This window comes from Phytopseudomonas straminea (assembly GCF_900112645.1).
In the GTDB taxonomy this organism is placed as follows: Bacteria; Pseudomonadota; Gammaproteobacteria; order Pseudomonadales; family Pseudomonadaceae; genus Aquipseudomonas; species Aquipseudomonas straminea.
This window is the reverse complement of sequence record NZ_FOMO01000005.1, coordinates 340,999-385,915: the sequence shown is the minus strand read 5'-3', so window position 1 is coordinate 385,915 and position 44,917 is coordinate 340,999. Positions and strand designations below refer to the sequence as shown.

Annotated in this window: 38 protein-coding genes (1 of these 38 cut by a window edge); 20 read left to right on the top strand and 18 right to left on the bottom strand. The window is 62.0% G+C overall.

Translation table 11 applies throughout. From position 1 onward, the window contains the following. The first annotated feature begins 219 nt into the window (after nucleotides 1-219). The 6 genes from tig (at nucleotide 220) to BM279_RS14815 (ending at nucleotide 8,690) form a co-directional block, all read left to right on the top strand. Nucleotides 220-1,530: a trigger factor gene (gene tig / locus BM279_RS14840; RefSeq protein ID WP_093504882.1), complete on the top strand. Its 1,311-nt coding sequence runs from the start codon at nucleotides 220-222 to the stop codon at nucleotides 1,528-1,530. A gap of 94 nt (nucleotides 1,531-1,624) precedes the next feature. After that, nucleotides 1,625-2,266, top strand: coding sequence for an ATP-dependent Clp endopeptidase proteolytic subunit ClpP (gene clpP / locus BM279_RS14835; protein ID WP_027905321.1), 642 nt, complete (start codon nucleotides 1,625-1,627; stop codon nucleotides 2,264-2,266). 108 nt (nucleotides 2,267-2,374) lie between these two features. Then, nucleotides 2,375-3,655 carry an ATP-dependent Clp protease ATP-binding subunit ClpX gene (gene clpX / locus BM279_RS14830; RefSeq protein WP_013791345.1) on the top strand — a complete coding sequence of 427 codons (1,281 nt, stop codon included), beginning with the start codon at nucleotides 2,375-2,377 and terminating at the stop codon, nucleotides 3,653-3,655. A 150-nt stretch (nucleotides 3,656-3,805) separates the two neighbouring features. Next, nucleotides 3,806-6,202: an endopeptidase La gene (gene lon / locus BM279_RS14825; protein ID WP_093504880.1), complete on the top strand. Its 2,397-nt coding sequence runs from the start codon at nucleotides 3,806-3,808 to the stop codon at nucleotides 6,200-6,202. 135 nt (nucleotides 6,203-6,337) lie between these two features. Further along, entirely contained in the window at nucleotides 6,338-6,610 is a 273-nt protein-coding gene (gene hupB, locus BM279_RS14820) for a nucleoid-associated protein HU-beta (RefSeq protein ID WP_003239952.1), read from the top strand. Nucleotides 6,611-6,830: 220 nt separating this feature from the next. Then, nucleotides 6,831-8,690, top strand: a complete 1,860-nt coding sequence (locus BM279_RS14815; RefSeq protein ID WP_093504877.1) for a SurA N-terminal domain-containing protein — start codon at nucleotides 6,831-6,833, stop codon at nucleotides 8,688-8,690. Between the two features lie 103 nt (nucleotides 8,691-8,793). Here the strand turns inward: BM279_RS14815 and BM279_RS14810 are convergent, their stop codons facing one another. The 7 genes from BM279_RS14810 to gloB all read right to left on the bottom strand — a co-directional run bounded on the left by BM279_RS14810 (nucleotide 8,794) and on the right by gloB (nucleotide 18,736). Further along, nucleotides 8,794-10,419 (bottom strand): ABC transporter ATP-binding protein, encoded by a 1,626-nt coding sequence (locus tag BM279_RS14810; protein WP_093504875.1) that lies wholly within the window; start codon nucleotides 10,417-10,419, stop codon nucleotides 8,794-8,796. A gap of 1 nt (nucleotide 10,420) precedes the next feature. Continuing rightward, entirely contained in the window at nucleotides 10,421-11,440 is a 1,020-nt protein-coding gene (locus BM279_RS14805; RefSeq protein WP_093504873.1) for an ABC transporter permease, read from the bottom strand. Nucleotides 11,441-11,443: 3 nt separating this feature from the next. Continuing rightward, complete coding sequence (locus BM279_RS14800) at nucleotides 11,444-12,532, bottom strand: microcin C ABC transporter permease YejB (protein ID WP_093504871.1); 1,089 nt, start codon at nucleotides 12,530-12,532, stop codon at nucleotides 11,444-11,446. Continuing rightward, nucleotides 12,533-14,383, bottom strand: coding sequence for an extracellular solute-binding protein (locus BM279_RS14795; RefSeq protein WP_093504869.1), 1,851 nt, complete (start codon nucleotides 14,381-14,383; stop codon nucleotides 12,533-12,535). Then, nucleotides 14,380-16,212, bottom strand: coding sequence for an extracellular solute-binding protein (locus BM279_RS14790; protein WP_093504867.1), 1,833 nt, complete (start codon nucleotides 16,210-16,212; stop codon nucleotides 14,380-14,382). The genes BM279_RS14795 and BM279_RS14790 overlap by 4 nt, the downstream gene beginning before the upstream one ends. 106 nt (nucleotides 16,213-16,318) lie before the next feature. After that, entirely contained in the window at nucleotides 16,319-17,863 is a 1,545-nt protein-coding gene (locus BM279_RS14785) for a LysM peptidoglycan-binding domain-containing protein (RefSeq protein WP_167363148.1), read from the bottom strand. 99 nt (nucleotides 17,864-17,962) lie between these two features. After that, a complete protein-coding gene (gene gloB, locus BM279_RS14780; protein ID WP_093504863.1) occupies nucleotides 17,963-18,736 on the bottom strand; it encodes a hydroxyacylglutathione hydrolase in 774 nt (257 codons plus the stop codon). A gap of 163 nt (nucleotides 18,737-18,899) precedes the next feature. Here gloB and BM279_RS14775 point away from each other — a divergent pair, with 163 nt between their 5' ends. From BM279_RS14775 to nudC, 7 genes are all read left to right on the top strand, one after another. Further along, nucleotides 18,900-19,661 (top strand): class I SAM-dependent methyltransferase, encoded by a 762-nt coding sequence (locus BM279_RS14775; protein ID WP_093504861.1) that lies wholly within the window; start codon nucleotides 18,900-18,902, stop codon nucleotides 19,659-19,661. A 44-nt stretch (nucleotides 19,662-19,705) separates the two neighbouring features. Then, nucleotides 19,706-20,158 carry a ribonuclease HI gene (gene rnhA, locus BM279_RS14770; protein WP_093504859.1) on the top strand — a complete coding sequence of 151 codons (453 nt, stop codon included), beginning with the start codon at nucleotides 19,706-19,708 and terminating at the stop codon, nucleotides 20,156-20,158. Beyond that, nucleotides 20,151-20,903, top strand: a complete 753-nt coding sequence (gene dnaQ / locus BM279_RS14765; RefSeq protein WP_093504857.1) for a DNA polymerase III subunit epsilon — start codon at nucleotides 20,151-20,153, stop codon at nucleotides 20,901-20,903. The genes rnhA and dnaQ overlap by 8 nt, the downstream gene beginning before the upstream one ends. Before the next feature lie 115 nt (nucleotides 20,904-21,018). Then, nucleotides 21,019-23,277 (top strand): Orn/Lys/Arg family decarboxylase, encoded by a 2,259-nt coding sequence (locus BM279_RS14760; RefSeq protein ID WP_093504855.1) that lies wholly within the window; start codon nucleotides 21,019-21,021, stop codon nucleotides 23,275-23,277. Between the two features lie 134 nt (nucleotides 23,278-23,411). Next, the gene (locus BM279_RS14755) at nucleotides 23,412-24,224 is read left to right on the top strand and encodes a crotonase/enoyl-CoA hydratase family protein (protein ID WP_013791359.1); all 813 of its coding nucleotides are present in this window, start codon (nucleotides 23,412-23,414) and stop codon (nucleotides 24,222-24,224) included. A 38-nt stretch (nucleotides 24,225-24,262) separates the two neighbouring features. Continuing rightward, a complete protein-coding gene (locus BM279_RS14750) occupies nucleotides 24,263-25,921 on the top strand; it encodes a FimL-related protein (RefSeq protein WP_093504853.1) in 1,659 nt (552 codons plus the stop codon). After that, on the top strand, nucleotides 25,921-26,733 hold the full coding sequence (gene nudC, locus BM279_RS14745; protein ID WP_093504851.1) for an NAD(+) diphosphatase: 813 nt from the start codon (nucleotides 25,921-25,923) through the stop codon (nucleotides 26,731-26,733). Before BM279_RS14750 ends, nudC begins: the two co-directional genes overlap by 1 nt. Nucleotides 26,734-26,951: 218 nt before the next feature. Here nudC and BM279_RS14740 read toward each other — a convergent pair whose 3' ends face one another. Beyond that, nucleotides 26,952-27,737: a TSUP family transporter gene (locus BM279_RS14740; RefSeq protein WP_013791362.1), complete on the bottom strand. Its 786-nt coding sequence runs from the start codon at nucleotides 27,735-27,737 to the stop codon at nucleotides 26,952-26,954. Nucleotides 27,738-27,835: 98 nt separating this feature from the next. Here BM279_RS14740 and BM279_RS14735 point away from each other — a divergent pair, with 98 nt between their 5' ends. Continuing rightward, nucleotides 27,836-28,483, top strand: coding sequence for a hypothetical protein (locus tag BM279_RS14735; protein WP_093504849.1), 648 nt, complete (start codon nucleotides 27,836-27,838; stop codon nucleotides 28,481-28,483). 533 nt (nucleotides 28,484-29,016) lie between these two features. Here BM279_RS14735 and BM279_RS14725 read toward each other — a convergent pair. From BM279_RS14725 to BM279_RS14710, 4 genes are all read right to left on the bottom strand, one after another. Beyond that, nucleotides 29,017-29,784 carry an SDR family oxidoreductase gene (locus tag BM279_RS14725; RefSeq protein WP_093504845.1) on the bottom strand — a complete coding sequence of 256 codons (768 nt, stop codon included), beginning with the start codon at nucleotides 29,782-29,784 and terminating at the stop codon, nucleotides 29,017-29,019. A gap of 27 nt (nucleotides 29,785-29,811) precedes the next feature. Then, nucleotides 29,812-30,879 (bottom strand): phosphotransferase family protein, encoded by a 1,068-nt coding sequence (locus tag BM279_RS14720; protein WP_093504843.1) that lies wholly within the window; start codon nucleotides 30,877-30,879, stop codon nucleotides 29,812-29,814. Nucleotides 30,880-31,146: 267 nt separating this feature from the next. Continuing rightward, entirely contained in the window at nucleotides 31,147-31,458 is a 312-nt protein-coding gene (locus BM279_RS14715; RefSeq protein ID WP_013791366.1) for an SCP2 sterol-binding domain-containing protein, read from the bottom strand. Nucleotides 31,459-31,516: 58 nt separating this feature from the next. Next, complete coding sequence (locus tag BM279_RS14710) at nucleotides 31,517-32,215, bottom strand: histidine phosphatase family protein (protein ID WP_093504841.1); 699 nt, start codon at nucleotides 32,213-32,215, stop codon at nucleotides 31,517-31,519. A gap of 203 nt (nucleotides 32,216-32,418) precedes the next feature. Here BM279_RS14710 and sohB point away from each other — a divergent pair, with 203 nt between their 5' ends. Further along, a complete protein-coding gene (sohB, locus tag BM279_RS14705) occupies nucleotides 32,419-33,438 on the top strand; it encodes a protease SohB (protein ID WP_093504839.1) in 1,020 nt (339 codons plus the stop codon). A 37-nt stretch (nucleotides 33,439-33,475) separates the two neighbouring features. Beyond that, the gene (locus BM279_RS14700) at nucleotides 33,476-34,468 is read left to right on the top strand and encodes a YhdH/YhfP family quinone oxidoreductase (protein ID WP_093504837.1); all 993 of its coding nucleotides are present in this window, start codon (nucleotides 33,476-33,478) and stop codon (nucleotides 34,466-34,468) included. A 190-nt stretch (nucleotides 34,469-34,658) separates the two neighbouring features. Here the strand turns inward: BM279_RS14700 and BM279_RS14695 are convergent, their stop codons facing one another. Both BM279_RS14695 and BM279_RS14690 read right to left on the bottom strand, forming a co-directional pair. Continuing rightward, nucleotides 34,659-35,156 (bottom strand): DUF934 domain-containing protein, encoded by a 498-nt coding sequence (locus BM279_RS14695; RefSeq protein ID WP_093504835.1) that lies wholly within the window; start codon nucleotides 35,154-35,156, stop codon nucleotides 34,659-34,661. Further along, nucleotides 35,140-36,798 (bottom strand): nitrite/sulfite reductase, encoded by a 1,659-nt coding sequence (locus BM279_RS14690; protein ID WP_093504833.1) that lies wholly within the window; start codon nucleotides 36,796-36,798, stop codon nucleotides 35,140-35,142. The genes BM279_RS14695 and BM279_RS14690 overlap by 17 nt, the downstream gene beginning before the upstream one ends. A gap of 490 nt (nucleotides 36,799-37,288) precedes the next feature. Here BM279_RS14690 and BM279_RS14685 point away from each other — a divergent pair, with 490 nt between their 5' ends. The 3 genes from BM279_RS14685 to BM279_RS14675 all read left to right on the top strand — a co-directional run bounded on the left by BM279_RS14685 (nucleotide 37,289) and on the right by BM279_RS14675 (nucleotide 39,420). Continuing rightward, on the top strand, nucleotides 37,289-38,215 hold the full coding sequence (locus BM279_RS14685) for a ZIP family metal transporter (RefSeq protein WP_093504830.1): 927 nt from the start codon (nucleotides 37,289-37,291) through the stop codon (nucleotides 38,213-38,215). 89 nt (nucleotides 38,216-38,304) lie between these two features. After that, a complete protein-coding gene (locus tag BM279_RS14680; RefSeq protein ID WP_093504828.1) occupies nucleotides 38,305-39,081 on the top strand; it encodes a substrate-binding periplasmic protein in 777 nt (258 codons plus the stop codon). Between the two features lie 36 nt (nucleotides 39,082-39,117). Next, nucleotides 39,118-39,420 (top strand): DUF1883 domain-containing protein, encoded by a 303-nt coding sequence (locus BM279_RS14675; RefSeq protein WP_093504826.1) that lies wholly within the window; start codon nucleotides 39,118-39,120, stop codon nucleotides 39,418-39,420. Between the two features lie 6 nt (nucleotides 39,421-39,426). Here BM279_RS14675 and BM279_RS14670 read toward each other — a convergent pair whose 3' ends face one another. The 4 genes from BM279_RS14670 to metH form a co-directional block, all read right to left on the bottom strand. Further along, complete coding sequence (locus BM279_RS14670; RefSeq protein ID WP_093504824.1) at nucleotides 39,427-39,855, bottom strand: hypothetical protein; 429 nt, start codon at nucleotides 39,853-39,855, stop codon at nucleotides 39,427-39,429. Nucleotides 39,856-39,866: 11 nt separating this feature from the next. Beyond that, the gene (locus tag BM279_RS14665) at nucleotides 39,867-40,187 is read right to left on the bottom strand and encodes a DUF5629 family protein (protein WP_093504822.1); all 321 of its coding nucleotides are present in this window, start codon (nucleotides 40,185-40,187) and stop codon (nucleotides 39,867-39,869) included. 23 nt (nucleotides 40,188-40,210) lie between these two features. Beyond that, nucleotides 40,211-40,720 carry a hypothetical protein gene (locus BM279_RS14660; protein ID WP_093504820.1) on the bottom strand — a complete coding sequence of 170 codons (510 nt, stop codon included), beginning with the start codon at nucleotides 40,718-40,720 and terminating at the stop codon, nucleotides 40,211-40,213. Nucleotides 40,721-40,788: 68 nt separating this feature from the next. Next, a complete protein-coding gene (metH, locus tag BM279_RS14655; RefSeq protein WP_093505110.1) occupies nucleotides 40,789-44,499 on the bottom strand; it encodes a methionine synthase in 3,711 nt (1,236 codons plus the stop codon). Nucleotides 44,500-44,692: 193 nt separating this feature from the next. On the opposite strand from metH, the gene BM279_RS14650 reads away from it, so the two are divergent. After that, nucleotides 44,693-44,917 carry the beginning of a fatty acid cis/trans isomerase gene (locus BM279_RS14650; RefSeq protein WP_093504818.1) on the top strand. 2,055 nt of this gene lie beyond the right edge of the window, so the window shows 225 of its 2,280 coding nt (coding positions 1-225); its start codon is at nucleotides 44,693-44,695; its stop codon lies beyond the right edge, outside the window.

The following is a 44,917-nucleotide window of genomic DNA, read 5'->3' as shown; positions in this document are numbered from 1 at the left end:
TCAGGCTCACGCTCTGAGCGAGAGCCAGAGAGAATGCGGGTTTCACGTGTGGTGGAAGGGACTGCGATGAGTTCGAGTCTCTCCGTCCGCACCATCTTTTAGCCCCTCCCGTTTGCCACCTGCATCTAGGGTGACTTCTGCAACACCTCCCTCTAGAATGCATGCCCTTGAATGGGGCCGGTAAGCGGCCGGCATACGTCTGTGCAACGAGGAATATCCATGCAAGTTTCTGTTGAAAGCACTTCCGCTCTCGAGCGCCGCATGAGCATCACTGTGCCGGCCGAGCGCATCGAAACCCAGGTCAACAAGCGTCTGCAGCAGACTGCCCAGAAAGCCAAGATCCCTGGCTTCCGTCCTGGCAAGGTGCCGATGAGCGTGATCCGTCAGCGTTTCGAGGCCGATGCGCGCCAGGAAGCGGTGGGCGACGTCATCCAGTCTTCCTTCTATGAAGCGGTTGCCGAACAGAAACTCGCACCTGCTGGTCAGCCTTCGGTCGAGCCGAAAGTGCTGGAGAAGGGCAAGGACCTGGAGTTCGTTGCGACTTTCGAAGTGTTTCCGGAAATCAAGGTCAGCGGCCTGGAAGGTATCGCCATCGAGCGTCAGCAGGCTGAAGTGGCCGATTCCGACGTCGACAACATGCTGGACATCCTGCGCAAGCAGAACACCCGTTTCGAAGCCGTAGAGCGTGCTGCCGAGAAAGACGATCAACTGAACATCGACTTCGTCGGCAAGATCGACGGCGAGGCCTTCGCTGGCGGTTCCGCCACCGGTACTCAGCTGGTACTGGGCTCCGGCCGCATGATCCCGGGTTTCGAAGATGCCCTGATCGGCGCCAAGGCCGGCGAAGAGCGTGTGATCAACCCGACCTTCCCCGAGGACTACCAGAACCTCGACCTGGCTGGCAAAACCGCTGAATTCACCGTCAAGGTCAACAGCGTTTCCGCCCCGCAACTGCCGGAGCTGAACGACGAGTTCTTCGCCCTGTTCGGCATCAAGGAAGGTGGTCTGGAAGGTTTCCGCGCCGAAGTTCGCAAGAACATGGAGCGTGAGCTGCGTCAGGCCATCAAATCCAAGATCAAGAACCAGGTTATGGAAGGTCTGCTGGCCGCCAATCCGGTTGAAGTGCCCAAGGCCCTGATCACCAGCGAAGTGAACAACCTGCGCGTGCAGGCCGTTCAGCAGTTCGGCGGCAACATCAAGCCGGATCAACTGCCGGCCGAGCTGTTCGAAGAGCAGGCCAAGCGCCGCGTCTCCCTCGGCCTGATCGTCGCCGAAGTGGTCAAGCAGTTCGAACTCAAGCCTGATGACGCCCGCGTGCGTGAGCTGATCCAGGAAATGGCCTCGGCCTACCAAGAGCCTGAGCAGGTCGTAGCGTGGTACTACAAGAACGACCAGCAACTGAACGAAGTCCGTTCGGTTGTACTGGAAGAGCAAGTTGTAGATACTGTTTTGCAGAAGGCCAATGTGACTGACAAATCGGTCTCTTACGAAGAAGCAGTCAAGCCGGCAGAAGCTCCACAAGCCGCCTGATTTCTTCGCCTCGTTCGAGAACACCATAAGCCAGCCTCAGTGCTGGCTTATGCGTATTCGAGATATGACTTTTATTAGGGAGCGAATGCTGGAAATGTCGCACAATCCTTTCATGCAGCAAATGTCCGATATCCAGGCCGCTGGCGGTCTGGTTCCTATGGTCGTCGAGCAGTCCGCTCGTGGCGAGCGCGCCTACGACATCTATTCGCGTCTGCTCAAAGAGCGCGTGATCTTCCTGATCGGCCCTGTCGAAGACTACATGGCCAACCTGGTGGCCGCGCAGTTGCTGTTCCTTGAGGCCGAGAACCCGGACAAGGACATACACCTGTACATCAACTCGCCGGGTGGTTCGGTAACCGCCGGCATGTCTATCTACGACACCATGCAGTTCATCAAGCCGGACGTCTCGACCACCTGTATCGGTCAGGCGTGCAGCATGGGTGCGTTGCTGCTGGCTGGCGGCGCCGCGGGCAAGCGTTACTGCCTGCCGCATTCGCGCATGATGATCCACCAGCCGCTGGGCGGCTTCCAGGGCCAGGCCTCGGACATTGAGATCCACGCCAAGGAAATCCTGTTCATCCGCGAGCGTCTGAACCAGGTGCTGGCCCACCACACCGGCCAGCCGATTGAAGTGATCGCCCGTGACACCGACCGTGACCGCTTCATGAGCGGTGAAGAGGCGGTCAACTACGGCCTGATCGACAAGGTACACAGCCGCCGCGAGCAAATCGGCTGAAGCGTGACGCCGCAGGCCGACAATAGTCGGCCTGCGGTGCATCGGGCTTGAAAATGCCCCGGTTTGGCTCCATCTTGTGTTTTAAGCCTACGGTATTGGATTGATCGAATGACTGACACCCGCAACGGCGAGGACAACGGCAAGCTGCTCTATTGCTCCTTCTGCGGCAAAAGCCAGCACGAAGTACGCAAATTGATTGCTGGCCCCTCGGTATTTATCTGCGACGAGTGCGTCGACCTGTGCAACGACATCATCCGCGAGGAGGTGCAGGAAGCCCAGGCCGAGAGCAGCGCGCACAAGCTGCCGGCTCCCCGGGAAATCAGCGCGATCCTTGATCAGTACGTGATCGGGCAGGAACGCGCCAAGAAGATCCTGGCGGTCGCGGTCTACAACCACTATAAGCGCCTCAATCAGCGCGAGAAGAAGGATGACGTCGAGCTCGGCAAGAGCAACATCCTGCTGCTCGGGCCGACTGGTTCGGGCAAGACGCTGCTGGCTGAAACCCTGGCGCGCCTGCTCAACGTCCCGTTCACCATCGCCGATGCGACCACCCTTACCGAGGCTGGCTACGTAGGTGAAGACGTCGAGAACATCATCCAGAAGCTGTTGCAGAAATGCGATTACGATGTCGAGAAGGCCCAGATGGGCATCGTCTACATCGACGAGATCGACAAGATTTCCCGCAAGTCCGACAACCCGTCGATCACCCGTGATGTGTCGGGCGAGGGCGTGCAGCAGGCTCTGCTGAAGCTGATCGAAGGCACCGTTGCCTCGGTTCCGCCTCAGGGCGGCCGTAAGCATCCGCAGCAGGAATTCCTGCAGGTCGATACCCGCAATATCCTGTTCATCTGCGGTGGGGCCTTTGCCGGCATCGAGAAGGTGATTCAGGGCCGTTCGACCAAGGGCGGTATCGGTTTCAATGCAGAAGTGCGCACCAAGGACGTCGAGAAGAAGATTGGCGAGTCGCTGCGTGAAATCGAGCCGGACGATCTGGTCAAGTTCGGTCTGATTCCAGAGTTCGTGGGGCGCCTGCCGGTTATCGCGACCCTGGAAGAGCTCGACGAGGCAGCGCTGGTGCAGATCCTCACCGAGCCGAAGAACGCGCTGACCAAGCAGTACGGCAAGTTGTTCGAGATGGAAGGTGTGGATCTGGAATTCCGTCCCGACGCGCTCAAGGCAGTGGCCCAGAAAGCGCTGGAGCGCAAGACCGGTGCGCGCGGCCTTCGTTCGATTCTCGAGGGCGTGCTGCTTGACACCATGTACGACATTCCGTCGCAATCGGACGTCAGCAAGGTGGTCATCGATGAAAGCGTGATCGACGGCAGTTCCAAGCCGCTGCTGATCTACGAAAACAGCGAGCCGCCTGCCAAGGCCGCGCCAGACGCGTAACGCGTTCGTCATATGTTGTAAGCAAGGGGCCTGCGGGCCCCTTTGCTTTTAGCGACGTCAATGCTTGTTTTTTCGTGGGGCTACCCCCATCTTAGGGCCAAGGGTAATCCCACCGTTTACGGCCGCAAGGCCGCCGTAGAGCTCAAAATCATGAAGACAACCATCGAATTGCCTCTCCTGCCTTTGCGCGATGTCGTGGTCTATCCGCACATGGTCATCCCGCTTTTCGTAGGTCGCGAGAAATCCATCGAAGCGCTCGAAGCGGCGATGAATGGCGAAAAGCAGATTCTGTTGCTCGCCCAGAAAGATCCTGCTGACGATGAACCGAGTGAAGAAGGGCTCTACCGCGTCGGCACAGTTGCCACGGTGCTGCAGCTGCTCAAGTTGCCCGATGGCACCGTGAAGGTGCTGGTCGAGGGCGAGCAGCGTGGCGAGATCGAGCAGTTCATCGAAGCCGATGGCTATAGCGCCGCCGAAGTGCAACTGCTCGACGAAGTCGAGGCGCCGGAGCGCGAGAGCGAAGTGTTCACCCGCAGCCTGCTCAGCCAGTTTGAGCAGTACGTTCAGTTGGGCAAGAAGGTGCCGGCGGAGGTGCTGTCTTCGCTGAACAGCATCGATGAGCCCAGCCGCCTGGTCGACACCATGGCCGCCCATATGGTGCTGAAGATCGAGCAGAAGCAGGAAATTCTCGAGATCGTCGACCTGCCGGCTCGTGTCGAACACGTACTGGCGTTGCTGGACGCCGAGATCGACCTGCTGCAGGTCGAGAAGCGCATCCGTGGTCGCGTGAAGAAGCAGATGGAGCGCAGCCAGCGCGAGTACTACCTGAATGAGCAGATGAAGGCCATTCAGAAAGAGCTGGGCGACAGCGAGGAGGGTCACAACGAGCTCGACGAACTCAAGCGCCGCATCGAAAACGCCGGGCTGACCAAGGAAGCCTACGGCAAGGCCCAGGCCGAGCTGAACAAGCTCAAGCAGATGTCGCCGATGTCCGCCGAGGCCACCGTGGTGCGCTCCTACATCGACTGGCTGGTGAACGTGCCGTGGAAGGCGCAGAGCAAGGTACGCCTGGACCTGGCACGCGCCGAGAACATCCTCGATGCCGATCACTACGGCCTCGAAGAGGTCAAGGAACGCATTCTCGAGTATCTCGCCGTGCAGAAGCGCGTGAAGAAGCTCAAGGGCCCGGTACTGTGCTTGGTCGGCCCGCCTGGCGTGGGCAAGACCTCGCTGGCTGAGTCCATCGCCAGCGCGACCAATCGCAAGTTCGTGCGCATGGCGCTCGGCGGCGTACGTGACGAAGCGGAAATCCGCGGTCACCGTCGTACCTACATCGGTTCCATGCCAGGCCGCCTGATTCAGAAGATGACCAAGGTCGGCGTGCGCAACCCGCTGTTCCTGCTCGATGAAATCGACAAGATGGGTCAGGACATGCGCGGTGATCCGGCCTCGGCGCTGCTCGAGGTGCTCGACCCGGAGCAGAACCACAACTTCAACGACCATTATCTGGAAGTCGATTACGATCTGTCCGACGTAATGTTCCTGTGCACCGCCAACTCCATGAACATTCCAGCCGCGCTGCTGGACCGTATGGAAGTGATTCGCCTGCCAGGCTACACCGAGGACGAGAAGGTCAATATCGCCACCAAATATCTCGCGCCCAAGCAGGTTCAGGCTAACGGTTTGAAGAAAACCGAGCTGGAATTCGAGGAAGCGGCGATCCGTGACATCATTCGTTACTACACGCGTGAAGCCGGCGTGCGCAGCCTTGAACGGCAAATCGCCAAGGTGTGCCGGCGTGCGGTGAAGAAGCACGCCAAGGAGAAACGCTTCCATGTCGTCGTTACCGCCGACTCGCTCGAGGATTTCCTGGGCGTGCGCAAGCATCGCTATGGCCTTGCCGAGCAGCAGGACCAGATCGGTCAGGTGACGGGTTTGGCCTGGACTCAAGTGGGCGGCGAACTGCTAACTATTGAGGCCGCTGTGGTGCCGGGTAAGGGCAATCTGATCAAGACCGGCTCGCTGGGTGATGTCATGGTCGAATCGATCACGGCCGCGCAAACCGTGGTCCGCAGCCGTGCTCAGAGCCTTGGCGTGGCGCCGGATTTCTACGAGAAGCGCGACATCCACATCCACATGCCGGAAGGCGCTACGCCCAAGGATGGCCCGAGCGCGGGCGTGGGCATGTGCACTGCACTGGTGTCGGCGCTGACGCAGATTCCAGTGCGCGCGGACGTCGCCATGACCGGGGAAATCACCCTGCGTGGTCAGGTGCTGGCGATTGGTGGCTTGAAGGAAAAACTGCTGGCGGCGCATCGCGGTGGAATCAAAACCGTGATCATTCCCCAGGAGAATGTTCGCGATCTCAAGGAAATTCCCGAGAACATCAAGCAGGACCTGCAGATTAAACCGGTTAAATGGATTGACGAGGTCCTGCAAATTGCGCTGCAATACGCGCCGGAGCCCTTGCCAGACGCGGCTCCGGAGTTGGTTGCAAAGGATGAAAAACGCGAGTCTGATTCCAAGGAGCGAATCAGCACGCATTAGCCGGATGCCTTCCTTGACACTTTTTTGGAGCCCTTGATATAAAGCGGCTCTTACCGTGTCGGCAGGCCATCCAGCACCCGATTCGCTTCCATTAAAATCAAGAAACAACCTAAACCGAAATTAAGGGGACTTAGAGTGAACAAGTCGGAACTGATCGATGCCATCGCCGCATCTGCTGATATCCCGAAAGCTGTTGCTGGCCGTGCGCTGGACGCAGTGATTGAATCCGTAACTGGCGCTCTGAAGGCTGGTGATTCCGTTGTACTGGTTGGTTTCGGTACTTTCGCTGTCAAAGAGCGCGCTGCTCGCACTGGCCGCAACCCGCAGACTGGCAAGCCGATCAGCATCGCTGCTGCCAAGATCCCAGGTTTCAAAGCTGGTAAAGCACTGAAAGACGCCGTCAACTAAGCGTCTTCGGGCCTTTGCCCGCCGGGTCGGCTAACCCCGGCTCGGTTGCGGGGCGGCAATAAGACCACAAGGTCTGTCACGCCGGGGATTGTTTGAGTTGTGATCCCGATCCGCTTCGCACGTTACGAGAAGGCGCATCCCAGGATGCGCCTTTCTTCTATCCGGATTTTTTACCCACGCTGCGCGGCCACTTTTAGTTCGTGACCGTTCTGGGGGATGCATGCTGCAAAATATCAGGGACAATTCACAGGGTTGGATTGCCAAAACCATCATCGGCCTGATCGTCGTTCTTATGGCGTTGACGGGTGTTGACGCGATCATCACCGGCACGGGCAACAGCCAGAACGCCGCCGCGGTGAATGGCGAGAAGATCAGCCTGAACGAGCTCAACCAGGCTGTGGAGATGCAGCGCCGTCAGCTGCTGCAGCAACTGGGCAAGGATTTTGACCCGGCCATGCTGGACGAAAGGATGCTGCGCGATGCATCCCTTAAAGGGCTGATCGAGCGCTCACTGCTGTTGCAGGGCGCCAAGGACTCCAAGTTCGCCTTTTCCCAGGCCGCTCTCGATCAGGTGATCGTGCAGACGCCTGAGTTCCAGGTAGAAGGTCGCTTCAATGCCGATCGTTTCGATCAGGTGATCCGTCAGCTCGGCTATACCCGTATGCAATTCCGCCAGATGCTCGAGCAGGAAATGCTCATCGGCCAGCTGCGCGCGGGCCTGTCTGGCAGCGGTTTCGTCACCGACGAAGAAGTGGCCGCTTTCGCACGCCTGGAAAAGCAGACCCGTGATTTCGCCACCCGAACCATCAAGGCCGATGCCGGCGCGGTGAAGGTCAGCGATGACGACGTCAAAGCCTACTACGACGCGCAACAGGCTCAGTTCATGAGCCCGGAGCAGGTGGTCATCGAGTATGTCGAGCTGAAGAAGGATGCATTCTTCTCACAGGTCTCGGTTACCGATGAAGAGATGAAGGCCGCCTACCAGTCCGAGATCGCCAACCTGGCCGAGCAGCGCGACGCCGCGCACATCCTCATCGAAGTGGGCGGCGACGTCAGCGACGAGCAGGCCAAGGCCAAGATCGAGGATATCCAGAAGCGTCTGCAGAAGGGCGAAGACTTTGCCGCACTGGCCAAGGAATTCTCCCAGGATCCGGGCTCGGCCAGTGATGGCGGTGACCTCGGTTACGCCGGCAAGGGCGTTTACGACCCGGCCTTCGAAGATGCGCTCTATGCCTTGAAGAAGGATGAGGTTTCCGCTCCGGTGCGCACCGAGTTCGGCTGGCACCTGATCAAGCTGCTGGGCGTGCAGGCGCCTGAAGTGCCGACCTTCGCCAGCATGAAGGCCAAGCTTGAGACCGACCTCAAGGCGCAACGCGTCGAACAGCGTTTCGTCGAAGCCACCAAGCAGCTCGAAGATGCTGCCTTCGAATCCTCCGACCTGGCACAGCCTGCTCAGGAGCTGGGCCTGAAGGTGCAGACCAGCGAGCCGTTCGGTCGTCAGGGCGGTCAGGGTATCGCCTCGAATCGTCAGGTGCTGCAGGCTGCTTTCAGCCAGGAAGTGATGGAAGACGGCAGCAACAGCAGTGCCATCGAACTCGACCCGAATACCCTGGTGGTCATTCGCGTCAAGGAGCACCGCAAGCCGCAGCAGCTGGAACTCGATCAGGTGGCTGACAGCATCCGTGCCCAGCTGACCAAGACCCGTGCCAGCGAAGCGGCCAAGGCGGCTGGTGAGCAGCTGGTCAGCGATCTGCGCGACGGCAAGGCCAAGCCTGAGGGCGCCGAGTGGCAGGTGGTCGAAGCAGCTACCCGCAATCAGGATGGCGTTGATCCGGCCGTGCTGCAGGCGCTGTTCCGCATGCCCAAGCCGACCGGCGAGAAGTCCGAGTTCAGCGGCATTGCCCTGGCCAATGGCGACTACGCCGTGATCCGCCTCAAGGGCGTGAGTGAGCCGGAGCAGGTGCTGAGCGACGAGGAGAAAGCCATGTACCGCCGCTTCCTCGCTTCGCGCAGTGGCCAGGAAGACTTCGCCGCGTACCGCAAGCAGTTGGAAAGCAAGGCTGATATCGAGCGCTTCTAAGCGCCGATCTGCCGCAATGACAAAGGCCCCGGTTTCGGGGCCTTTGTTTATCTGCAGGTTTTGTAGGAATCAGCTGTGCAGCCGCTGAACCTGCAATGCACGTTCAGGGCATGGCTGGTTCGGGTTTGACGCGGGTCATGAAGGCCGCTTCCAGAAGCTGCCGGGTGTACGGGTGCTGCGGCGCCTCGAAGACCTGCCTGGCGTCACCTTGCTCGACGACCTGGCCCTGCTTCACCACCATCAGTTGATGGCTGATCGCGCGAACCACGGCCAGGTCATGGCTGATGAACAGGTAGCTGAGGTTGTACTTGGCCTGCAGCGAGCGCAACAGGTCGACAACTTGACGTTGTACGGTGCGGTCCAGGGCTGAGGTCGGCTCGTCGAGCAGGATCAGCGCCGGCTTGAGCACCAAGGCCCGGGCGATGGCGATGCGTTGGCGCTGGCCGCCGGAAAACTCGTGGGGGTAGCGGTGCCGGCTTTCGGGATCGAGGCCGACTTCCAGCAGTGCATCGATGATCGCCTGTTCCTGCTCGGCCTCGTTGCCGATACGGTGGATGCGCAGGCCTTCGCCGATGATCATGCCGACTGTCATGCGTGGGCTGAGGCTGCCGAAGGGGTCCTGGAACACCACCTGCATTTCCCGGCGCAACGGCCGCACCTGGCGCTGTGACAGTCCCCCCAGGTGGTGCTCGCCGAAACGGATGCCGCCCTGGCTGCCGATCAGGCGCAGGATTGCCAGGCCCAGGGTCGATTTGCCCGAGCCGCTTTCGCCGACGATGCCCAGGGTCTGGCCCCGTGGCAGGCTGAAGTTGATGCCATCCACGGCCTTGACGTGATCGACGGTACGGCGCAGCAGACCCTTCTTGATCGGGAACCAGACCCGCAGGTCTTCGACCTCCAGTATCGGCTGCGCTTCTTCGCAGGCGACCGGATCGCCATCCGGCTCGGCCGCCAGCAACTCACAGGTATAGGGATGCTGCGGCGTGGTGAACAGCGTTTCGCAATCGGCCTGTTCGACCAGCTCACCGTTCTGCATCACGCACACCCGCTGGGCGATACGGCGTACCAGCTTCAGATCGTGGGTGATGATCAGCATGGCCATGCCCAGACGGGCCTGCAGGTCCTTGAGCAGTTCGAGAATCTTCAGCTGCACGGTCACGTCCAGCGCGGTGGTCGGCTCGTCGGCGATCAGCAGCTCCGGCTCGTTGGCCAGGGCCATGGCGATCATCACGCGCTGGCGTTGCCCGCCCGACAGCTCGTGGGGCAGGGCCTTTAGCCGCTTGTGCGGCTCGGGGATGCCAACCAGCTCGAGCAGCTCCAAGGTGCGCTGGGTAGCGGCCTTGCCGCGCAGACCCTTGTGCAGGGCGAGTACCTCGTTGACCTGCTTTTCGATGCTGTGCAACGGGTTGAGCGAGGTCATCGGCTCCTGAAACACCATGGCGATACGATTGCCGCGGATGCCGCGCAGCTTCTTCTCGCTCAACTTGAGCAGATCCTGGCCGGCATAGGTGATGCTGCCGCTGGGATGCTGGGCCAGCGGGTAGGGCAGCAGACGCAGGATCGAGTGGGCAGTGACCGATTTGCCGGAGCCGCTTTCGCCGACTAAAGCGAGGGTTTCGCCGCGGCGGATGTCGAAGCTGATGTGCTTGACCACACTGCGGCTGTGCTCGCCACTGACGAAGGCAACGGACAGGTCGCGGATTTCGACGAGGTTGTCGGGGTGGCTCATGTCATTTCCTCGGGTCGAACGCATCGCGAGCCGCCTCGCCTATAAACACCAGCAGGCTCAGCATGATGGCCAGTACGGCAAAGGCGCTGATGCCCAGCCAGGGTGCCTGCAGATTGGACTTGCCTTGGGCGACCAGTTCGCCGAGCGACGGTGCGCCTGCCGGTAGGCCAAAGCCCAGGAAATCTAGGGCGGTCAGAGTGCCGATGGCGCCGGTGACGATGAAGGGCAGGAAGGTCATGGTCGAGACCATGGCATTGGGCAGAATATGGCGGAACATGATCGCGCCGTTGCGCATACCCAGCGCTCGGGCCGCGCGCACGTACTCCAGGTTGCGGCCGCGCAGGAACTCGGCGCGCACCACATCGACCAGGCTCATCCAGGAGAACAACAGCATCAGGCCCAGTAGCCACCAAAAGTTGGGCTGCACGAAGCTGGCCAGAATGATCAGCAGGTAGAGCACCGGCAGGCCCGACCAGATTTCTAGAAAGCGCTGCCCTGCCAGGTCCACCCAGCCGCCGTAGAAGCCCTGCAGGGCGCCGGCAGCCACACCGATCACCGAGCTGGCGAGGGTCAGCGCCAGGGCGAACAGCACGGAAATGCGAAAACCGTAGATGATCCGCGCGAGCACGTCGCGACCCTGGTCGTCGGTGCCCAGCCAGTTGGCTGCCGAGGGCGGCGCCGGGGCAGGGACCTTGAGGTCGTAGTTGATGCTCGAGTAGCTGAAGGGGATCGGCGGCCAGATCATCCAGCCATTCTTTTCCTCGATCAACTCCTGGATGTAGGGGCTCTTGTAGTTGGCCTGTAGCGGGAACTCGCCTCCGAAGGTGGTTTCCGGGTAGCGCTTGAGCACCGGGAAGTAGTACTGGCCGTCATAGCTGACCACCAGCGGCTTGTCGTTGGCGATCAGCTCGGCGCCCAGGGTCACGAAGAACAGGGCGAGAAAGATCCAAAGCGACCACCAGCCGCGCTTGTGGGCCTTGAAGCGATCGAAGCGGCGTTGATTCAGCGGGGAAAGTGCCATGGTTCAGGCCTCCCTGCTTTCGAAGTCGATACGTGGATCGACCAGGGTGTAGGTGATGTCACCGATCAGTTTCACGACCAGGCCCAGCAAGGTGAAGATGAACAGGGTGCCGAAGACCACCGGGTAATCGCGGTTGATCGCTGCCTCGAAACTCAGGAGGCCCAGGCCGTCAAGGGAGAAAATCACCTCGATCAGCAAGGAGCCGGTGAAGAAGATACCGATGAAGGCCGCCGGAAAGCCGGCGATGATCAGCAGCATGGCGTTGCGGAATACGTGACCGTAGAGCACACGGGTGTTGCTCAGGCCTTTGGCCCGGGCGGTGATCACGTACTGCTTGTTGATCTCGTCGAGAAAACTGTTCTTGGTCAGCAGGGTGAGGGTGGCGAAGTTACCGATCACCAGCGCAGTCACCGGCAGCGCCAGGTGCCAGAAGTAGTCGTAGATCTTGCCGCTCAGGCTCAGCTCGTCGAAGTTGCTCGAGGTCAGGCCGCGTAGCGGAAAGAAGTCCCAGTAGCTGCCGCCGGCGAACAGCACGATCAGCAGAATGGCGAACAGGAACGCGGGAATCGCGTAGCCGACGATGATCGCCGAGCTGGTCCATACGTCGAAGGCGCTGCCGTGCCGGGTGGCCTTGGCGATACCCAGCGGGATGGACACCAGATACATGATCAGGGTGCTCCACAGCCCGAGAGAAATGGACACCGGCATCTTTTCCATGATCAGGTCGATGACCTTGGCATCACGAAAGAAGCTGTCGCCGAAATCCAATTGGGCGTAGTTCTTTATCATGATCCAGAAGCGTTCGGGCGCCGACTTGTCGAAGCCATACATCTTCTCGATCTCGGCTATCAGTTCAGGGTCCAGGCCCTGGGCACCGCGGTAGTTGGAGCCGGCGGTGGACACCTCACCACCGCCGCCACCGGAGATACGTCCAGTGGCGCCCCCGGCAGCGGCATCGAAGCCCTCCAGCTTGGCGATCATCTGCTCCACCGGGCCGCCGGGCGCGGCCTGGATGATCGCGAAGTTGATGACCAGGATGCCGAACACAGTCGGGATGATCAGCAGCAGGCGCCGCAGGATATAAGCCAGCATCTAGCGTTCTTCCTGCTCTGGGGTGGCCTTGTCGTCGCTGCTGACCACTTCGCCGACCGGCTTTTCCTGCCACCAGGTCATCAGGCCGTAATCGTAGAGCGGCGATTTCTCCGGGTGGCCGAAGCGCTTCCAGTAGGCGACGCGATAGGCGTCCACGTAGTAGTTGGGCACTACGTAATTGCCCCACAGCAGCACGCGGTCCAGCGCCCGGGTGTGGGTGATCAGCGACTCGCGGGAATCGGCCTGGATCAGCCCCTCGACCAGCTTGTCGATGGCCGGGTCACGCAGGCCGATGAGGTTGCGGCTGCCCGGGTTGTCGGCGCTGCTGGAATGCCAGAATTCACGCTGCTCGTTACCGGGCGAGCTCGACTGCGGCCAGATCGCCGAGGTCATGTCGAAATCCCGCGAGCGCAGGCGGTTGATGTACTGGGAGACATCGACGCGGCGGATCTGCAGGTCGATGCCCAGCTCGGCCAGGTTGCGCTTGAAGGGCAGGATGACCCGCTCCAGGTTGGCCTGGGTATTGAGGAACTCGAAGGTCAGCTGGTTACCGTTGGCATCGACCATCTTGTCGTTTTCGATCCGGTAGCCGGCCTCGGTGAGCAACTGGTAGGCGCGGCGCGCCTGGTCGCGAATGATGCCGCTGCCGTCGCTGACCGGTGGCGTGAAGGACTCGGTGAACACGCGGTCGGGAATCTGCCCGCGCAGCGGTTCCAGCAGCTTCAGTTCGGCCGGGCTGGGCAGGCCGCGGGCGGCCATTTCCGAGTTTTCGAAGTAGCTGTGGGTGCGCTTGTAGGCACCGTAGAACAGCTGCTTGTTGGCCCACTCGAAGTCGAACAGCTGGGCGATGGCTTCGCGCACCCGCGGGTCCTGGAACATCGGCTTGCGGGTGTTGAACACGAAGCCCTGCATGCCGGCCGGGTTGCGGTTGGGGAAGGCTTCCTGGACGAAACGCCCGGCGCGCAGGGCCGGTGAGTTGTAGCCGGTGGCCCAGTCCTTGGCCGAATACTCAAGGTTGACGTCGAACTGGCCAGCCTTGAAGGCCTCCAGGGCGACGGCCATGTCGCGGAAGTACTCGATGCGGATCTGATCGAAGTTGTACAGGCCGCGGGAAACCGGCAGATCCTTGGCCCACCAGTCCTTGACGCGCTCGAAGCGGATCGAGCTGTTCGGCGAGAAGTCGGCGATCCGGTAAGGGCCGCTACCCAGTGGCGGCTCCAGGCTGCCGCGGGAGAAGTCACGGCCTTGCCACCAGTGCTTGGGCAGTACCTGCAGCTGGCCGAGAATCAGTGGCAGTTCGCGGTTGCCGGCGTGCTTGAAGTTGAAACGCACGGTGCGCTCGTTCTCGGCTACTACCTCGGCGACGTCGGCATAGTAGTGCCGGTACATGGGGTCGCCGTGTTCGAGCAGGGTGTTGAAGGTGAATATCACGTCCTCGGCGGTCACCGGGTGGCCGTCGTGAAAGCGTGCCTTGGGGTTGAGAAAGAAGCGCACATAACTGTCGTCGGCAGCTTTCTCGACCTTCTCGGCGAGCAGTCCGTATTCGGTGAAGGGCTCATCGGGCGAGTGGTAGGTGAGGGTGTCGTAGATAAGCCCGATGCGGTCGGCCGCGTTACCCTTGGGAATGAACGGGTTGAAGCTATCGAAGCCGTTGAGGCCCGGCAGACGCAGCACGCCGCCCTTGGGCGCATCCGGGTTGACGTAATCGAAATGCTTGAAGTTAGCCGGGTATTTCGGCGCCTCGCCGTACAGCGTCAGGGCGTGTTGCGGTGCGGCCTGGGCCAGGCTGGCGAGGCCAAGCAGCAGCAGGGCGCTGCCGTGCATCAGAAATGAACGCAGAGGATGCGTCATTGTGTGGTCTCCGTGGGTTTCAGCCACCACGTGCGCAGCCCCAGCGTGTAGGGCGGCGTGGCGACGAAGGCAAAGCGGTTGCGGTACGCCAGGCGGTGATAGTCGATGTACCAGTTGGGAATGGTGTAGTACTGCCAGAGCATCACGCGGTCCAGGGCGCGGGTTGCGGCCACCTGTTCATCGCGGCTGTGGGCCGACAGCAGTTTTTCGAGCAGGGCATCGACGACCGGATCGTGGATGCCGGCGTAGTTCTTGCCGCCCTTCACATTGGCCTGGCTGGAGTGGAAGTACAGCGATTGCTCCAGGCCCGGGCTGAGGGTTTGCGGCAGGGTGAGCAGGATCATGTCGAAGTCGAACTGATCCAGGCGTTGCTTGTATTGGGCGCGGTCCACGGTTCTCAGGTTGGCCTGGATGCCGATGCTGGCCAGGTTCTCGGTGAATGGCTGAAGAATGCGCTCAAGATTCGGGTTGACCAGCAGGATCTCGAATTGCAGCGACTGCCCCTTGGTGTTCAGCAGCCGTTGGCCTGAGGGCTTCCAGCCAGCCTCGGCGAGTAGACCAAGGGCGCGGCGCATGGTTTCCCGGGGGATGCCCCGCCCATCGGTGACGGGCATCTTGAACGGCTCGGTAAATAGCTTGGCCGGCAGTTGCCCGCGAAACGGCGACAACAGCAACCATTCGGCGCCCTCCGGCTTGCCCTTGGCGGAAAACTCGCTGTTGGGGTAGTAGCTGGCGGCGCGGGTGTAGGAGCTGTTGAACAGGGTGCGGTTGGTCCACTCAAAGTCGAACATCAGACCCAGGGCTTCACGCACGCGGGCGTCCTCGAAAGTGGCGCGGCGCGTGTTCATGAACAGCGCCTGGGTCTGGGTGGGAATCTGGTGAGGGATTTCCGCGCGGATCACGTCGCCGCGGGTCACCGCCGGAAAACGGTAGTTGTTGGACCAGTTCTTCGCCTGCTGCTCGATGTAGAAGTCGAATTCGCCGGCCTTGAAGGCTTCGAAGGCGACATGGCTGTCGCGGTAGAAATCCACTTCGACGCGGTCGAAGTTGTATTTGCCGCGGTTGACCGGCAAGGAGGCGCCCCACCAGTCCTTGACCCGCTCGAAGGTCAGGCTGCGCCCCGGATTGACACGTGTGATGCGGTAAGGGCCGCTGCCCAGCGGCGGTTCGAAGGTGGTGGCCTTGAAGTCGCGGTTCTTCCAGTAGTGCTGGGGCAACACAGGCAGTTCGCCGAGGCGCAGGATCAATAGCGGATTGTTGGCACGCTTGAGCACGAAGCGCACGCGGTGGCGATTAAGAATATCGACCCGTTTTACTTCCTGCAGGTTGGTGCGGTACTGCGGGTGGCCTTCCTTGAGCAGCAGTCGGTAGGAGAACGCCACGTCATAGGCGGTGATCGGCTTGCCATCATGAAAGCGCGCCTCGGGTCGCAGGTTGAAGACCACCCAGCTGCGGTCTTCGCTGTATTCCACGGAGCTGGCGATCAGCCCGTAGCTGGAGGCAGGCTCGTCACCGGAGGGATCGTATTGCCCGGTGCCGGCCATCAACGGCTCGTTCAGCTCGGTCACGCCATATTGCAGAAAGTTGGCGGTGGCGACAGGGCTGGTGCCCTTGAGCGTATAGGGGTTGAGCGTGTCGAAACTGCCGGCGGCCATGATGCGCAGAGTGCCGCCTTTGGGAGCTTCCGGGTTGACCCAGTCGAAATGGGTGAAGCTAGCGGGATACTTGAGCGCGCCGAATTGCGCATAGCCGTGGCTTTCGCTGAGCGTTGCCCAGGCCGGAAAGCTGGTGGCCAGGCCAAAAAACAGCGAGAGGAGGGGGCGTCTCAAGAGCAGTATCCGATCCGGGGTAGCAAGGTTTCCGTACAGTAACAGCTTGTCTGTACAGGAAAAAGAGCGGCCCCAGCGGTGAACTGCGACTGTGTTGCAATGCGCGTCAGTTGGCCAGGCGCAGGGTCAGCACCTGGCCCGGTTTCAGGGCCTTGCCGGTGCGGGGATTCCAGCTTTGCAGCTTCTGCATCTGCACGTTGAAACGCTTGGCGATCATGTGCAGGGAGTCGCCCTTGCGCACCTTGTAATAGGTGACGTCGGCGACGGCTTTCGCGCTGGAGCTGTAGCCAGCCTGCAGCTTGATGGTCTGGCCGACGCGTAGCGAGTTGCCCTTCAGGGCATTCCAGCGCTGGATGTCGTTGACCGAGACGTTATGCGCCTTGGCGATCTGCCAGAGGTTGTCGCCATTGCGAATGGTGTAGTTGCGCGAGGCTACGGCCGTGTTGACGGCGCGTTGCGGCGTCTCGTCGGGTACCGCTTGCAGGCTGGTCGGCAGGCTCAGGTGCTGGCCCACGGCCAGGGTGTTGCCGGTGAGCTGGTTGAGCTCCTTGATGGTGGCCACGCTGAGTTCGTAACGATTGGCAATACCGTGCAAATTGTCACCGGCACGCACCACGTATTCCTGCAGGCCACGGTCTTCGGGCTTGAGCGTCGACAGGTTGGCGGTCAGCAGTTCGACTTTCTGGGTCGGTACCAGCAGATGCTGGGGGCCGTCCACGGTCACGCGCTTCTTGAAGGCCGGGTTGAGCAGGTACAGCTCGTCTTCATCGACTTCGGCCAGGGCGGCGACGCGGGCCAGGTCCATGCGCTGCTTGAGCTCCACTTCCTCGAAGTAGGGCTCGTTGGCGATCGGCGCGAGGCTCACGCCATAGGCGTCCGGCGCCATGATCACCTGGGACAGGGCCAGCAGCTTGGGCACGTAGTTCTGGGTTTCCTGGGGCAGCGACAGGTTCCAGTAGTCGGTCGGCAAACCGAGCTTCTGGTTGCGCTCGATGGCGCGGCTGACCCGGCCCTCGCCGGCGTTGTAGGCCGCCAGGGCCAGCAGCCAGTCGCCATTGAACATCTCGTGCAGGCGCGCCAAGTAATCCATGGCTGCCTGGGTAGAGGCCGTCACGTCGCGTCGGCCGTCGTACCAGCGGGTCTGGCGCAGGTTGAAGTTGCGCCCCGTGGAGGGAATGAACTGCCAAAGGCCGACGGCATCGGCCTGTGAGTAGGCGAAGGGGTTGTAGGCGCTCTCGATCATTGGCAGCAGCGCCAGCTCCATCGGCATGTTGCGCTCTTCGAGACGCTCGACGATGTAATGAATGTAGGGGTTGCTGCGTTCTCCAGCCTTTTCGACGAACGATGGGTTGCTGGAGAACCACAGGCGCTGCTGCTCGATGCGCGGGTTGACGCCAATGGCGTCCTGCAATTTGTAGCCGCCGCGCACGCGCTCCCAGATGTCCTTGGGTTGCTCGGCCTTGGTCGTGCCGTTGATCCACAGCGGCTGATGCGGCGTTCTGCCGCTCAGATCCACCGCTGGCTCGTTCTCCACCTGTTGTTGATCGAGGCTCTGGCAGCCGCCGAGCACGGCACAAACAGCCAGGGCTAGCGCAGGACGGCGCAATGCCAATGCCTTTGAATTCAAGGAGTTAGGTCGAGAGGAGGGCATTGGTTGTGGGGGGTATCCTGGATCGAAAGTCGGGCGATTCTAGAAACCGATCCAGGAGTGGTCAAGTTTTGACCAGGATTTTGCGGGCCAGTCGGCGCTTCAGAAGCGGTCTTTCCAGGCGCGTAGTGCGGCAAACACCTCGCTTTCGCTGGCCAGGGGGCGACCTTCGCGGCTGGCGATCATTTCTTTAACCGATGTTTCCGCAGCGCGCAGAAATGGGTTGGTCGCGCGCTCGAGCCTGAGGGTGGACGGCAGGCTGATCTGCCCGTGCTGACGCCACGCCTCGACTTGGGCGAAACGCTCGGCGATATCCGTATTCGTCGGCTCGACGGCCTTGGCGAAGCGCAGGTTGCTGAGTGTGTATTCGTGAGCGCAATAGATCAGTGTGTCGTCCGGCAGGGCTGCCAGGCGATGCAGCGACTGGTGCATCTGCACCGGCGTGCCCTCGAACAGGCGGCCACAGCCGGCGGCGAACAGGGTGTCGCCACAGAACAGCCAGTGATGATCGGGCTGATAGAAGGCGATATGGCCCAGGGTGTGGCCAGGCACTTCGATGACCTGCAGGGGCAGACCCAGCACGTCTATATGGTCGCCATCGGCCAGTGCCTGGTCGCGGCCCGGAATGTTCTCGTTGGCCGGCCCAAAGACCCGAGCGCCGGTGTCGCGTCGCAGCTGCTCGACGCCACCAACGTGATCGTTATGGTGATGGGTGATCAGGATGTCGCTCAGCGTCCAGTCGCCATGCTCACGCAGCCAGGCTTGCACCGGGGAGGCGTCGCCAGGGTCGACCACCGCGACACGCTTGTGCTGCGCATCCTGCAGCAGCCAGATGTAGTTGTCGGAGAATGCGCTGAGGGCTTCGATCTTGATCATCAGGTGGTCGCCAAGCCGGGAACAAAGATGCATCTTAGGGGCTATTGACGCTTCAACGCGAGCCGTGTTCCCTCTGCGTGCAACGTCAGTGGACTCAGGGTGTCATTGGTAGAGATGGCCCAGCAGGTACTTTCATGAACGAGCATCCGATGAGCACGCGAACATGACCGACAATCCCTTCGCCCAGGCCGATGCCGACTGGTTGCAACTGATCGGTGCGGCCCGGCAATGGTTCGACGGCCCGCTGGGCCGCTTGCTGCTCGAGCAGGAGCAGCGTTTGCTCGACGAGGAACTGGCGCGTTTCTTTGGCGGCTATCTGGTGCATTACGGCCCCTGTGCGGAGACGTCGCTGGAAACCCAGCAGATCCAGCGCAGCGTGCGTCTGGGGGCGCCATTCGCCGGTACCGAGATCGTCTGCGAGGAGCAATCCTGGCCACTGGTCGAGCACGCCGCCGATGTGGTGGTGCTGCAGCACGGTCTGGATTTCTGTCAGTCGCCCCACAGGTTGCTGCGCGAAGCCGCGCGCAGCGTGCGCCCAGGCGGTCACTTGCTGATCGTCGGCATCAACCCGATGAGCGCCTGGGGCGTGCGCCATCTGTTCGCTCACGACGTGTTGCATGAGGCCCGCTGCATCGCGCCGCGGCGCCTGGGTGACTGGCTCAACCTGCTGGGCTTCGCGCTGGAGAAACGCCGCTTCGGATGTTATCGTCCGCCGCTTGCTTCGGCGGCCTGGCAGGCCCGGTTGGCTCCCTTGGAGCGCTGGGGTGGCGCCTGGCAATCGCCGGGCGGCGGGTTCTACGTACTGGTGGCGCGCAAGCTGGTGGTCGGCCTGCGGCCGTTGCGCCAGTCCCGCCGTGAGCCCATGGGCAAACTGGTGCCCATGCCGGTGGCCAAGATCAGCCGTCGCGACCGCGACGGCGCCTGATCCGGCCCCGGAGATCGAAATCAGACCCTAGATAAAGGCGGCGCATGTCCGATCAAGTTGAGCTTTACACCGACGGTGCCTGCAAGGGCAATCCGGGCGTCGGTGGCTGGGGCGCATTGCTGGTGTTCCAGGGCGTGGAGAAGGAATTGTGGGGCGGCGAGGCCGTGACCACCAATAACCGTATGGAACTGATGGGCGCGATTCGCGGCCTGGCGGAGCTGAAACGCCCGTGCAATGTGCGCCTGGTCACTGACTCGCAATATGTGATGAAAGGCATCAACGAATGGATGCCCAACTGGAAGAAACGCGGCTGGAAAACTGCCTCGAAGGAGCCGGTGAAGAATGCCGACCTGTGGCAGCAGCTGGATGAGCAGGTCAACCGCCACAATGTGACCTGGGAATGGGTGCGCGGCCATATCGGCCACCCCGGCAACGAGCGGGCCGATCAGCTGGCCAACCGTGGCGTCGAAGATATCAGGAGCATGAAGCGTGCGTAGAGTCGTACTGGATACTGAAACGACCGGTATGCCGGTAAACGATGGCCACCGGGTCATCGAGATCGGTTGTGTGGAGGTCGAGGGGCGGCGCCTGACCGGGCGGCATTTCCACATCTATCTGCAGCCGGACCGTGAGATCGATGAAGGCGCCATCGCGGTGCACGGCATCACCAACGAGGATCTCAAGGACAAGCCGCGCTTCAAGGATATCGCCGATGAATTCTACGAGTTCATCAAGGGCGCGCAGCTGATCATCCACAACGCGCCGTTCGACATCGGCTTCCTGAACAACGAGTTTGCCCTGATCGGCCAGCACGAGCGTTCGGACATCGCAGCCTATTGCGATGTACTCGACACCCTGCAGATGGCCCGCGAGCGTCATCCGGGTCAGCGTAACAGCCTCGATGCCCTGTGCAAGCGCTATGGTGTCGACAACTCCGGTCGTGAGCTGCACGGTGCCTTGCTCGACTCGGAGATTCTCGCCGACGTCTACCTGGCGATGACCGGTGGGCAGACCAACCTGTCGCTGGCTGGCGAAGGCGCCGATGGCGATGGCAGCGGTCGCCAGCAGGCCACGCCGATTCGCCGCCTGCCTGCCGAGCGCCCGCGTGGCGCGGTAATCGCCGCCAGCGCCGACGAGCTGGCCGCCCATGCCGCGCGCCTGGCTGTGATCGAAAAGGCCGCCGGTGCGCCCGCTCTCTGGGCGCAGATGGAAGCGGCCGAGCAGGGCACATCCGCCTCCTGATCGGTCAATTGCGACCTTTTCGTACAGCGCTCTGCGCGAGGGGTTCCGTCCTCTGCGGCGAGTCTCTACCCTGAGGACATAGCGGGTTCATCCCGCATGACCTCAGGTGTAACCGATGTACAAAGACCTCAAGTTCCCGGTACTCATCGTTCATCGCGATATCAAGGCCGATACCGTGGCCGGCGAGCGGGTGCGGGCCATCGCTGCCGAGCTGGAGCAGGATGGCTTCACCATTCTGTCCACCGCGAGTTCTGCGGAAGGCCATATCGTCGCCTCGACCCATCACGGGCTGGCCTGCATTCTGGTTGCCGCCGAAGGCGCCGGGGAAAACCGCCACCTGCTGCAGGACATGGTCGAGCTGATACGCATTGCCCGGCGCCGCGCGCCGCAGCTGCCGATCTTCGCTCTGGGCGAGCAGGTCACCATCGAGAACGCCCCGGCCGAGGCCATGGCCGACCTCAATCAGCTGCGCGGCATTCTCTACCTGTTCGAAGATACTGTGCCGTTCCTGGCCCGCCAGGTGGCACGCGCCGCGCGCAATTATCTCGATGGCCTGCTGCCGCCGTTCTTCAAGGCGCTGGTACAGCACACCGCGCAATCCAACTACTCCTGGCACACGCCGGGGCATGGTGGTGGCGTGGCCTATCGCAAGAGCCCGGTCGGGCAGGCGTTCCATCAGTTCTTCGGCGAGAACACGCTGCGCTCCGACCTGTCGGTCTCGGTCCCGGAACTCGGCTCGCTGCTCGACCACACCGGCCCCCTGGCCGCCGCCGAGGAGCGCGCCGCGCGCAATTTCGGCGCCGACCATACCTATTTCGTGATCAACGGCACCTCGACCGCCAACAAGATCGTCTGGCATTCGATGGTCGGCCGTGACGACCTGGTGCTGATCGACCGCAACTGCCACAAGTCGATCCTCCACGCCATCATCATGACCGGCGCGATTCCCCTGTACCTATCGCCGGAGCGTAACGAACTGGGCATCATCGGCCCGATTCCGCTGAGCGAATTCACCCGCGAGTCGATCCAGGCCAAGATCGACGCCAGCCCGCTGGCCCGCGGTCGCGAGCCCAAGATCAAGCTGGCGGTGGTGACCAACTCCACCTACGACGGCCTTTGCTACAACGCCGAGCTGATCAAGCGCACCCTGGGTGATTCGGTCGAGGTGCTGCACTTCGACGAAGCCTGGTACGCCTACGCCGCGTTCCACGAGTTCTACGCCGGCCGCTACGGCATGGGCACCAGCCGCGAGGCCGGCGGCCCGATGGTATTCACCACCCATTCGACCCACAAGCTGCTGGCGGCCTTTAGCCAGGCCTCGATGATCCACGTGCAGGATGGTGCGCTACGCCAGCTCGACCGCGACCGCTTCAACGAAGCCTTCATGATGCACATCTCCACCTCGCCGCAGTACGGCATCATCGCCTCGCTGGACGTAGCCTCGGCGATGATGGAAGGCCCGGCCGGGCGCTCGCTGATCCAGGAAACCTTCGACGAAGCGCTGAGCTTCCGCCGTGCCCTGGCCAATTTGGGGCAGAGCCTGAGCAGCGAGGACTGGTGGTTCAGCATCTGGCAACCGCCGCAGACCGAGGGCGCCGACGATGTGGCGACGCCAGACTGGCTGCTGCAGCCGGAGGCCGACTGGCACGGTTTCGGTGACGTCGCCGAAGACTACGTGCTGCTCGACCCGATCAAGGTGACCCTGGTGATGCCCGGCCTTACCGCCGGAGGCCGTCTCGACGAGCGCGGCATTCCCGCTGCGGTGGTCAGCAAGTTTCTCTGGGAGCGCGGCCTGGTGGTCGAGAAGACTGGCCTGTATTCGTTCCTGGTGCTGTTCTCCATGGGCATCACCAAGGGCAAGTGGAGCACGCTGCTTACCGAGCTTCTGGAATTCAAGCGCAGCTACGACGCCAACCTGCCGTTGACTTCGGTGCTGCCTTCAGTAGCCCGCGAAGGCGCGCTGCGTTACCAGGGCATGGGCTTGCGCGACCTGTGCGATGCGCTGCACGACTGCTACCGCGAAAACGCCACCGCCAAATCCCTCAAACGCATGTACACGGTGCTGCCGGAAATCGCTCTGAAACCGGCTGATGCCTACAACCAGCTGGTGCGCGGCGAGGTGGAGGAGGTGCTGGTCGACGACGTCGAGGGGCGCATCGCCGCGGTGATGCTGGTGCCCTATCCACCGGGCATTCCGCTGATCATGCCGGGCGAGCGTTTCACCTCGGCCACCCGCTCGATCATCGATTACCTGCGTTTCGCCCAGGCCTTCGAACAACGCTTCCCGGGTTTCGATGCCGATGTGCATGGCCTGCAGCGTCACGAGGGCGAGCAGGGCAGTTACTACACGGTCGACTGCATCATCGAGAAGTAGGGCGCCAATTGGCGTGACGTGCACTGCGTCACGCCGACCATGATCGACTTTCCGGCGCCGCTTGCTATAGTGGCGCGATTGCTTTGCGGCGTGTGTCGCAGGCTATTCGGCCTGCTTCAAAAAGGATGACTTTCATGGGGCAATACCAAGCTTTTCGTGTCGAACTGCAGGAAAAGATCGCCCATGTGGTGATTGACCGCCCGGACAAGATCAACGCGATGAACGCCGCCTTCTGGACGGAGATCATCGATATCTTCCGTTGGGCCGATGAAACCGACGAAGTTCGCGTGGTGGTGCTGTCTGGCGCCGGCAAGCATTTCTCCTCCGGTATCGACCTCAACCTGCTGGCCCAGGTCAGCAGCCAGCTCGGCAAGGACGTGGGTCGCAATGCCCTGACCCTGCGCCGTAAGATTCTCGAACTGCAGGCCTCGTTCAATGCCGTCGACCAGTGCAGCAAGCCTGTGCTGGCCGCCATTCAAGGTTATTGCCTGGGCGGCGCCATCGATCTGGTCAGCGCCTGCGACATGCGCTATTGCAGCTTGGACGTGCAGTTCGCCATCAAGGAAATCGACATTGGCATGGCTGCCGACGTCGGCACCCTACAGCGACTGCCGCGCCTGATCGGCGACGGCATGCTGCGCGAGCTGGCCTACACCGGCCGTACCATCGAGGCTGCCGAGGCGCGGGAAATCGGTCTAGTTAACCGCGTATTCGAGACCCACGACACATTGCTGAGTGGCGTGATGGACATTGCCCGAAGCATAGCCGCAAAATCGCCGGTTGCCGTGCGCGGCACCAAGGCGATGATCGGCTACATGCGCGATCACCGGGTCGACGATGGCCTCGACTACGTCGCTACCTGGAACGCCGCCATGCTGCAATCGGCTGATCTGCGTGTCGCGATGATGGCCCATATGAGCAAGCAAAATCCCGAGTTCGCTGATTGAGCGCGGTTTCATCACCTGTGCGGGAGGCACATTAGCGAATGGTTTCTGGAGCATCGTCACTGGGCCTGGTTCGCGACGAACTGTTTGCCACGATCGAAGAGGCCGAAGCGAGTCTCGAGCAGTTCATTGTCGAGCGCAACAATGGCACCCTGCTGCAGCAGGCAGTCGACAACCTGCAGCAGGTGCGTGGCACGCTCAACCTGATCGAGCTGACCGGTGCGGAATTGCTCGCCCAGGAAGTGCTCGACCAGGCCACCGATATTCCGGCCGGCATCGGCAGCGAGCGCGACGCCCAGCTGGCGGCGCTCAGCAATGCGTTGCACGTGCTGCGTCGCTACCTCGAAGGCCTCGACGCCCATCGCCAGGAAATGCCCGAGCTTCTGCTGCCGGCGATCAATGATTTGCGTCAGGCCTGCAAACAGCCGCCGCTGCCGGAAAGCTTCTTCTTCAGTGTGCGCCTCGACCAGGCTCGCCCGCGCATGGTGCCGCCGGCACTGGACGCCGCCGCCAAGGAAAGCGAAGGCCGCCGCTTGCGGCAGATGTATCAGGTCGGCCTGTTGGGTTACATCCGCGAGCAGAATCCGGCAGGCAGCATGAAGCTGATGGGCCGTGCCATGAGCCGCCTCGACGGCCTGTTCGCCAACGAGCCGCGCGGGCGCCTGTGCTGGCTCGGCGCAGCCGCTCTGGAAGCACTGAACGATGGCCAACTGCTGCCGCGCAAGTCGCGCAAGCAACTGTTCTCGCGCATCGACCGCGAACTGCGGCAGATGCTGATCAACGGCTCCTACGAGCCGCCGCGCAGCCTGCTCAAGGAGTTGCTTTACCTGGTGGCGCTATCCGCCGGCCGCGGACCGCTGGCGGGCGAGGTGCGCGAGTTATTCGGGATCACCGCGCTGCCGTTCACCGATCACCTGCTCGAAGAGGAATACCAGCGCCTCTCCGGCCCCGGCAAGGCGGTGATGCGTTCGCTGAGTTCGGCGATTCGCGAAGAGCTGGCCAGCGTCAAGGACCTGCTCGACCTGAGCGAACGCGGCACCCTGCAAGCCGATGGCCTGACCAGCCTGCATGCGCTGCTCGGCAAGCTCAGCAAGACCCTGGCCATGGTCGGCCTGAGCTCGGCCGGCAATTCGCTAGCCAATCAGTTGCCGACGGTCAGCGCCTGGTGCGAAGGCGCGCCGGTCGAGCCAAATCAACTTATCGCCCTAGCCGACGCCGTGCTGTATGTCGAAGGCATGGTGGCGACCTTGGAGCGCGGTGAGCGCATTACCGCGCCGCGTGCCGAGCCTGAAGTGTGTACCTTCGCCCAGCATCAGCTGTTCGAGGCACGCATCGTGGTGCTCGACGAAGCTCGCGCGGGCCTGGCGCTGGCCAAGCGAGCGATCACGGCCTATCTGGAATCGGCTGGCGATCGTATGCACCTGTCCAATGTGCCGTTCAGCCTGCAGGCCGTGCGTGGCGGCCTGTGGTTCCTCGGTCAGGAGCGCGCGGCGAACCTGGTGGGTGCCTGCGCCGACTATATCCAGGCGCAGATGCTCGACACCGACCAGATGCCCGCTGAAGCTCGTCTCGAAGTGCTCGCCGATGCCTTGAGTAGCCTGGAATATTACCTGGAAGCCGACGCCGGCCTGGCTCAGCCCAGCGTGCTGGATCTGGCTGAAGAAAGCGTTCGCGCCCTGGGCCAAGAGGTGGCCGCTTGATGGCCGCGCATTGGCAACCCGGGCTTCTTGATAGTGATCAGCCTGGCGGGCTGGTACTGGCCCATCACCGTCAGCATTTTCTCGGCGACGCCAATGGCCTGCTGTTTCCCCGCGAGTGGTTGAAGCAGCAGGAACTGCCGGTGATCGCCGAGCACGGCCTGGGGCACTTTCATGGCGAGCCGGTCTATCTGCTCGAGCTGCAGGGCAAGGCCGAACTGTCGGGCTGCCAATGGCAGTCGTTGCGCCAAGTGATGCTCGAAGGTGATGCCGAGCTGTTCCAGATGCTCGGTTTTGCCGCGCAGATCGGCACCTGGGCCAGTGACAACCGCTTCTGCGGCAGTTGCGCCACGCCGATGCTGCAGGTCGTCGGCGAGCGCGCCATGCAGTGCCCAGCATGCAGCTTGCGCCATTATCCGCGGCTGTCGCCGAGCATGATCGTGCTGGTCACCCGCGGTGATGAGGTACTGCTGGCCCGCTCGCCGCGTTTCGTCAGCGGCGTGTACAGTACCCTGGCCGGTTTCGTCGAGGCTGGTGAGTCCGTAGAGCAGTGCGTCGCCCGCGAGGTACGTGAAGAGGTGGGCGTCGAGGTTTGCAATATCCGCTACCAGGGCAGCCAGAACTGGCCGTTCCCGCATTCGCTGATGTTGGGCTTTCATGCCGATTACGCCGGCGGTGAGATCGTCATGCAGGAAGAGGAGATCGAGGACGCCCGCTGGTTCTCTATCCATGCGCTGCCACCGTTGCCGGCCTCGCGCTCGATCGCCCGTTACCTGATCGATTCGTACGTGGCCAGCCGCCTGGCAGGCCCTTGAAAAAACTACCTACGTTGCCATTGCTTCGTTAAAAACAGCCTCGCGTGCGAGCCCAGTCAAAATGCTTATTTCCAGCGCGTAAACTGCGCTCTTGACTCACTTCGTTCGCCCTGCGGGCCAGCCTTCGGCTGTTACTCCGCTGCGCTACGTTTGGGCTGTTTTTGTGGGGCCGCCCAGGCCTTGCACTGACTTCCTCGCCTACGTTTTTCAAAGGCCTGTTAGGCGGCGCTGAACCAGTGCTGCCAGACTAGCCGCGTCGTCAGCCCCAGCACCACCAGAATGAAGACCGGACGGATGAACTTCGAGCCGCCGCCAATTGCCGTGCGCGCGCCGAGAAAGGCGCCGGCCATCAGCGAAAAGCCCATGCACAGGCCCAGCACCCAGGCCACTTGTCCGGCGGCGATGAATACCGCCAGGGCACAGGCGTTACTGATGAAGTTCATCGAGCGCGCCACACCGCTGGCACGCACCAAGTCCAGCGGGTACATGAGCAGCGTGCTGACCGTCCAGAAGGCGCCGGTTCCCGGGCCGGCCACACCATCGTAGAAACCCAGGCCGATGCCTTGCGGCCATTGCCGGCGGCTAGCGATGGGCAGGTCGGCGTCCAGCGGGGCGTCCGGTGTCTTGCCGAACAGCAGGTACAGACCGCAGGCGAACACCACCACCGGCAGCATCTTGTTGATCCATTCGGCCGGCATCCAGTGCACCAGTACCGCACCGCCAATGGCGCCGATGGCGGTGGCGACCATCGCATTCTTCCACTTGCCCGGGCTGAACAGCTTGCGACGGTAGAAGGTGTAGCTGGCGGTCGCCGAACCGAAGGTCGCGCACAGCTTGCTGGTGCCCAGTACCAGATGAGGCGGCAGGCCGGTAGTGAGCAGGGCAGGGATGGTCAGCAGACCACCGCCGCCGGCGATGGCGTCGATGAAACCGGCAATGAACGCGACCAGGGCGAGCAGTAGCAACGTCGTGGGCTCGACGGCCATCTCGAAGGGAAGGGACATAAAAGGCGACCTGTATCCGATTGTGCGGCAACGGCGCTATTCGCCGGGCAACGCGCTGCGCATAATGCCGACATTTTCACTGACAAGGAATCGATTCGATGCAGTACGACGCGCTCGCCTGGGCAACGGCTCTGCTGGCATTGCTGGTGTTGTTCATCGCCCTGCGCATTCTGTTCGGCGGGCGCTGGTTTCTCGCCTGGCTGCGCGGCACCAGCGGCCTGATATTTCTCGCTGCTTCGGCGCTGGTGGGCCTGGTGGCCTACGACCTGAGCCGCTACGAGCCGTTGCCCGCCAACAAGCCACTGCTAACCCTGAGCTTCCACCGTACGGCCAACGTCTATCAGGTGGATATTCTCGAGAATGGTGTGCAGCGCAGCGTCAATCTGGAGGGCGATCTCTGGCAACTGGATGTACGTTTGCTGCAGTGGAAGGGCCTGGCCGCGCTGATCGGCCTGGAGCCTGGCTACCGGCTGGAGAAAATCAACAGCCGCTTCCTGTCCATCGAGCAGCAGAACCAGGCGCGTTACACACAGGCCGAGCTGACCAGCAGCTTGTACGGCGTAGACCTGTGGCGCTGGCTGCGCCTGGGCCAGCACGATCTGTTCATGTTCGATGCCCAGGCGCGCCGCGTGACCTACCTGCCGATGGCCGATCAGGCGGTGTTCAACGTCAGCCTGACACCAACTGGGCTGTTGGCCCAGCCGATGAACGAGGCGGCTCATCAGGCGCTCAAGGATTGGCAATGAGTTGCTGCAGCTCGGATGTGGCCCATTTGCAATGAGCAGAGTGTGAGGGGAGCAGCCGGTCGTTCTCGTGGGATGGACTGGTGATTATCTGTGGGAGCGGGCCATGCCCGCGAGAAGTCACGGGCATGGACTAGGCGTCCCCGCCCGTTCCCACAATGAGTTCGCCAGCATTACCGTGTTGTTTGCGCGCTCAATTCCGCTCTGACGAGCGGGTTACTTTTGGCATTGCCCCAAAAGTAACCAAAAGGTCTAGCCCCGACATCCGGCCCCAGCTGCGCTGGGATTCCCTCATTACATCGTCGTTCCGGGGGCCGGCCTGGAAGGGCCATCCATGGCCCATCAGGCCTCTCGCCGCATCCATGCGGCTCGTCCCCCTACACAACGATTCCATTCGGCCTCCTGAAGGGGCGATTGATGTCGTCTGCTATTGCCGTGCATGAGAAGCATCAAGAAGCAAAAGCGGCGAACGGCCGCTTCTGCCTCTTACCGCCCCCATAACGACACAATACAGCCTCAAGGCTCGCAGCCAGGTCTCAGGAAAGAAACCCGCCATCGACATTCAACGCCACGCCCGTGGTGTAGCTCGACGCCTCGCTGGCCAGGTACAGCACCGCGCCGGCCATCTCGCTCGGATCGGCGACGCGCTTGAGCGGAATGCGCTGCAGGGCGAAGTTGAGGATCGCCTCGTTCTTGGTCAGCGCCGACGCGAAGCGCGTGTCGGTCAGCCCCGGTAGCAGGGCATTGCAGCGGATGCCGAACTGCGCGCATTCCTTGGCGAACACCTTGGTCATGCTGATTACCGCTGCCTTGGTCACCGAATAGATGCCCTGGAATTCACCCGGTGACACGCCGTTGATCGACGCCACGTTGATGATGCTGCCGCCGCCGTTCTCCTTCATCAGCTTGCCGCCTTCGATGGACATGAAGTAATAGCCGCGGATGTTCACATCGACAGTCTTCTGGAACGCGCCCAGGTCGGTATCCAGCACGTTACAGAACTGCGGGTTGGTCGCCGCGTTGTTGACCAGGATGTCGAGTCGCCCGTAGCGCTGGCGAATCTCGGCGAACACCGCCTGAATCTGCTCCATCTCGCCGATATGGCAGGCCATCGCCACGGCCTTGCCGCCCTTGGCGACGATGGCATCGGCGACGGTCTGGCAATCGTCGAGCTTGCGGCTGGCGACGATCACTTCGGCGCCCTGTTGGGCGAGCAGGTGGGCGATGGCTTCACCGATGCCGCGGCTGGCACCGGACACGAAGGCGATCTTGCCGTCGAGGTCGAACAACTGAGTCTTGGACATGGCGTGAGTCTCGGTAGAGGAAGGGCGTCAGAGCGATGAGCGCGCGATGACCCCGAGGGCCATCTGTTCGAGCAAGGCGTTCATCTGCACGAAGGAGGCGAAGCGCTTGTCGGCGGTTTGCCCGTGGTAATAGCGGTAGTAGATCTGCTGGACGATGCCGGCCAGGCGGAACAGGCCGTAGATGTAGTAGAAGTCGAAGCACTTGATTTCGATGCCGGCACGCTCGGCGTAGTAATCCACGAAGCCCTGGCGGGTCAGCATGCCGGGCGCGTTGCTCGGCTGGCGACGCATCAGTTGCACCGGGGAGGGGTCGTCCGCTTCGATCCAGTAGGCCAGGGTGTTGCCCAGGTCCATCAGCGGGTCGCCCAGGGTGGTCAGCTCCCAGTCGAGCACGCCGATGATGCGCAGCGGGTCGTTGGCATCGAGGATCACGTTGTCGAAGCGGTAGTCGTTGTGCACGATGGCCGGCCGCGGGTGGTCGGCCGGCATCTTCTCTTGCAGCCAGCTGCGGACCGCCTGCCAGCCGGGCGCATCGGGGGTGCGCGCGTTGTCGTAGCGCTCGCTCCAGCCGCTGATCTGCCGCGCCACGTACCCATCGGGCTTGCCCAGGTCGGCCAGGCCACAGCGTTGATAATCGACCTGGTGCAGCTCGACCAGGCGGTCGATGAAGCTCTTGCACAGGGAGGTGGTCTGATCGGCCGTGAGCTGCAGCTCTGCCGGCAGGTCGGCGCGCAGGATGATGCCGTCCAGGCGCTGCATGACGTAGAACTCGGCGCCGATCACCGATTCGTCGGTGCAGTGCACGAACGCCTGCGGGCAGTACGGAAAAGCGTCTCTGAGTTGGTTGAGAATACGGAATTCACGGCCCATGTCGTGGGCTGACTTGGCCTTGCGGCCGAAAGGCGGGCGGCGCAGTACCAGTTCGCGGTCGGCGTAGCGCAACAGGTAGGTCAGGTTGGAAGCGCCCCCGGGGAACTGGCTGATCTGCGGTTCACCCTGTAGATCGCTTAGATGGGCCTTGAGGTAGGCGTCGATGGCGCGGGCATCGAGTTCTTCGCCCTGGCGGATGGCGCCGGGTCGGTCGGTGAGTGTCATCCCTATCCCTTCTCGTTGTCATTGGCGGTGATGATCGGGTCAATCTAATCAGCTGGGCGGCCGCTCACAAGCGTGGCGCAGGCTTATCTATATAGCTGTTGGTGGCGAATCAAGCCTGCTGATACGCCAGGCGGCAGGGCAAAGAATGCCGTGAGTTATTTCGAGGTTGGCTCTGCCGATAACCCTAGGGGTGGCCGCCAAAATAGCGGGCAAAAAAAACCGGAATCCTGGGATTCCGGTTTCGCGATTCGAACTGACTATCTGCACTCAGACCGAGAACAGCTCGCTCAGCTTGAGCGCCAGCATCATGTCGCCTTCGGCGCGCAGCTTGCCGGCCATGAAAGCCTGCATGCCGTCGGTCTCACCGGTGGTGATGCCTTTGAAGGTTTCCTTGTCCATGATCAGGGTGACGTTGGCGTCCGGGTGCTCGCCATGTCCCACGTCGCAGGTGCCGTCCTTGACGATGAGGTAGTGGTTGTCGGCATCTTCGATGTTGAACTGGAAAACCAGGTCCAGGCCTTCGGCGGCGCTGGGGTTGAACTTGGCTTTCATGGTTTGGACGATGTCTGCGACGCTCATGGTGGTTTCCTTGTAGTTTCCGATTGTTCTGCGCCCTCGCGGGCACGTTGACCGTCGCTCAGCGATAGGTAATGAGCGATGGGGTATTCAACAGCTGCAAATGGGCATGGCTGTTGAAGGAAGCTAGGGTCACCCGCTCGCCCTGGAACTTCAGGCAGCTTAGCGAGGTGTTGACGATTTGCCAGTTCATGGCGAACGCGCTGGCAACCGGCATGCCGGTCAGCAGGTGGATCAGGGTGGTGATGGTGCCGCCGGAAGTGAACACGGCGATGCGCTCACGGGGCTGGGCGTTATCCAGCAACCGTTGCAGGCCGCCATTCACCTGATCGAGAAACGCCTGCCAGCTTTGCAGCGCCGGCGCGTCGTAGTCGCCCCCGATCCAGGTATCGAGCAGGCGCACGAACAGACGCTGAAATTCGGCGCGGTTGTACGCGGCGTTGCGCATGATTTCCAGCGCCTGGGGCTCGTGGGGTAGCAGCGCCGGGAGCAGGGCGCGTATCACCCCTTCGGCATCGAATTCGTTGAAGGCTGCATCGGTTTGCAGCACAGGCGCCTCGGCAAGCTGTTCGAGCACCAGTCGGCCAGTATCGGCCTGACGCTTCAGGCTGCCGCTGACTGCGCGATCGAGCTTGAGGCCTGTCTCGGCCAGATGGCGGCCGAGCAAGGTCGACTGGCGCTCACCAAGCGACGAGAGGACATCGTAATCCTCTGCACCGAATGAGGCCTGGCCATGTCGAATCAGGTAGATGCTGCCCACGTACGCTGCAACCCGCGAACCTTGAATGTGAGGCGAGGGTAGGAGGGATGGGCGGAAGCTGTCAACGAAAATTCATACGTTTGTTTGAATTGCCTGCGGCAGGGCTGAAAACCGGCCGCTGGCTGGTGGCTGCGTGGCCACGCCGGTATGCTGGCCGACGCAGGCCGCCGCGCGAGGCGGCTGATTGGATAAAGGGGAAGTGTGTGGAGTTTCTTGCTGATTACGCAGGGTTTCTGGCCAAGACGGTGACGCTGGTCGTGGCCATTCTGGTCGTGCTGGTGGCGGTGGCCGTTTTGCGCAGCCGCGGGCGTCGCAGTGGTGGGCAGTTGCAGGTCACCAAGCTCAATGATTTCTACAAGGCGCTGCGTCAGCGCCTGGAACAGTCGATTCTCGACAAGGATCAGCTCAAGGCGCTGGGCAAGGAAGAAGCCAAGGCCGCCAAGGCGGCGAAGAAGCAGGCGCCGCAGAAATCGCGGGTGTACGTCTTGGACTTTGACGGCGATATCAAGGCCTCGGCCACCGAGGGCCTGCGCCACGAGATCACTGCACTGTTGAGCCTCGCCACGCCCCAAGACGAAGTGGTGCTGCGCCTGGAAAGCGGCGGTGGCATGGTGCACAGCTATGGGCTGGCCTCGTCGCAACTGGCGCGCATTCGTCAGGCTGGCGTGCCGCTGACGGTGTGCATCGACAAGGTCGCCGCCAGCGGTGGCTACATGATGGCCTGCATCGGCGAGAGGATCATTTCCGCGCCGTTCGCCATCCTCGGCTCCATTGGCGTGGTCGCCCAGCTGCCCAACGTCAACCGCCTGCTGAAGAAGCACGACATCGACTTCGAAGTGCTGACCGCCGGTGAATACAAGCGCACCCTGACCGTGTTCGGCGAGAACACCGAAAAAGGCCGGGAGAAGTTTCAGGAAGATCTGGAGACCACCCACGAGCTGTTCAAGAACTTCGTGGCGCGCTACCGCCCTCAGCTGGAAGTCGACGAGATCGCCACTGGCGAAGTTTGGCTCGGCATGGCAGCGCTGGAGAAGCAGCTGGTCGACGAATTGAAGACCAGTGACGAATACCTGGCCGAGCGGGCTCGCGAAGCCGACCTTTATCAGCTGCACTATGTACAGAAGAAATCCCTGCAGGAGCGTGTCGGCCTGGCTGCCAGCGTTGCGCTGGATCGCTTTGCCCTGACCTGGCTGGGGCGTCTGACCCAGCAGCGTTTCTGGTAACCCGCACCCTCCGCTCTGGCGGATCAAGGAGGTCTGGATGACGAGTTTCACGGCGCTGCAAGCGGCGCCCGACGCCCAAGGTCATTTCGCGATGCAGATTGTGGATCGCGACGTGGCCGATCTGCCGGCCGGCGAGCTGCTGATCCGTGTTCGCTACTCCTCGCTGAACTTCAAGGACGCGCTGTCCGCCACCGGCCAGCGCGGCGTGAGCAAGCATTACCCGCATACGCCGGGCATCGATGCGGCCGGTGTGGTGGAGCATTCCAGCGCCGCCGAATTCACCGAAGGTGATGAGGTGATCGTCACGGGTTACGACCTGGGCATGAATACCGCCGGTGGGTTTGGTCAGTACATCCGAGTGCCTGCCAGCTGGGCGATCAAGCGCCCGCAAGGGCTATCACTGCGCGAGGCGATGATTCTCGGCACGGCCGGCCTGACCGCGGCACTGTGCGTCGACAAGCTGGAGCAGGCTGGCCTCGAGCCGCAGAACGGCCCGGTGCTGGTCACTGGCGCCACCGGCGGGGTGGGCAGCATCGCGGTGATGCTGCTCAACAGTCTCGGCTATCAGGTCAGTGCCGCCACGGGCAAGGCCCAGCAGGGCGATATGCTCAAGCGCCTGGGCGCCTCCCAGGTCGTGCCGCGGCTCGAGCTGCAGAGTGGCGCCGAGCGACCGCTGCTACGCGAGCAGTGGAATGGGGCGGTGGACACCGTGGGCGGCGACATTCTGTGCAATGTGCTCAAGGCCACCCGTTACGGTGGCAGCGTGGCCTGTTGCGGGCTGACAGCCGGCGTGGATTTCCAGGCCAGCGTGCTGCCCTTTATCTTGCGTGGCGTAAATCTGCTGGGCGTCGATTCGGTCGAGCTGCCCCTGGTGGTCAAGGCGTCGATGTGGGATCGGCTATCGCTGCAGTGGAAACTGCCGAACCTGGAAGCCCTGGCGACCGAAGTGGGGCTTAACGAGCTGCCGGCAGCAATCGAGCGCATCCTGCAGGGCGAGCAGGTCGGGCGGGTGCTGGTCAGGCTCGACTGAGACTCGATAAACGCCCATAAAAAAACCCGCCTTTTGGCGGGTTTTTCATTCTTAGAGCCTGTTCACGATCTCGCGAGCTAGAGCCATACAGGCAAAAACAGTCGATGTAAATGAGCATTCTGACTGGGCTGGCAATCCAGCCTGTTTTTAACGCAGTGGGGCCGACGCGCAGCAGATCGTGAGCAGGCTCTTAGGCGCGGCGCCGGAACAGCGGTTGCGGCTGATCGGCGGAGGCCTGGTAGACCTCGGAGAACTCCTCGAAGGCTTTCAGCGCGTCTTCGGCGTCCTTGTCTACGCGCAGGGCAAAGGCGTCGAAGCCGCAGCGTTTGAGCGCCCACAGCTGGTCGCGCAGCACGTCGCCAATGGCGCGCAGCTCGCCCTTGAAGCCGTAGCGAGTACGAAGCAGGTAAGCGGATGACGAGTGACGGCCGTCGGTGAAGGCCGGGAAGTTCAGCGCGATGACCTGGAAGGCGTCCAGCGAGTCGACGATCGACTCGATTTCTTCTTCGGCGTCCAGCCACACGCCCAAGCCGCCGTCGCGGGCCTTGAGGGCATGGCCGTGTTCGAGCCAGAGGTTCAGCGGTACGATCAGGTCGTCGCAGTTGGACAGTTCTTCAAAGCTGGTTTCCTTAGGCATCAGGTGCCAGCTTTCGTCGACGATCTGGCCGTTCTTAATGATTCGCTGCATATACGCGCTCCTTGAACGGGGCGACACCGATACGGCGGAAGGTGTCGATGAAACTTTCTTCTTCGGTGCGTTGCTCGACATAGACGTTGACGATCTTGTCGATCACGTCCGGCATGTCGTCCTGGGCGAAGGACGGGCCGAGGATCTGCGCCAGGCTGGCGTCACGACCGGCGCTGCCGCCGAGGGACACCTGGTAGAACTCCTGGCCTTTCTTGTCGACGCCGAGAATGCCGATGTGGCCCACGTGGTGGTGGCCGCAGGCGTTCATGCAGCCGGAAATGTTCAGGTCGATGTCGCCAATGTCGAACAGGTAGTCCAGGTTATCGAAGCGGCGCTGGATGGCTTCGGCCACCGGGATCGACTTGGCGTTGGCCAGCGAGCAGAAGTCGCCGCCCGGGCAGCAGATGATGTCGGTCAGCAGGCCCACGTTCGGAGTGGCGAAACCCTTGTCGCGCAGTTCGCCCCACAGGGTGAACAGCTGCTGCTGCTCGACGTCGGCGAGGATGATGTTCTGGTTATGGCTGTTGCGCACTTCGCCGAAGCTGTAGCGATCGGCCAGGTCGGCGATGGCGTCGAGCTGCTTGTCGGTCACATCGCCTGGAGCCACGCCGGTGGGCTTGAGCGACAGGGTGACGGCTACATAGCCCGGCTTCTTGTGGGCGAAGGTGTTGCGCTGGCGCCAGCGGGCGAAACCCGGATGCTCGGCGTCGAGCTGGGCGAGTTGCGCATCCTGATCCTGCAGCGCCTGGTAGGCCGGATCGACGAAATGCGCAGCGACGCGGGCCACTTCGGCGTCGGTCAGGGTGGTCGGGCCATCCTTGAGGTGCGCCCACTCGGCGTTGACGCGCTCGGCGAACACTTCCGGGGTCAGCGCCTTGACCAGGATCTTGATGCGCGCCTTGTACTTGTTGTCGCGACGGCCGTAGCGGTTGTAGACACGCAGAATGGCGTCGAGATAGGAAAGCAGGTGCTGCCAGGGCAGGAATTCATTGATGAAGCTGCCGACGATCGGCGTACGGCCCAGGCCGCCACCCACGGCGACGCGGAAGCCCAACTCGCCCGCGGCGTTCTTCACCGCTTCCAGGCCGATGTCGTGCACCTCGATGGCGGCGCGGTCACTGGCGGCGCCGTTGACGGCGATCTTGAACTTGCGCGGCAGGTGGCTGAACTCGGGATGAAAGGTCGACCACTGGCGGATGATTTCGCACCAGGGGCGCGGATCGATGATTTCATCCTTGGCCACACCGGCGAACTGGTCGGTGGTGGTGTTGCGGATGCAGTTGCCGCTGGTCTGGATGGCGTGCATCTGCACGGTGGCCAGCTCGGCGAGAATCTCCGGCACGTCTTCCAGTTCCGGCCAGTTGAACTGTACGTTCTGGCGGGTGCTGATGTGCGCGTAGCCCTTGTCGTAATCGCGGGCGATTTGCGCCAGCTTGCGCACCTGGGTGCTGTTCAGCAGGCCGTAGGGCACAGCGATGCGCAGCATGGGTGCGAAGCGCTGGATGTACAGACCGTTCTGCAGCCGCAGCGGACGGAATTCTTCGCCGCTCAGTTCGCCACTGAGGTAACGGCGGGTTTGATCGCGGAACTGCTTGACGCGGTCCTCGACGATTTTCTGGTCGTACTGGTCGTATACGTACATGGGAATCCTGTTATCAGGCTGCTTGCCAGATCGATCGAGCGATTGCGGCGCGACAGTGTGGCTTGGTTCGGCAGCGAGCGGTTTGTCGCTCGTCTACCGTGGCTCTGGCAAGCCGCCACGCATAATGCTTCGATGACCCGTTACAGCAAATCTGCGCGCACGGCCGCGCACTCCTCATGCGGAGCCGGGGCACGATACCAGTTCAGGTTTATGCGCAAAAGTGATGTTTGAATATAAGAAAAGAACTTTTGGTGCTAAGTCAGAATGCATGCATAACTGTGGTGGTGGATCGTTGCGCAAGTGCCTGGCAGGTGAGATTTTCCTTGCCTGACTATTGAGAATCATCCGCAACAATGTGATGGTTCGTTGACTGCCCGCAGCCTCCCAATACCGGGCGGCGAACAGGTGAAACGTCGACAATAATCTGCTTGTCGCACACATAAGGCCGGCCTCGTGCGCCGCCTGTCCCAGAGTTGAACGAAGAGGCTCTATGCAAACGCTTTCCGCTCGCAATGGCATGCTGCAGGCATGGGTTTCCCAGGTTCGTGAATCTCCGTGGGTGGCCGCCGGGCTGGGCATTGCTCTGTTGGTGGTGTTGTGGTTGCTGTTCAGTAGTCTGGTCAATATCTTCGATGGGGCGCACCCGGAGCGTATTCGTTATGCCCTGTATGGCGGCGGCGCGGGCTTTGCAGCAACCGCTCTGGGTGCGCTTGCGGCGCTGGCGCTGGGCAACATCAGCGTCAGGACCCAGGACAGCATGCTCGGCTTCGCGGCCGGCATGATGCTGGCGGCCAGCTCCTTTTCGCTGATCCTGCCTGGCCTGGAAGCCGCCGAAGTGTTGACCGGCAGCGGTTTGCGGGGCGCTGCGACGGTGGTGCTCGGGCTGGCCCTTGGTGTGCTGCTGATGCTCGGGCTGGACCGCTTCACACCCCACGAGCATGAAAGCGCGGGCGCGCAGGGGCCACAAAGCAGCCGGCTAAGCCGCGTATGGCTATTCGTGTTCGCCATCACCCTGCATAACCTGCCGGAAGGTATGGCCATTGGCGTTGGCTTTGCCGGCGATGACATGCAGGTCGGCATTCCATTGGCAACCGCCATTGCCATTCAGGACATTCCCGAAGGCCTGGCTGTCGCCCTGGCGCTGCGCACCATCGGTGTATCGGTCTTGCGTGCAGCACTGATTGCAGCCGCCAGTGGCCTGATGGAGCCCCTTGGTGCGTTGGTTGGTGTCGGCATGTCGAGCAGCTATGCGCTGGCTTATCCCATCGGCCTTGGTCTGGCCGCCGGTGCGATGCTGTTCGTGGTATCCCACGAGATCATCCCCGAGACTCACCGCAACGGCCACCAGACGGCGGCGACTCTCGGGCTGATGGGCGGGTTTGCTGTGATGATGTTCTTAGATACGGCATTGGGCTGATAGGCATTTGCCCAGCGCTGATGCACACTGCGCCAGGTTTCGAGCTTCGTTAGTCACTATGGGATTGGCGCGTGCGCACAAGAGATGTCATGGCCCATTTTCGTCACATCGGTGGCCTTCTGGTGCTGATGTGCGCCCTGAGCGGCCCTCTCGCCGCTCAGGAGGAGCCGTTGAATGTCTATGTTGGCCAGGGCCAGATGCCCTTCGCCGACGGCGTGGCCAAGGGCTCCGGGCTGTTCGGTGAGCTGATGCGTGAGTTGTGTACGCGCACGGCCCAGCAATGCGTGTTTCGCAGTGTGCCCTGGCGCAGGGTCTTGAGCGAGGCCGAAGGCGACCCCCATGGCATCGTGCTCAATCTGGGGCGTACCCCGGAGCGGGAGAATGGATTCGTCTGGCTGCTCGATGTGCTGCCCACGCCCTATGTGCTCGTCAGTCTCGACCGCACCTTCGACAACCTGAACGATGCCCTGCGGGCCGGCCCGGTGGCGGTGATGGCCGGCACCCCGCGCGCTGATGAACTGAAACGCATCCAAAGTGGCGACCAGCGTGTAGTGGAGGTCACCGATCCGCTGCAAGCTGCCGAGCTGCTGCGCAGCGGCCGCGTGGTGGCCTGGTACGAGATCGACTTGCGGGCTTTCTATCTATGGCGCGAAATGAATGCCCAGGCGCCGCTGCTGGCTGGCAAGCCGCTGAGCAGCACGCGCAGTCATATCGCTGGCAGCCTCAAACTGGAAGGTGCCGAGGCGCTGTCGCAGAAGATGACGGCGGCGTTCGAGGACATGCATCGCGATGGCAGCTGGCAGCGCATTCTCGTCAGTTATCTGGGGCTGGAGCGGTCGCGGGCTTTGCTGTCTGGCGGCTGGTAAGTCATGCTAGCGCCCTGAAACCCCGAGGAGCGCCTGATGAAGTACATCCACCAGCGCGAGCACCTCAACGAAGATGACCTGGTCATCATCGAATGCTCGCAACCCTGCAATATCCGCCTGATGAACGATGCGAACTTTCGCAGTTTCAAGAATGGTGGTCGCCATACGTATCACGGCGGCGCGTTCGACAAGTTTCCGGCCAAGATCACCGTGCCCAGCAGCGGTTTCTGGAACATTACCCTCGACACCGTGACCCGCAAGGCGATCAGCGTGACGCGCAAGCCGACCCTCAAGCACTCGATCAAGATCGTGCGCCGCTCGTCTTCAGATTTGTCCTGATGCGACTCAGATACTGCTGCTGTTGAAACCCTCGTCGATAAAAGCTTCGCGGCCGCCTGGAGCCAGACTGCAGATGGCCTCCAAGCCCAGATAGTCATAGCCGCGTTCTTGCTGATCAGGATGACTGGGCTTCTCTTGGCAGCGAACCTGAATCCACAGCCGGTAGCCCTCGTCGCAGACCTCGTAGGTTTCCGACTCAATGTAGTACGTGCCGGCAAGATTATTGCGGCAGGGAAAAGCATCGATTTCGGGGAAGCACTGCTCAGGGTCATTGACGTAGGCATCAAGACGCCGTTGCAATTGCTCATAAAGCGAACTCAGCAGAGGCGCAAACGCCTTTCGTGCTTTCTCGGCCTGAGGCCCATCCAGCAGTATGCGGTGCCGGGCGAAATCCGGCGCCCAGAGGGGTGGCGCGATGCGCTGCAAGATGGTCATCCGTGGCGCGATCAGTCTTCTGCGTCGCTGCTCACCGCAGCGAGACAGGTCAGATGGTGTTCGCCAATGCGCCAACTGTCTTCTGCTGCCAGGTATTGCGCTTCCATCACCGCGTTGTAACTGAACTGCCAGCGTTTGCGTTCGCGGCCGTCTTGGGCCTCGATAGACAATACAACCGCCTCGCTGGCGAACGCCTCGTTCGCTTCAGCGGCCGCATCGGCCTGATCGAGTAGCGCGTCGTCGAGCTGGAAGTCGAAGGCGTGCAGGTCATCGATGACCAGCATGTCGGCGGTTTCCAGCTGGTCGAGCAGGTAGGTCGTTGTGTCGGTCATGGCAGTCCGGTCGTTCAATGGATTCAGTTCGCGAGGTAGGCGAGTACCCGCGGGTCTTTGTAAAGGGCCACCACGCCGTCGGCGATCGAGCCGCTGAGGTCCTGCTGGGCACTGGCGCCCGTAGCGTGATTGATGGTCATTTCGAAGCGTTGCCCATCACCCAGGCTGACGGTGAAGGTCATGGTGCCTTTCCAGTAGAAGAAGATGTAGCGGCTCTCCAGGTGCGTGACCTTGAGATCGATGCGCTTGTCGCTTCCTGCGCTGACCTTGCCATGGCGCGCCAGTTCGAAGCGGGCCTGAGTCACCATGGTCTTGGTAACTTCGTGGTAGTTCGACTGCAGGCGGGTGCCGCTTTGCGAATGCAGAATCACCGGCTCGGTCGCAGGCTGGGCATTTTCGATGGCGATCGTTCCTTTGACCGGGAAATCAGCGATCTTGGAAGCGGCCAGGTCGAACACTGGCGGGTCGAAGGCGATGGTGCCGCAGCCGGTCAGCAGGGCGAACAGAAAGAGGGCGGGTAGTCGGTAGTACATGAGTACGTCCTTGCAGAGAAAGAACCCGGCGACTGGCGCCGCGCGGGTTCGCAGGTCCTTGTGTTGGCTCAGTCGTCATAACCGAGGTTCGGCGCCAGCCAGCGTTCGCTGATGGCGATGTCTTGTGCCTTGCGCGCGGTGTAGCTTTCGATCTGATCCTTGTCGACCTTGCCGACGGCGAAGTACTGCGCCTCGGGGTGGGCGAAGTACCAGCCGGAGACCGCGGCCGCCGGGAACATGGCGTAGTGCTCGGTGAGGAACACGCCGCTGCGGCCCGCCTTGTTGTAGTCCGCTTCGGGGTCAAGCAGCTTGAACAGCGTGCCTTTCTCGGTGTGGTCCGGGCAGGCCGGGTAGCCGGGGGCAGGGCGGATGCCCTTGTACTGCTCGCGGATCAGCGCCTCGTTGTCCAGTTGCTCGTCCGTCGCGTAACCCCAGTGCTCCTTGCGCACGCGCTCGTGCAGCCACTCCGCGCACGCCTCGGCGAGGCGGTCGGCCAGGGCCTTGACCATGATCGAGTTGTAATCGTCGCCCTTGGCCTCGTAGGCCTTGGCCACTTCCTCGGCGCCGATGCCGGCGGTGGTGATAAAGCCACCCACGTAGTCGGTCACGCCGCTGTCCTTCGGCGCGACGAAGTCGGCCAGCGACAGGTTCGGCTTGCCGTCCGGCTTGATGGTCTGCTGACGCAGATGATGCAGGGTGGCGAGCGGTTCGCCGTTGTCGCCGTACACCTCGATGTCGTCATCACGCACCTGATTGGCCGGCCAGAAACCGAGTACGGCGCGGGCTTTGATCAGCTTCTCGTCGATCAGTTTGTGCAGCATCGCCTGGGCATCGTTGAACAGGCTGGTGGCCGCTTCGCCGACCACTTCGTCGGTGAGGATGCGCGGGTACTTGCCGGCCAGGTCCCAGGAGATGAAGAAGGGCGTCCAGTCGATGTATTCGGCCAGTACGTTGAGGTCGATATCGTCGAGCACCTTGGCGCCGGTGAAGCGCGGTTTCGGCGCGCTGTAGCCGGCCCAGTCGAACTTCGGCTTGTTGGCCACCGCCTTGTCGTAGCTCAGGCGCTCGGTGCGGGTCGCCCGGGCCGCGGTACGTTCGCGTACCACCACGTATTCGTCGCGGGTCTTCTGCACGAAGTCGGCCTTGAGCTCCTTGGACAGCAACTGGGTGGCCACACCCACGGCGCGCGAGGCATCGGTGACGTAGACCACGGCATCGTTGCTGTACTGCGGATCGATCTTCACCGCCGTGTGCGCCTTGGAGGTGGTGGCGCCGCCAATCATCAGCGGCAGCTTGAAACCCTGGCGCTGCATTTCCTTGGCAACGTGCACCATTTCGTCCAGCGACGGTGTGATCAGCCCGGACAGGCCGATGATGTCGCACTTCTCGGCGATGGCGGTCTGCAGGATCTTTTCCGCCGGCACCATCACGCCCAGGTCGACGATGTCGTAGCCGTTACAGCCCAGCACCACGCCGACGATGTTCTTGCCGATGTCGTGTACGTCGCCTTTCACGGTGGCCATGAGGATCTTGCCCTTGGCTTCGGGCTTGTCACCTTTCTCGGCTTCGATGAAGGGAATCAGGTGCGCCACGGCCTGCTTCATCACGCGGGCGGACTTGACCACCTGGGGCAGGAACATCTTGCCCGAGCCGAACAGGTCGCCGACCACGTTCATGCCGCTCATCAGTGGGCCTTCGATGACCTCGATGGGGCGCGCGCATTGCTGGCGGCACTCCTCGGTGTCCTCGACGATAAAGGCGGTGATGCCCTTGACCAGCGCGTGTTCCAGGCGCTTGTCGACTGGCAGCGAGCGCCACTCTTCGTTTTCCACTTCCTTGGCGGCGCCGTCACCCTTGTACTTGTCGGCAATGGCTAGCAGCGCCTCGGTGGCGCCGTCGTTGCGGTTAAGCACAACGTCCTCGACCGCGTCGCGCAGCTCCTTGGGAATCTCGTCGTAGATTTCCAACTGGCCAGCGTTGACGATGCCCATAGAGAGGCCGTTCTGGATCGCGTAGTAGAGGAAGACCGAGTGGATCGCCTCGCGCACCGGGTTGTTGCCGCGGAACGAGAACGACACGTTGGAGACGCCGCCGCTGGACAACGCATAGGGCAGGTTATCGCGGATATAGGCGCAGGCTTCGATGAAGTCGACGGCGTAATTGTTGTGCTCTTCGATGCCGGTGGCCACGGCGAAGATATTCGGGTCGAAGATGATGTCTTCCGGTGGGAAGCCCACTTCATTGACCAGAATGTCGTAGCTGCGCTGGCAGATTTCCTTCTTGCGCGCTGCAGTGTCGGCCTGGCCGACCTCGTCGAAGGCCATTACCACCACGGCGGCGCCATAGCGCTTGCACAGCTTGGCGTGGTGCTTGAACTGCTCGACGCCTTCCTTCATGGAAATCGAGTTGACGATGCCCTTGCCCTGGATGCACTTCAGGCCGGCCTCGATCACCTCCCACTTGGAGGAGTCGATCATGATCGGCACGCGGGAGATGTCCGGCTCACCGGCAATCAGGTTGAGGAACCTGACCATGGCCGCCTTGGAGTCGAGCATCCCTTCGTCCATGTTGATGTCGATCACCTGGGCACCGGCTTCCACCTGCTGCAGGGCGACTTCCAGCGCTTCGGTGTAGTTCTCCTCGCGAATCAGGCGGGCGAACTTGGCCGAACCGGTGATGTTGGTGCGTTCGCCGACGTTGACGAACAACGACTGGCGGTCGATGGTGAACGGCTCCAGACCGGACAGGCGACAGGCCTTGGGAATCTCCGGAATCGCGCGGGGTTGGTACTTGGCGACTGCTTCGGCGATGGCCTGGATATGCCCGGGCGTGGTGCCGCAGCAGCCGCCGATGATGTTGAGAAAGCCACTGGCGGCGAACTCTTCGACAACCGCCGCCATCTGCGCTGGGGTTTCGTCGTATTCACCGAAGGCGTTGGGCAGGCCAGCGTTGGGGTGCGCGGAGACGTGGGTGCCAGCCTTGTTCGACAGCTCTTCCAGATAGGGGCGCAAGTCGGCGGCACCAAGGGCGCAGTTCAGGCCCACGGAAATCGGCTTGGCGTGGGCCACCGAGTTCCAGAACGCTTCGGTGGTCTGGCCGGACAGGGTGCGGCCGGAGGCGTCGGTGATGGTGCCGGAGATCATGATCGGCAGTTCGACGCCGTCTTCCTCGAACACCTGTTGCACGGCAAAGATTGCCGCCTTGGCGTTGAGGGTGTCGAAGATGGTCTCGATCAGGATCAGGTCGGCGCCGCCCTCGATCAGGCCGCGAGTGGCTTCGGTGTAGTTCTCCACCAGCTCGTCGAAGGTGACGTTGCGGTAGCCGGGATCGTTGACGTCCGGGGAGATCGAGCAGGTGCGGCTCGTTGGGCCGAGAACGCCTGCGACGAAGCGCGGGCGATCCGGGGTTTCCAGGGTCTTGGCGTCGGCCACTTCACGGGCCACGCGGGCGCCAGCGACGTTCAGTTCGTAGACGATCGACTCCATGTCGTAATCGGCCTGGGACACCTGCGTGGCGTTGAAGGTGTTGGTTTCCAGGATGTCGGCGCCGGCATCCAGGTAAGCCTTCTCGATGGCGGCGATGATCTGCGGCTGGGTCAGCAGCAGCAGGTCGTTGTTACCCTTGACGTCGCTCGGCCAGTCGGCGAAGCGTTCGCCGCGGTAGTCGGCTTCTTCGAGCTTGTAGCTCTGGATCATGGTGCCCATGCCGCCGTCGAGGATCAGGATGCGTTCCTTGAGGGCTTGCTGAAGTGCTTGTAGGCGGGCGCTGCGATCTGACAAGGGCATGGAAAAGGCTCTGAACGGGAGGCTACGACAAGGCCACTGATGATAACAAACCTTGACGGCATTTCTGCGTCGCGCACTTCTGCATGAATTATGTTCATGTTGCCGATGGCGTCCGGTGGCATGCAGGCATAGCGATGGCACAGGCGAGACGGCTAGAATGCGCGGCCAATTTCGTGGAATTTGTGCCATGCGCTGCCGGCTGCTGTTGACCCTTTGCCTCGTTCTGATCAGCCCGCTGACAATGGCCCAGGACATTTCCTACAGCCGCGACATCCAGCCGATCTTTACGCAGAACTGCGTAGCCTGCCATGCCTGCTACGATGCGCCATGTCAGCTCAACCTGGGCAGCGGCGAGGGAGCCGAGCGCGGCGCCAGCAAGGCGGCGGTTTACGATGGCACGCGTACCCATACT

Coding starts and splice junctions, on each gene's coding strand:
- tig (WP_093504882.1), top strand. CDS start 220: ATGCAAGTTTCTGTTGAAAGCACTTCCGCTCTCGAGCGCCGCATGAGC.
- clpP (WP_027905321.1), top strand. CDS start 1,625: ATGTCGCACAATCCTTTCATGCAGCAAATGTCCGATATCCAGGCCGCT.
- clpX (WP_013791345.1), top strand. CDS start 2,375: ATGACTGACACCCGCAACGGCGAGGACAACGGCAAGCTGCTCTATTGC.
- lon (WP_093504880.1), top strand. CDS start 3,806: ATGAAGACAACCATCGAATTGCCTCTCCTGCCTTTGCGCGATGTCGTG.
- BM279_RS14815 (WP_093504877.1), top strand. CDS start 6,831: ATGCTGCAAAATATCAGGGACAATTCACAGGGTTGGATTGCCAAAACC.
- BM279_RS14810 (WP_093504875.1), bottom strand. CDS start 10,419: ATGAGCCACCCCGACAACCTCGTCGAAATCCGCGACCTGTCCGTTGCC.
- BM279_RS14805 (WP_093504873.1), bottom strand. CDS start 11,440: ATGGCACTTTCCCCGCTGAATCAACGCCGCTTCGATCGCTTCAAGGCC.
- BM279_RS14800 (WP_093504871.1), bottom strand. CDS start 12,532: ATGCTGGCTTATATCCTGCGGCGCCTGCTGCTGATCATCCCGACTGTG.
- BM279_RS14795 (WP_093504869.1), bottom strand. CDS start 14,383: ATGACGCATCCTCTGCGTTCATTTCTGATGCACGGCAGCGCCCTGCTG.
- BM279_RS14785 (WP_167363148.1), bottom strand. CDS start 17,863: ATGCCCTCCTCTCGACCTAACTCCTTGAATTCAAAGGCATTGGCATTG.
- gloB (WP_093504863.1), bottom strand. CDS start 18,736: ATGATCAAGATCGAAGCCCTCAGCGCATTCTCCGACAACTACATCTGG.
- BM279_RS14775 (WP_093504861.1), top strand. CDS start 18,900: ATGACCGACAATCCCTTCGCCCAGGCCGATGCCGACTGGTTGCAACTG.
- rnhA (WP_093504859.1), top strand. CDS start 19,706: ATGTCCGATCAAGTTGAGCTTTACACCGACGGTGCCTGCAAGGGCAAT.
- BM279_RS14760 (WP_093504855.1), top strand. CDS start 21,019: ATGTACAAAGACCTCAAGTTCCCGGTACTCATCGTTCATCGCGATATC.
- BM279_RS14755 (WP_013791359.1), top strand. CDS start 23,412: ATGGGGCAATACCAAGCTTTTCGTGTCGAACTGCAGGAAAAGATCGCC.
- BM279_RS14750 (WP_093504853.1), top strand. CDS start 24,263: ATGGTTTCTGGAGCATCGTCACTGGGCCTGGTTCGCGACGAACTGTTT.
- nudC (WP_093504851.1), top strand. CDS start 25,921: ATGGCCGCGCATTGGCAACCCGGGCTTCTTGATAGTGATCAGCCTGGC.
- BM279_RS14740 (WP_013791362.1), bottom strand. CDS start 27,737: ATGTCCCTTCCCTTCGAGATGGCCGTCGAGCCCACGACGTTGCTACTG.
- BM279_RS14735 (WP_093504849.1), top strand. CDS start 27,836: ATGCAGTACGACGCGCTCGCCTGGGCAACGGCTCTGCTGGCATTGCTG.
- BM279_RS14725 (WP_093504845.1), bottom strand. CDS start 29,784: ATGTCCAAGACTCAGTTGTTCGACCTCGACGGCAAGATCGCCTTCGTG.
- BM279_RS14720 (WP_093504843.1), bottom strand. CDS start 30,879: ATGACACTCACCGACCGACCCGGCGCCATCCGCCAGGGCGAAGAACTC.
- BM279_RS14715 (WP_013791366.1), bottom strand. CDS start 31,458: ATGAGCGTCGCAGACATCGTCCAAACCATGAAAGCCAAGTTCAACCCC.
- BM279_RS14700 (WP_093504837.1), top strand. CDS start 33,476: ATGACGAGTTTCACGGCGCTGCAAGCGGCGCCCGACGCCCAAGGTCAT.
- BM279_RS14695 (WP_093504835.1), bottom strand. CDS start 35,156: ATGCAGCGAATCATTAAGAACGGCCAGATCGTCGACGAAAGCTGGCAC.
- BM279_RS14690 (WP_093504833.1), bottom strand. CDS start 36,798: ATGTACGTATACGACCAGTACGACCAGAAAATCGTCGAGGACCGCGTC.
- BM279_RS14685 (WP_093504830.1), top strand. CDS start 37,289: ATGCAAACGCTTTCCGCTCGCAATGGCATGCTGCAGGCATGGGTTTCC.
- BM279_RS14680 (WP_093504828.1), top strand. CDS start 38,305: ATGGCCCATTTTCGTCACATCGGTGGCCTTCTGGTGCTGATGTGCGCC.
- BM279_RS14675 (WP_093504826.1), top strand. CDS start 39,118: ATGAAGTACATCCACCAGCGCGAGCACCTCAACGAAGATGACCTGGTC.
- BM279_RS14670 (WP_093504824.1), bottom strand. CDS start 39,855: ATGACCATCTTGCAGCGCATCGCGCCACCCCTCTGGGCGCCGGATTTC.
- BM279_RS14665 (WP_093504822.1), bottom strand. CDS start 40,187: ATGACCGACACAACGACCTACCTGCTCGACCAGCTGGAAACCGCCGAC.
- BM279_RS14660 (WP_093504820.1), bottom strand. CDS start 40,720: ATGTACTACCGACTACCCGCCCTCTTTCTGTTCGCCCTGCTGACCGGC.